Annotated in this window: 58 protein-coding genes, 2 tRNA genes and 3 pseudogenes (2 of these 63 running past the window's edge); 25 read left to right on the forward strand and 38 right to left on the reverse strand. The window is 51.5% G+C overall.

Annotated features, from left to right (window positions below; all coding sequences use genetic code 11):
- From pqiA to rmf, 4 genes are all read left to right on the forward strand, one after another.
- Positions 1-680: the 3' portion of a membrane integrity-associated transporter subunit PqiA gene (pqiA, locus tag ACKI5T_RS06640; protein WP_407436513.1), read on the forward strand. 574 nt of this gene lie to the left of the window's left edge; 680 of the gene's 1,254 nt are visible here — the last part of the coding sequence; its start codon lies off the left edge, out of view; the stop codon is at positions 678-680.
- 4 nt (positions 681-684) lie between these two features.
- A complete protein-coding gene (pqiB, locus tag ACKI5T_RS06645; protein WP_407436515.1) occupies positions 685-2,322 on the forward strand; it encodes an intermembrane transport protein PqiB in 1,638 nt (545 codons plus the stop codon).
- Positions 2,322-2,888 (forward strand): membrane integrity-associated transporter subunit PqiC, encoded by a 567-nt coding sequence (gene pqiC / locus ACKI5T_RS06650; protein WP_407436517.1) that lies wholly within the window; start codon positions 2,322-2,324, stop codon positions 2,886-2,888. The genes pqiB and pqiC overlap by 1 nt, the downstream gene beginning before the upstream one ends.
- Before the next feature lie 253 nt (positions 2,889-3,141).
- Positions 3,142-3,309: a ribosome modulation factor gene (rmf, locus tag ACKI5T_RS06655; protein ID WP_012016862.1), complete on the forward strand. Its 168-nt coding sequence runs from the start codon at positions 3,142-3,144 to the stop codon at positions 3,307-3,309.
- A 70-nt stretch (positions 3,310-3,379) separates the two neighbouring features.
- Here rmf and fabA read toward each other — a convergent pair whose 3' ends face one another.
- Positions 3,380-3,898: a bifunctional 3-hydroxydecanoyl-ACP dehydratase/trans-2-decenoyl-ACP isomerase gene (gene fabA, locus ACKI5T_RS06660; RefSeq protein ID WP_012016863.1), complete on the reverse strand. Its 519-nt coding sequence runs from the start codon at positions 3,896-3,898 to the stop codon at positions 3,380-3,382.
- Positions 3,899-3,966: 68 nt separating this feature from the next.
- Positions 3,967-5,727, reverse strand: coding sequence for an AAA family ATPase (locus ACKI5T_RS06665; protein ID WP_407436520.1), 1,761 nt, complete (start codon positions 5,725-5,727; stop codon positions 3,967-3,969).
- A 186-nt stretch (positions 5,728-5,913) separates the two neighbouring features.
- Between ACKI5T_RS06665 and matP the strand changes: the two genes are divergently transcribed.
- Positions 5,914-6,369, forward strand: coding sequence for a macrodomain Ter protein MatP (gene matP / locus ACKI5T_RS06670; protein WP_407436522.1), 456 nt, complete (start codon positions 5,914-5,916; stop codon positions 6,367-6,369).
- Between the two features lie 61 nt (positions 6,370-6,430).
- Here matP and ompA read toward each other — a convergent pair whose 3' ends face one another.
- Both ompA and sulA read right to left on the reverse strand, forming a co-directional pair.
- Positions 6,431-7,486, reverse strand: a complete 1,056-nt coding sequence (gene ompA / locus ACKI5T_RS06675; RefSeq protein ID WP_012016866.1) for a porin OmpA — start codon at positions 7,484-7,486, stop codon at positions 6,431-6,433.
- 356 nt (positions 7,487-7,842) lie between these two features.
- Positions 7,843-8,352, reverse strand: a complete 510-nt coding sequence (gene sulA / locus ACKI5T_RS06680; RefSeq protein ID WP_407436787.1) for an SOS-induced cell division inhibitor SulA — start codon at positions 8,350-8,352, stop codon at positions 7,843-7,845.
- A gap of 217 nt (positions 8,353-8,569) precedes the next feature.
- On the opposite strand from sulA, the gene ACKI5T_RS06685 reads away from it, so the two are divergent.
- Positions 8,570-9,196 carry a TfoX/Sxy family DNA transformation protein gene (locus ACKI5T_RS06685; protein WP_407436524.1) on the forward strand — a complete coding sequence of 209 codons (627 nt, stop codon included), beginning with the start codon at positions 8,570-8,572 and terminating at the stop codon, positions 9,194-9,196.
- On the opposite strand, the gene yccS is transcribed toward ACKI5T_RS06685, so the two are convergent.
- Both yccS and ACKI5T_RS06695 read right to left on the reverse strand, forming a co-directional pair.
- Positions 9,153-11,315 (reverse strand): YccS family putative transporter, encoded by a 2,163-nt coding sequence (gene yccS / locus ACKI5T_RS06690; protein ID WP_407436526.1) that lies wholly within the window; start codon positions 11,313-11,315, stop codon positions 9,153-9,155. The two genes, ACKI5T_RS06685 and yccS, sit on opposite strands and share 44 nt — an antisense overlap.
- 19 nt (positions 11,316-11,334) lie before the next feature.
- Positions 11,335-11,781, reverse strand: a complete 447-nt coding sequence (locus ACKI5T_RS06695) for a YccF domain-containing protein (RefSeq protein ID WP_012016870.1) — start codon at positions 11,779-11,781, stop codon at positions 11,335-11,337.
- Between the two features lie 123 nt (positions 11,782-11,904).
- On the opposite strand from ACKI5T_RS06695, the gene helD reads away from it, so the two are divergent.
- On the forward strand, positions 11,905-13,959 hold the full coding sequence (helD, locus tag ACKI5T_RS06700; protein WP_407436528.1) for a DNA helicase IV: 2,055 nt from the start codon (positions 11,905-11,907) through the stop codon (positions 13,957-13,959).
- Positions 13,960-13,993: 34 nt separating this feature from the next.
- On the opposite strand, the gene mgsA is transcribed toward helD, so the two are convergent.
- Entirely contained in the window at positions 13,994-14,452 is a 459-nt protein-coding gene (mgsA, locus tag ACKI5T_RS06705) for a methylglyoxal synthase (RefSeq protein WP_012016872.1), read from the reverse strand.
- An 81-nt stretch (positions 14,453-14,533) separates the two neighbouring features.
- The gene (gene csgI, locus ACKI5T_RS06710; RefSeq protein ID WP_407436531.1) at positions 14,534-15,196 is read right to left on the reverse strand and encodes a curli synthesis inhibitor; all 663 of its coding nucleotides are present in this window, start codon (positions 15,194-15,196) and stop codon (positions 14,534-14,536) included.
- Positions 15,197-15,369: 173 nt separating this feature from the next.
- Between csgI and ACKI5T_RS06715 the strand changes: the two genes are divergently transcribed.
- Positions 15,370-15,783: a CoA-binding protein gene (locus tag ACKI5T_RS06715; RefSeq protein WP_407436533.1), complete on the forward strand. Its 414-nt coding sequence runs from the start codon at positions 15,370-15,372 to the stop codon at positions 15,781-15,783.
- Positions 15,784-15,817: 34 nt separating this feature from the next.
- Here ACKI5T_RS06715 and hspQ read toward each other — a convergent pair whose 3' ends face one another.
- Both hspQ and rlmI read right to left on the reverse strand, forming a co-directional pair.
- Positions 15,818-16,135, reverse strand: a complete 318-nt coding sequence (gene hspQ, locus ACKI5T_RS06720) for a heat shock protein HspQ (RefSeq protein WP_012016875.1) — start codon at positions 16,133-16,135, stop codon at positions 15,818-15,820.
- A 60-nt stretch (positions 16,136-16,195) separates the two neighbouring features.
- The gene (gene rlmI, locus ACKI5T_RS06725; protein WP_407436535.1) at positions 16,196-17,386 is read right to left on the reverse strand and encodes a 23S rRNA (cytosine(1962)-C(5))-methyltransferase RlmI; all 1,191 of its coding nucleotides are present in this window, start codon (positions 17,384-17,386) and stop codon (positions 16,196-16,198) included.
- A gap of 94 nt (positions 17,387-17,480) precedes the next feature.
- Between rlmI and yccX the strand changes: the two genes are divergently transcribed.
- Positions 17,481-17,762 (forward strand): acylphosphatase, encoded by a 282-nt coding sequence (gene yccX / locus ACKI5T_RS06730; protein WP_407436789.1) that lies wholly within the window; start codon positions 17,481-17,483, stop codon positions 17,760-17,762.
- Here yccX and tusE read toward each other — a convergent pair.
- Both tusE and yccA read right to left on the reverse strand, forming a co-directional pair.
- A complete protein-coding gene (gene tusE, locus ACKI5T_RS06735; RefSeq protein ID WP_012016878.1) occupies positions 17,759-18,088 on the reverse strand; it encodes a sulfurtransferase TusE in 330 nt (109 codons plus the stop codon). The genes yccX and tusE overlap by 4 nt on opposite strands.
- An 86-nt stretch (positions 18,089-18,174) precedes the next feature.
- Entirely contained in the window at positions 18,175-18,834 is a 660-nt protein-coding gene (gene yccA / locus ACKI5T_RS06740; protein WP_407436537.1) for an FtsH protease modulator YccA, read from the reverse strand.
- A gap of 267 nt (positions 18,835-19,101) precedes the next feature.
- Between yccA and ACKI5T_RS06745 the strand changes: the two genes are divergently transcribed.
- The 3 genes from ACKI5T_RS06745 (at position 19,102) to ACKI5T_RS06755 (ending at position 21,184) form a co-directional block, all read left to right on the forward strand.
- Positions 19,102-20,730 carry an ABC transporter substrate-binding protein gene (locus ACKI5T_RS06745; RefSeq protein ID WP_407436539.1) on the forward strand — a complete coding sequence of 543 codons (1,629 nt, stop codon included), beginning with the start codon at positions 19,102-19,104 and terminating at the stop codon, positions 20,728-20,730.
- Between the two features lie 145 nt (positions 20,731-20,875).
- Positions 20,876-20,963: transfer RNA gene (locus tag ACKI5T_RS06750), tRNA-Ser, on the forward strand.
- 133 nt (positions 20,964-21,096) lie between these two features.
- Positions 21,097-21,184 (forward strand) — tRNA-Ser (locus ACKI5T_RS06755).
- A 95-nt stretch (positions 21,185-21,279) separates the two neighbouring features.
- Here ACKI5T_RS06755 and ACKI5T_RS06760 read toward each other — a convergent pair.
- The 8 genes from ACKI5T_RS06760 to ACKI5T_RS06795 are packed head-to-tail and all read right to left on the reverse strand — an operon-like array spanning position 21,280 to position 27,160.
- Positions 21,280-21,810, reverse strand: coding sequence for a DUF3833 domain-containing protein (locus ACKI5T_RS06760; protein WP_407436541.1), 531 nt, complete (start codon positions 21,808-21,810; stop codon positions 21,280-21,282).
- Positions 21,807-22,334, reverse strand: a complete 528-nt coding sequence (locus tag ACKI5T_RS06765; RefSeq protein WP_407436543.1) for a hypothetical protein — start codon at positions 22,332-22,334, stop codon at positions 21,807-21,809. Before ACKI5T_RS06765 ends, ACKI5T_RS06760 begins: the two co-directional genes overlap by 4 nt.
- Complete coding sequence (locus tag ACKI5T_RS06770) at positions 22,319-22,816, reverse strand: DUF2878 domain-containing protein (RefSeq protein ID WP_407436545.1); 498 nt, start codon at positions 22,814-22,816, stop codon at positions 22,319-22,321. The genes ACKI5T_RS06765 and ACKI5T_RS06770 overlap by 16 nt, the downstream gene beginning before the upstream one ends.
- Positions 22,813-24,033, reverse strand: a complete 1,221-nt coding sequence (locus ACKI5T_RS06775; RefSeq protein ID WP_407436547.1) for a class I SAM-dependent methyltransferase — start codon at positions 24,031-24,033, stop codon at positions 22,813-22,815. Before ACKI5T_RS06775 ends, ACKI5T_RS06770 begins: the two co-directional genes overlap by 4 nt.
- Positions 24,030-24,752 carry a DUF1365 domain-containing protein gene (locus ACKI5T_RS06780; protein WP_407436549.1) on the reverse strand — a complete coding sequence of 241 codons (723 nt, stop codon included), beginning with the start codon at positions 24,750-24,752 and terminating at the stop codon, positions 24,030-24,032. Before ACKI5T_RS06780 ends, ACKI5T_RS06775 begins: the two co-directional genes overlap by 4 nt.
- Before the next feature lies 1 nt (position 24,753).
- A complete protein-coding gene (locus ACKI5T_RS06785) occupies positions 24,754-26,013 on the reverse strand; it encodes an NAD(P)/FAD-dependent oxidoreductase (protein WP_407436551.1) in 1,260 nt (419 codons plus the stop codon).
- Positions 26,010-26,729 carry an SDR family NAD(P)-dependent oxidoreductase gene (locus tag ACKI5T_RS06790; RefSeq protein WP_407436552.1) on the reverse strand — a complete coding sequence of 240 codons (720 nt, stop codon included), beginning with the start codon at positions 26,727-26,729 and terminating at the stop codon, positions 26,010-26,012. Before ACKI5T_RS06790 ends, ACKI5T_RS06785 begins: the two co-directional genes overlap by 4 nt.
- Positions 26,726-27,160 carry a nuclear transport factor 2 family protein gene (locus ACKI5T_RS06795; protein ID WP_407436554.1) on the reverse strand — a complete coding sequence of 145 codons (435 nt, stop codon included), beginning with the start codon at positions 27,158-27,160 and terminating at the stop codon, positions 26,726-26,728. The genes ACKI5T_RS06790 and ACKI5T_RS06795 overlap by 4 nt, the downstream gene beginning before the upstream one ends.
- A gap of 323 nt (positions 27,161-27,483) precedes the next feature.
- Between ACKI5T_RS06795 and ACKI5T_RS06800 the strand changes: the two genes are divergently transcribed.
- Positions 27,484-28,704, forward strand: a complete 1,221-nt coding sequence (locus tag ACKI5T_RS06800) for an MFS transporter (RefSeq protein ID WP_407436556.1) — start codon at positions 27,484-27,486, stop codon at positions 28,702-28,704.
- Positions 28,705-29,072: 368 nt separating this feature from the next.
- On the opposite strand, the gene ACKI5T_RS06805 is transcribed toward ACKI5T_RS06800, so the two are convergent.
- The 6 genes and pseudogenes from ACKI5T_RS06805 to ACKI5T_RS06830 all read right to left on the reverse strand — a co-directional run bounded on the left by ACKI5T_RS06805 (position 29,073) and on the right by ACKI5T_RS06830 (position 33,469).
- Positions 29,073-29,417: a GNAT family N-acetyltransferase gene (locus tag ACKI5T_RS06805; RefSeq protein WP_407436557.1), complete on the reverse strand. Its 345-nt coding sequence runs from the start codon at positions 29,415-29,417 to the stop codon at positions 29,073-29,075.
- A pseudogene (locus ACKI5T_RS06810) lies at positions 29,402-29,993 on the reverse strand (ATP-grasp fold amidoligase family protein); the annotation flags it as partial. The pseudogene ACKI5T_RS06810 and the gene ACKI5T_RS06805, both read right to left, overlap by 16 nt.
- 107 nt (positions 29,994-30,100) lie before the next feature.
- Positions 30,101-30,889 carry a type I methionyl aminopeptidase gene (map, locus tag ACKI5T_RS06815; RefSeq protein WP_407436559.1) on the reverse strand — a complete coding sequence of 263 codons (789 nt, stop codon included), beginning with the start codon at positions 30,887-30,889 and terminating at the stop codon, positions 30,101-30,103.
- The gene (locus tag ACKI5T_RS06820) at positions 30,870-31,088 is read right to left on the reverse strand and encodes a ParD-like family protein (protein WP_012016898.1); all 219 of its coding nucleotides are present in this window, start codon (positions 31,086-31,088) and stop codon (positions 30,870-30,872) included. Before ACKI5T_RS06820 ends, map begins: the two co-directional genes overlap by 20 nt.
- Positions 31,089-31,229: 141 nt before the next feature.
- On the reverse strand, positions 31,230-31,706 hold the full coding sequence (locus tag ACKI5T_RS06825) for a GNAT family N-acetyltransferase (protein ID WP_407436562.1): 477 nt from the start codon (positions 31,704-31,706) through the stop codon (positions 31,230-31,232).
- Between the two features lie 374 nt (positions 31,707-32,080).
- Positions 32,081-33,469, reverse strand: a complete 1,389-nt coding sequence (locus ACKI5T_RS06830; protein ID WP_407436564.1) for a M24 family metallopeptidase — start codon at positions 33,467-33,469, stop codon at positions 32,081-32,083.
- A gap of 417 nt (positions 33,470-33,886) precedes the next feature.
- Between ACKI5T_RS06830 and ACKI5T_RS06835 the strand changes: the two genes are divergently transcribed.
- From ACKI5T_RS06835 to ACKI5T_RS06860, 6 genes and pseudogenes are all read left to right on the forward strand, one after another.
- The gene (locus tag ACKI5T_RS06835; RefSeq protein ID WP_407436566.1) at positions 33,887-34,642 is read left to right on the forward strand and encodes an outer membrane protein OmpK; all 756 of its coding nucleotides are present in this window, start codon (positions 33,887-33,889) and stop codon (positions 34,640-34,642) included.
- Positions 34,643-34,720: 78 nt separating this feature from the next.
- On the forward strand, positions 34,721-36,169 hold the full coding sequence (locus ACKI5T_RS06840) for a sulfatase (protein ID WP_407436568.1): 1,449 nt from the start codon (positions 34,721-34,723) through the stop codon (positions 36,167-36,169).
- Between the two features lie 56 nt (positions 36,170-36,225).
- Positions 36,226-37,367 (forward strand): annotated as a pseudogene (locus tag ACKI5T_RS06845) (anaerobic sulfatase maturase).
- A gap of 69 nt (positions 37,368-37,436) precedes the next feature.
- A pseudogene (locus ACKI5T_RS06850) lies at positions 37,437-37,652 on the forward strand (hypothetical protein); the annotation flags it as partial.
- Between the two features lie 42 nt (positions 37,653-37,694).
- On the forward strand, positions 37,695-38,624 hold the full coding sequence (locus ACKI5T_RS06855) for a hypothetical protein (RefSeq protein ID WP_407436800.1): 930 nt from the start codon (positions 37,695-37,697) through the stop codon (positions 38,622-38,624).
- A 67-nt stretch (positions 38,625-38,691) separates the two neighbouring features.
- Positions 38,692-40,446: an aryl-sulfate sulfotransferase gene (locus tag ACKI5T_RS06860; RefSeq protein WP_407436570.1), complete on the forward strand. Its 1,755-nt coding sequence runs from the start codon at positions 38,692-38,694 to the stop codon at positions 40,444-40,446.
- Between the two features lie 63 nt (positions 40,447-40,509).
- Here the strand turns inward: ACKI5T_RS06860 and ACKI5T_RS06865 are convergent, their stop codons facing one another.
- Positions 40,510-41,259, reverse strand: a complete 750-nt coding sequence (locus ACKI5T_RS06865) for an SDR family oxidoreductase (protein WP_407436572.1) — start codon at positions 41,257-41,259, stop codon at positions 40,510-40,512.
- Between the two features lie 100 nt (positions 41,260-41,359).
- Between ACKI5T_RS06865 and ACKI5T_RS06870 the strand changes: the two genes are divergently transcribed.
- Complete coding sequence (locus tag ACKI5T_RS06870; RefSeq protein ID WP_012016908.1) at positions 41,360-41,719, forward strand: helix-turn-helix domain-containing protein; 360 nt, start codon at positions 41,360-41,362, stop codon at positions 41,717-41,719.
- Here ACKI5T_RS06870 and ACKI5T_RS06875 read toward each other — a convergent pair whose 3' ends face one another.
- Together ACKI5T_RS06875 and ACKI5T_RS06880 are read right to left on the reverse strand one after the other, a co-directional pair.
- Positions 41,720-42,514 (reverse strand): SDR family NAD(P)-dependent oxidoreductase, encoded by a 795-nt coding sequence (locus tag ACKI5T_RS06875; RefSeq protein WP_407436575.1) that lies wholly within the window; start codon positions 42,512-42,514, stop codon positions 41,720-41,722. It abuts the gene before it with no gap.
- Between the two features lie 149 nt (positions 42,515-42,663).
- Entirely contained in the window at positions 42,664-43,104 is a 441-nt protein-coding gene (locus ACKI5T_RS06880; protein ID WP_407436577.1) for a winged helix-turn-helix transcriptional regulator, read from the reverse strand.
- Positions 43,105-43,251: 147 nt separating this feature from the next.
- On the opposite strand from ACKI5T_RS06880, the gene agp reads away from it, so the two are divergent.
- Positions 43,252-44,493, forward strand: coding sequence for a bifunctional glucose-1-phosphatase/inositol phosphatase (agp, locus tag ACKI5T_RS06885; protein WP_407436579.1), 1,242 nt, complete (start codon positions 43,252-43,254; stop codon positions 44,491-44,493).
- A gap of 32 nt (positions 44,494-44,525) precedes the next feature.
- Here the strand turns inward: agp and ACKI5T_RS06890 are convergent, their stop codons facing one another.
- Both ACKI5T_RS06890 and wrbA read right to left on the reverse strand, forming a co-directional pair.
- Complete coding sequence (locus ACKI5T_RS06890) at positions 44,526-44,753, reverse strand: YccJ family protein (RefSeq protein WP_012016912.1); 228 nt, start codon at positions 44,751-44,753, stop codon at positions 44,526-44,528.
- A gap of 19 nt (positions 44,754-44,772) precedes the next feature.
- The gene (gene wrbA / locus ACKI5T_RS06895; protein WP_059178377.1) at positions 44,773-45,369 is read right to left on the reverse strand and encodes an NAD(P)H:quinone oxidoreductase; all 597 of its coding nucleotides are present in this window, start codon (positions 45,367-45,369) and stop codon (positions 44,773-44,775) included.
- A 396-nt stretch (positions 45,370-45,765) separates the two neighbouring features.
- Here wrbA and ACKI5T_RS06900 point away from each other — a divergent pair, with 396 nt between their 5' ends.
- Together ACKI5T_RS06900 and ACKI5T_RS06905 are read left to right on the forward strand one after the other, a co-directional pair.
- Positions 45,766-45,939, forward strand: coding sequence for a general stress protein (locus ACKI5T_RS06900; RefSeq protein ID WP_012016914.1), 174 nt, complete (start codon positions 45,766-45,768; stop codon positions 45,937-45,939).
- Positions 45,940-46,095: 156 nt separating this feature from the next.
- Complete coding sequence (locus ACKI5T_RS06905) at positions 46,096-47,019, forward strand: DMT family transporter (protein ID WP_407436582.1); 924 nt, start codon at positions 46,096-46,098, stop codon at positions 47,017-47,019.
- On the opposite strand, the gene rutG is transcribed toward ACKI5T_RS06905, so the two are convergent.
- The 7 genes from rutG to rutA are packed head-to-tail and all read right to left on the reverse strand — an operon-like array spanning position 47,007 to position 52,449.
- Positions 47,007-48,335, reverse strand: a complete 1,329-nt coding sequence (gene rutG / locus ACKI5T_RS06910) for a pyrimidine utilization transport protein G (protein WP_407436584.1) — start codon at positions 48,333-48,335, stop codon at positions 47,007-47,009. The genes ACKI5T_RS06905 and rutG overlap by 13 nt on opposite strands.
- A 21-nt stretch (positions 48,336-48,356) precedes the next feature.
- A complete protein-coding gene (gene rutF, locus ACKI5T_RS06915; RefSeq protein ID WP_012016917.1) occupies positions 48,357-48,851 on the reverse strand; it encodes an NADH-dependent FMN reductase RutF in 495 nt (164 codons plus the stop codon).
- 9 nt (positions 48,852-48,860) lie between these two features.
- Positions 48,861-49,451: a malonic semialdehyde reductase gene (locus tag ACKI5T_RS06920; RefSeq protein ID WP_407436586.1), complete on the reverse strand. Its 591-nt coding sequence runs from the start codon at positions 49,449-49,451 to the stop codon at positions 48,861-48,863.
- Positions 49,448-50,260: a pyrimidine utilization protein D gene (gene rutD, locus ACKI5T_RS06925; protein ID WP_407436588.1), complete on the reverse strand. Its 813-nt coding sequence runs from the start codon at positions 50,258-50,260 to the stop codon at positions 49,448-49,450. The genes ACKI5T_RS06920 and rutD overlap by 4 nt, the downstream gene beginning before the upstream one ends.
- A gap of 7 nt (positions 50,261-50,267) precedes the next feature.
- Positions 50,268-50,654 (reverse strand): pyrimidine utilization protein C, encoded by a 387-nt coding sequence (gene rutC / locus ACKI5T_RS06930; RefSeq protein WP_407436590.1) that lies wholly within the window; start codon positions 50,652-50,654, stop codon positions 50,268-50,270.
- Positions 50,655-50,665: 11 nt separating this feature from the next.
- Positions 50,666-51,358, reverse strand: a complete 693-nt coding sequence (rutB, locus tag ACKI5T_RS06935; protein WP_012016921.1) for a pyrimidine utilization protein B — start codon at positions 51,356-51,358, stop codon at positions 50,666-50,668.
- Entirely contained in the window at positions 51,358-52,449 is a 1,092-nt protein-coding gene (rutA, locus tag ACKI5T_RS06940; RefSeq protein WP_235135283.1) for a pyrimidine utilization protein A, read from the reverse strand. Before rutA ends, rutB begins: the two co-directional genes overlap by 1 nt.
- A 738-nt stretch (positions 52,450-53,187) precedes the next feature.
- Here rutA and ACKI5T_RS06945 point away from each other — a divergent pair.
- Both ACKI5T_RS06945 and ACKI5T_RS06950 read left to right on the forward strand, forming a co-directional pair.
- Positions 53,188-55,479, forward strand: a complete 2,292-nt coding sequence (locus ACKI5T_RS06945; protein ID WP_407436593.1) for an autotransporter outer membrane beta-barrel domain-containing protein — start codon at positions 53,188-53,190, stop codon at positions 55,477-55,479.
- Positions 55,480-55,635: 156 nt separating this feature from the next.
- Positions 55,636-56,274, forward strand: partial view of a LysR family transcriptional regulator gene (locus ACKI5T_RS06950; RefSeq protein ID WP_407436595.1) — the 5' portion only. 273 nt of this gene lie beyond the right edge of the window; the window shows 639 of its 912 coding nt (coding positions 1-639); the start codon lies at positions 55,636-55,638; its stop codon lies beyond the right edge, outside the window.

Here is a 56,274-nt window from a genome sequence, read left to right on the forward strand (position 1 = left end):
ACCGCCGCTGGGCCTGGGATGATATCGCACCCGCGCCCACGTTAGCGCAAACAGTGAAAGTGGGTGTTCCCGGTATTCGTCAGGGATTACGCTCATGTTCATGCTGTACTGCGGTGCTGCCAGTCGATCTTGAAGAATGTCCCCGCTGCGGAACCAAAGGGCATGCCCGACGTAAAAATAGCGTTCAGTGGACGTTAGCGCTGCTGGTGACGTCTATCATGCTTTATCTGCCCGCCAATATTTTGCCCATAATGATTACAGATTTGCTGGGCGACAAAATGCCGTCGACTATCCTCGCTGGTGTCGTGTTGCTGTGGGGGGAAGGATCGTATCCCGTGGCGATGGTGATTTTTATCGCCAGTATCATGGTGCCGACGTTGAAAATGATCGCGATCGCGTGGCTGTGTTGGGATGCCAACGGCCACGGTAAACGCGACAGTGAACGCATGCATTTGATTTACGAAGTTGTCGAGTTTGTGGGCCGCTGGTCAATGATCGACGTGTTTGTGATTGCCGTTCTCTCTGCGCTGGTGCGCATGGGTGGACTGATGAGTATTTATCCCGCTATGGGTGCGCTGATGTTTGCGTTGGTTGTTGTGATGACGATGTTTGCGGCCATGACCTTCGACCCTCGTTTATCGTGGGATCGTGAGCCAGAGTCAAGCCATGAGGAAGAGTGAGAGCATGGAAAATAAGAGTGGAGAGGCGAAAGTTCAGAAGGTCAAAAACTGGTCGCCAGTGTGGATCTTCCCCATCGTGACGGCGCTGATCGGGGCCTGGATCCTGTTTTATCATTACAGTCATCAGGGGCCAGAAGTGACGCTTATCACCACCAACGCTGAAGGCATTGAGGGCGGGAAAACCACCATCAAGAGCCGTAGCGTAGATGTGGGCGTCGTGGAGAGCGCAACGCTGACTGACGATTTAACGCATGTTGAAATCAAGGCTCGCCTGAACGCCGGCATGGAAAAGCTGCTGCACAGCGATTCCGTATTCTGGGTGGTTAAACCGCAGGTTGGCCGTGAAGGGATTAGCGGTCTGGGAACGTTACTGTCGGGGGCATTTATTGAGCTGCAACCGGGATCGAAAGGAAACCAGCCAGGCCGGTATGATTTGCTTGATGCACCGCCGCTGGCTCCGCCTGATGCGAAAGGTATCCGGGTGATTCTGGACAGTAGAAAAGCGGGGCAGCTAAGCCCTGGCGATCCGGTATTGTTCCGCGGATACCGTGTGGGTTCAGTCGAAACCAGTACATTCGATCCGCAAAAACGTACCATCAGCTATCAGCTATTTATTAACGCGCCAAACGATCGACTGGTGACCAGCAATGTTCGTTTCTGGAAAGACAGCGGTATTGCGGTGGATCTGACGTCGGCGGGGATGCGTGTCGAAATGGGCTCGTTAACCACGCTGTTCGGTGGTGGTGTGAGTTTTGATGTTCCGGAAGGCATGGAGCTTGGTCAGCCGGTAGCGGCAAAAACGCCGTTCAGACTCTTTGACGATCAGAAAAGCATTCAGGATGCGCTTTATACCGATCATATTGATTACCTGATGTTCTTCAAAGATTCCGTTCGCGGTTTGCAGCCTGGCGCACCGGTCGAATTCCGTGGCATCCGTCTGGGTACCGTCGGCCAGGTCCCGTATTTCGTTCCTGGTCTGCGCCAGTCACTGGATGATGATTATCGCATTCCCGTGCTGATTCGTATCGAACCGGAGCGTTTACTGAATCAAATAGGCGAAGCGAAAGATATCAGTGGGCATATTAATGACCTCATGAACCGTGGTCTGCGCGGCTCGCTGAAAACCGGTAACCTGGTCACGGGCGCGCTGTACGTTGATATGGACTTCTATCCGAAAGCGCCTGCTATGACGGGTGTGCGCGAGTTTGGTGGTTACAAGATTATCCCGACGGTGAGCAGTGGTCTGGCACAAATCCAGCAACGCCTGATGGAAACGCTTGATAAGATTAATAATCTGCCGCTAAATCCGATGCTTGAGCAAGCGACAAACAGCCTGACTGAAAGCCAGGCGACGATGCGTCGTTTGCAAACCACGCTGGATAATATCAATAAGATTACCGCGAATCAGTCGATGCAACAGCTTCCACAGGACATGCAGAAAACGTTGCGCGAGCTTAATCGCAGTATGCAGGGCTTCCAGCCTGGCTCAGCGGCTTACAATAAAATGGTGGCGGACATGCAGCGCCTGGATCAGGTCTTACGTGAACTGCAGCCTGTATTGAAAACGCTGAATGAGAAGAGTAACGCGCTGGTATTTGAAGCGAAGGACAAGAAAGATCCTGAGCCGAAGAGGGCAAAATAATGAAAAAGTGGCTATTCATCGTTGGCGTCATGGTTTTAACGGCCTGTAGCTCAGGAAGTGATAATAAAAGTTACTACCAGCTGCCACTCGCCGCGCAAACGGGCGGGCAAACAAGTACTTCTCAGGGCAACCGTCTGCTATGGGTTGAGCAAGTGGTGATCCCTGATTCACTCGCTGGCAACGGCGTGGTGTATCAGACCAGCGACGTACAATACGTGATTGCGAATAACAATTTATGGGCGAGCCCGTTGGATCAGCAGCTACGCAATACGCTGGTGGCGAATCTGAACAGTCAGTTGCCGGGTTGGATAGTAGCTTCGCAGCCGCTGGGTAGCGATCAGGATACGCTCAACGTCACCGTAACGGGCTTCCATGGACGTTATGATGGAAAGGTTATCATTAGCGGAGAATGGCTTCTGAATCACCAGGGGCAGCTGATTAAGCGTCCGTTCTATCTTGAGCTGAAACAGCAGCAAGACGGATACGACGAGATGGTTAAGATGCTGGCGCAAGGTTGGGCCCAGGAGTCGGCGAGTATAGCGAAAGAAATTTCTCGCCTGCCATAAGTAAAATTCATAACCTGAAGCCGCAATTCGCGTTTCGCTGATTGCGGTTTTTTTTCGTTTTCATTTCAGGCTGATACTTGTGCGGCGTCACAATTTTTGTACAAATGATATTCCATGTAGCTCACAAATATGACACTGGCGTGAATTTTGCGCATTGACGCAGGGAGGGATTCAGGTTATTCGTTTACTGTGCTTGCGTACTTTGCAGACACTGTTTTCTTTCCACCAGACCAAAGAATGAGGGAAACGAGGCATGAAGAGACAGAAACGAGATCGCCTGGAACGGGCGCACCAACGTGGATACCAGGCTGGCATCGCCGGACGCTCAAAAGAAATGTGTCCTTACCAAACGTTAAATCAACGTTCTTACTGGTTAGGGGGCTGGCGAGAAGCCATTGGGGATAGGGTTCTACTTGCGTGACACGTCTCTTTAGAAACAGAAACCTCCGCATCGCGGAGGTTTCGCCTTTATGCTCTTGTCAGAGCAGCAATCAGAACGCAGAAGTATCCTGGAACAGGCCGACTTTCAGATCGTTTGCGGTATAAATCACGCGACCATCTACCAGCACTTCACCATCCGCCAGACCCATCACCAGACGACGGTTCACAATGCGCTTGAAGTGGATACGGTAGGTGACTTTTTTCGCAGAAGGCAGAACCTGACCGGTGAATTTCACCTCGCCCACGCCCAGTGCGCGGCCTTTGCCTTCGCCACCCAGCCAGCCCAGATAAAAACCAACCAACTGCCACATTGCATCCAGGCCTAAACAGCCAGGCATGACCGGATCGCCGATAAAGTGGCAACCGAAGAACCACAGTTCTGGGTTGATATCGAGTTCCGCTTCAACGTAACCCTTATCAAAGTTGCCGCCGGTTTCGGTCATTTTCACGACACGGTCCATCATCAGCATGCTTGGAGCAGGTAACTGCGGGCCTTTAGCACCAAACAGTTCACCACGACCAGAGGCAAGAAGATCTTCTTTTGTATAGGATTCGCGTTTATCTACCATGTTCTCAGTAAGCCTTATTTTAGTGAAGCACGCAGGATAGCTAACACGTGTACGCTGAACAAGTCCGATCAGTTGGGACTAAACCAGCTCAACCAGCGTAACGGCCATGGATAACGATGACGAGCATCCTGTTGCATTGCCTGAGCAATACGTTCCTGGATAGCCTGCATCAGCGTTGTTTGACCTTCTGCATCCCAGACCAGATTAGTCAGTAAGGGTAGCGCATCTGTAATATCGTCGATGGCCCAGATAGAAAATTGTCCTGCCTCTACTGCGTCAAGTACGCCCTGACTCAGACTCAGATGGCGAGCATTTGGCGCAGGGATAATGACTCCTTGCTTGCCGCTAAACTCACGTTGCTGGCAAATATTGAAGAAACCTTCAATTTTCTCGTTCAACCCGCCGACGGGTTGAGCGCGGCCAAACTGATCGACTGAACCGGTGATAGCGATGCTCTGGTTTATCGGGACATCGGCAAGGGCACTGATTAACGCACACAGCTCAGCCATCGAAGCACTGTCCCCGTCGACTTCGCCGTAGGACTGCTCAAACGTCAGTGAGGCGGAGAAGGGGATTTGCTGTTCAAGTTGAAGCTCTGACATCAGAAACGCTTGCATAATCATCATGCCCTTAGCGTGAATATTCCCGCCTAGCTCAGCTTTACGTTCGACGTCAGTAAACTCACCATCCCCAATGTGTACGACGCAACTGATGCGCGAGGGTTCGCCAAAGGCACGCGGATGTCCTGGAAACTCAACGACTGACAACGCGTTAATCTGACCCACACGTTCGCCTTCGGTTTCGACCAGGATTTGCTCAAACAGGATTTCATCCTGCATACGATCGGCAAGATAACCTTCTCGCCATTCACGCTGCGCCAGCATCTGCGAGAACTGCTCGCCCGTAAACGATTCTTGCCCACAGATAACGCCCACTTCGCGTAATTGCTTTCCAATCCACAGAGGGCAGAGCGGGAGCGTTTCCTGGTCACCCGTGTAGCGCGTGGCCTCACGAATTAAACTCGGCCATGCATCTTCCGCTGGTATTGGCAATTCGTAACGCTCAGCCATGGCCATCACCCACTGACCCCATTGCGACATATCGTCGGCATCGGCAATCTGGACGTTATCTTCAAATTCGGAATAGACAGCTTGTTCGGCTAATTCCGGCTCCATTTCCTGGAAATCAGCCAGCGACTCGCGATCGCCAGTCAAAATCACTTTTAACGAAACGGGCATCGAAGGCACGGAAACAGGCAATGGGCGCGATTCGTCATAGGAGAGCCAGTCGAAACGCTGGTGAGTCACTATTGTCTTCAGACGCATCCACAGCAGCGGTTGCGCCATAAGCGTGCGCAGCGAGATAATCAGGACACCACCGTTGGCTTTATGCACCAGCCCCGGTTGTAAGCTCAAATCGCCGTTAAAATGACGCAGGCAGCCAAACAGTTGTTCAGCTTCAGCCCACTCGGCCGTTATGACTTCGCCCGTAGCGGCGAAGTTATCTTCAGCGTGTGCGGCTGGCTCGAAAGTAACATCATGTCCCGCGATACGGTATTGGCCACCATATACAGTGCTTTCTTCAGGCCGTAACTCACGGGTAGCGTCGGCAATCAGCGCCAAATACTCAGCTTCTTCAGGAGCCTTCAGCAGCATGAAAGGGGAGGTTGTCCATGGACTCAACACCTGCTCAAGCGCGTAGTGCAAACGCGGTTGCGTATCGCTAAGTATGAAGTCGTGCTCTTTTGCGAGGTTTGGCTGTGTAAATAGCGCCTGATGGCTTTCGGTATCAGGAACTAAATCACGCCATGCTAGTTTCGTAATGGTCAAAGTTGATGTTTTTTAGTTAGATGTAAAACCGTGGAGTATACCGTAAGCATCGGTCTCTGCCCAACCGGGATTAGGTAAATCAGGCAGCGAAAGCGGCGTAACAGCTCACAGGATATGATTTCTTTTCAGCAGATTGTCAAAAAACTGATATTCTGAACAGAGTTACGAGGTAACACTGAGATCGCAATGAAATATCAACAACTGGAAAATCTCGAAAGCGGCTGGAAATGGAAGTACCTGGTCAAAAAGCACCGTGAAGGGGAGCTGATCACCTGCTACATCGAAGCCAGTGCTGCAAAAGAAGCGGTGGATTTATTACTGACACTCGAAAACGAACCGGTGCATGTAAATAGCTGGATAGAGAAGCATATCAATCCAGCGTTACTGAACCGTATGAAACAGACCATCCGCGCTCGCCGCAAACGGCACTTTAACGCTGAGCATCAGCACACTCGCAAGAAATCAATCGATCTTGAGTTCATGGTCTGGCAACGATTAGCGGGGCTTGCTCAACGGCGGGGTAAAACGCTTTCTGAAACGGTCGTACAGTTGATTGAAGATGCGGAGCATAAAGAGAAATATGCCAACCAGATGTCTACGCTGAAAAACGATCTTCAGGCGCTGCTTGGAAAAAAAGAGTGAATCACGTTTCTTCAGATAATAAAAAACCCCGCATGGCGGGGTTTTTTTATAAGACGATAACTTATGCCGCAGGCTGAGTTACAACGTCTTTGATACCTTTAACTTCGATCTCTACGCGACGATCTGGTGCCAGGCAGTCGATCAGTGCAGCGCGAGGTTTCACGTTGTCACAGGTAGCGCCAGTCACTGGGTTGGATTCGCCCATACCACGTGGAGAGATCTTGTTAGCTGGGATACCTTTAGACACGAGGTAATCAACTACAGACTGTGCACGTTTCTCGGACAGACCCTGGTTGTAAGCGTCAGAACCGATACGGTCGGTGTAACCCAGAACCACTACTGAACCGTCTTTAGGATCCAGATTGCTCAGCTGAGTGTACAGCTGATCCAGTGCCTGCTGACCTTCTGGTTTCAGAGTCGCTTTGTTGAAGTTGAACAGAACGTCAGACTTCAGAGTGAAGTGCTTGGTCTGTACTTCTGGAGCTGGTGCCGGAGCTGGAGCAACGATTGGCGCTGCTTCTTCCTGCTGGCCGAAACGGTAGGAAACACCTACGCTCAGCATGCCGTTGTCTGGACGAACACCAACGGTGTTGCCGTCGCCGATGTTGTTAACCCACTGGTATTCCAGACGGGTAGCGATATCGCGGGTCATTGCCCACTCTACGCCACCAGCGAATACTGGAGATACGCCAGTGTCATGGTCGTCGCCAGCAATGCTATTGCTGGAGTCAGCGCGCCATACCATGCCGCCCAGACGGGTGTACACGTCCAGATCGTCAGTTACTGGGTAACCCAGTTTAGCGGTCAGCTGTACGCCTTGAGCTTTGAATGCGCCGTTAACGTTGTCGCCTTTGTAAGGCATACGACCTAACCAGTCGTAACCCATTTCAAAACCAACATACGGGTTAACCTGATAGCCACCAAACGCACCTGCACCGAGCTGGCTTTCGTGAGTTGGGCCATCGTTGTTCAGGGAGCTGTTGTACCAGCCAGTGTCGTGGAACTGAGACCAGCCCAGTTTGCCACCTGCATACCAGGTATTATCTTTCGGAGCGGCCTGCGCTACGGTAGCGAAGCCAGCCAGTGCCACTGCAATCGCGATAGCTGTCTTTTTCATTTTTTGCGCCTCGTTATCATCCAAAAATCGCCATGAAGATCTCGTCGAGAAATCACGGTTAAATCCTTCACCGGGGGGCGAGCTCAAACTAGTAACTCTACCGATATCTTCGGCTTAGACCGAGCACCCCTGGCGATGTAAAGTCTACAACGTAGTTCAAAACTTACAAGTGTGAACTCCGTCAGGCATATGAAAAAAAAAGCTCTGTATACATAATATTTAACATTTTGAATGCGGATTTTATGCTGTAAAATTAAGGGAAACCGCGCCAGACAGGCGTTGACGGAGTTTTTTCTTATGGAACTAATCGGCTGTCCGACTGTCGAAAAAAGTTCCAGGAAAAATCTTAAATTTACTTAATGATACAAATTAGAGTGAATTTTTAGCCCAGACAGGTGTCCTCTGCCGAGAGAATCGGGATTAACTGGACGCATTACTAAGCCGATCGCGTTACCTTCTTCGGCGGCTTCAACCAAACGAAAATGTTCATCTTCCGTTAATTCTTCTGATAGCCAGCCAATCACCACGCTATAATTCCCAGTGCGCAATGCGCGAATCATTGAATCTACCGTATGGCAGGGGGCGAGTTGGCTAATCTGCATCACTTTCGCGAGCGGTAATCCAGCAGATTGAACCCATTCGCGACTCAATTTTTGCTTTGGCGTTAACCAGAGCTGCCAGCGTGACTGTTGACCGAGCTGCTGCAATAACGGCAACAACAGCAACTGTGTCATCAAGGGCTGGTCTTCACGATAAACCACTTCACTTATCATCCCGGTCGAAACACGCCCGAAAGTATTTTGCGTGTCATTTCCCGCGGATGGAGAAAAAGATGTTGAGCGATTTGCATAGATTGAAGTGTGTATAATCATTCCAGCCCTGTAGTTACTGTATGAATATACAGTAACCCCTGTATGACTAAAGATCAACCTCAATTTCGGAAAGCGCCTCGCAAATTTCGTTCGAGATCGGCCAATATGGAAAATTCATCTTGCCGAGTGACAATAAGTTGCCTATTTTTCTGCTAGCGGATCCGATAGTAATTAATGGCGTTGTTACTGCATGATTTTAAAGGATAATATCATGAAAAAGATATCATACGAACGGATCTATAAATCCCAGGAATACCTCTCATCTTTGGGTGATATCCACCATAGGGCACTTTTTGGTGGCTATACATTGGCGGTAAATGAGGCTGTGTTCGCCATGGTGTCGGAGGGCGAACTGTATCTGCGAGCGTGTGAAGAGAGCGCGCAGTACTGTGTAAAACATAATTCGGCATATCTGGAATTGGTAAAACGTGGCAGACCCGTTCTGTTGAACTATTACCGTGTGGATGAGGGGCTTTGGCAGGATCGGGAAAAGCTCCTGCAACTTTCCAGCTATGCATTAGAAGCAGCACGACTGGAACGTGTCGAGCGGGATAATCGGCACAGGCTCAAAGATTTGCCGAACCTGACTTTCCAGATTGAAGTTCTCCTCTACGAAGCAGGTATTACCAGTGAAACGATGCTCCGAATGTTAGGCGCTGAAGAAAGTTGGCTGAAAATGAGAGCTAAAAACAAGCACCTCGGCATTAAGGTCCTGTTTGCTCTCGCGGGGGCTATCGAAGGGTTACATGAGGCGGCACTCCCGACAGCCAGGCGTCGGGAGCTTAATGAGTGGTTTAATGCGCTTTCTGTAAAGCCTGATAATCATTCCGATAAGTAGCGATTTGTTGTTGTAGTCGACAGATCTCGGGCAGAAGGGCAATGAGCAAGCCCGTTTGCTGGAGGATAAGCGGAGCTTTGCTGTCTGTACCGGGATCAAAATGCGCAATGCGCTGGCTAAGTTCGTCAATCGCCATTTGTACACGTGGCTCGTCAGCGGGAAGATGATGAAGCGCATCGTCAACGTAACATACGGTGTCATCAAGTAAGGCGAGGATGTTGGGATTAGTTAGCTGTTCGCGATGCGCACCCAGGGTCGAAATATAGCTGGTGAAGGTGTGGTTAAGGCATAGAAGCCGGAAGGCTACCTCGCGAATTTCGGGTGTTGCACGGGGTTCCGTTGACATGTTCGAGACAACTGAAGCCAGTTCCGCATCACGGTTGTGTGCATCACGTCTGGCAATACGATACGCCAGACGATTGTCACGACCCTGATGGTACTGCTCAAGAATAGCGTCGAGATAGCGGCAGTTCGCATTGATCGCGAGATCCAGTGCGCGCGGTAAGTTCCTGAAACGCCAGTCTGGCCAGATAAAGCTCACTGCTGCCCAGGCAATGGCGCAACCAATTAGCGTGTCAATCACGCGTGGCAGCGCGACTTCAAAGCCTTCACCTAGCAGGTTGAAGCAAAGCAGAACCAGCAGGGTGATGAACATCGTAGCGTGCGCATACTGGACGTGACGAAATGCGAAAAACAGGACGCCGGTAATCACTATAAGGATCAATTGTCCTTCAATTGACGGGACAAAATAGAGCACAGGGAGCCCAATGGCGACCCCCACAAGGGTACCGATGATTCTTAACGCGAGCCGGTGACGCGTTGCATTATAGTTTGGCTGACAGACAAACAGACTCGTCAGCAGAATCCAATAGCCATGGTTTAAGCCCGTTATTTGGATAAAAGCATAACCAGTGCAAAGCACGGCGGACATCCGCACCGCATGACGAAACAGTGCCGACTCGGGCGTAACGTTACGGTTCAAACGAAGCCATATATCTGAAACACCATGCAGCCCGTCATCGGCAAGTTGGTTTTCAGTATCATGACCCGGCATTACTAACGCCTGCTCCGACTCGATTGTCGCGAGCTGCGCATCGATGGCGCGCAGGTTGTTCAGCAAAAAGCCGAGGGCTTTCATCTGATCTGGCGATGTACCGCTTGCCTGAACGCGATCCAGAGCGGCGTCGAGATGAGTAAAAGCGCGCTCAAATCGCTGGTCGTGTTGATACGGCGTTCGCAGCAAAATGGAACGAGCCAGTTGCTGACAAGCCTGGGATTGCATCGAAAGCAGTCGCTGGAAGCGGAACATCACGTCGCTGTAACGAAACTTCTCGCGCAACGCAGCGTACTGAATATGCGATGAACTGGCGCGCTCATGAATATCCTGAGCGACAAAGTAATAGTGCAGCGTTTGCCGGGTTCCTCGCTGACCGCGGTCGCCACGTAAGCGGGTGAGCAAAGACACTTTGGTTTGGTTGAGCGTGGCCACAAGCTGTCCGTTCGCCAGAGCGAGATCGTATAGCGGCGACTGACTCTCTTCTTCTATATCGGGATCAAAAAGTCGGGACTTGAGTTCCAGATAGTGCGCCAGCTGTTCGTAACTCCGGGCGAGATTATCCTGCAATGGGCGAATCGGGAAAATGAGATGTCCGGTCAGCGTAAGCACGTTGTACCAGATGGCCCCCATCAGCAGCAGGAGTGGCTGCTGATACCACTGGTCATAAAGCGATATGCCCAACATGGTATAAATCGCGATCAGCAGCGCGCCAAACGCAATGGTTGCATAGCGCTGCCCAAGCCCCCCCAGCAAAATAAATCCGGTGGTAGATACCATCAACCCGAGGGCGAATAACCACGGCCACGGGAAAAGCAGTTCGACCGACGCGGAAGCAATAAAAAAGCAGACCAGTGTAATCACGAGGTTTCGCAAGCGACCCACCAGGCGATCGTCAAGATCGGCGAGTGCACCTGCAACCACGCCGAGTATCAGCGGGATGGTAAGTTTAACGTCGCCGAGCCACCACGGCAGCGCCGCCGCACCGCAAAGCGCGATAAAAATCCTGACGTTATAGAGCCAGGCACTATTCCATGTGTATCTGCGAAGCAATGGGCTTAGCATGTGGGCGGCTTATCCTTATTTACTGAAAACGACGGCGGGCATTGGATTCACGTGCAGCCTGCGCAACTTCCACGGCGACTACGCGTCGACCTACGGGCCACAGAGCAATAGCCGCAATCTTGAAGTTGGCGATCCCAACCGGAATACCGATAATCGTAATACACTGTGTAATGCCTACTGCGATGTGCATCAGGCACAACCACCAGCCAAAGAAGATCAGCCATAAAATATTCAGCAATGTTCCGCCGGTATTCATCAGGACATTTTTGTTGCCGGGCTCGAGTTCATCAACATGAATGGCTTCATTGCCGTAAGGCACAAAGGACAGTTTGGTGATTTCCCAGCACGAGCGCGTTAGCGGAAGTGTAAAAATCAGCACAATGCTGACCAGCGTGGCAAAAAGCCAGGAAAGCGTCGTGGCAAAACCGCCAAGGACAAAGTTCAAAATATTCAGAACGGTACGCATAAACCCTCACTTCTTTTCGATATGATTAAAGCCTGATGATTGTAACGTTTTTTTAGGCTGGAGCACCTGAAAACTGGCAGGTAAACTAATGCGTAAACTATCACTGCGTGGATCAGGCTGGACATGGAACTAAAAGCAACATCATTAGGCAAACGCCTGGCGCAACATCCCTACGATAAAGTTGTTCTGCTCAACGCCGGCGTGAAAGTCTCGGGCGAACGCCATGAATACCTCATTCCGTTCAATCAGTTATTAGCTATTCATTGCAAGCGCGGCCTGGTGTGGGGCGAGCTGGAGTTCGTCTTACCTGCGGATAAAGTGGTTCGTTTGCATGGAACGGAGTGGGCCGAAACCCAGCGATTTCATCATCAGCTCAATACGCTCTGGCAAAAGTGGAGCGATGAGATGAGCGAGGTCGCGAGGCAAGTGCTCCAGCAGGTTTTAGCCGATATCGCGCAGAGCAGTGAACAAAAAAAATGGCTCACGCGCGCCCAAACGGCTGACATGCAGCAACGCATTCAACAGGCCCTTACCGCGCTTCCGCTTCCGGTTTCACGACTTGATGAGTTTGAAAATTGCCGCGATGCCTGGCGTCAGTGCCAGGCGTGGTTAACCGATATCGATAAAAGCAGGCTCGCGCATAATCAGGCATGGACCGATGAGATGCTGGCGCAGCACGCTGAATTCTTCAGCCAAATCGAATCTTCGCCTTTAAACCCTGCTCAGGCGCGAGCCGTGGTCAACGGGGAGCATTCACTGCTGGTGCTAGCGGGCGCAGGCAGCGGAAAAACGTCAGTGCTGGTGGCCCGCGCAGGATGGTTGCTCGCCAGAGGCGAAGCGACAGCCGAGCAAATTCTGCTGTTGGCGTTTGGGCGTAAAGCCGCGCAAGAAATGGACGAACGTATTCACGACCGGTTGCATACGCGAGACATCACGGCCAGAACATTCCACGCACTGGCCCTGCACATCATTCAGCAGGGCAGTAAAAAAGCGCCTGTTATCAGTAAACTGGAAAACGACACCCAGTCCAGGCTTTCTTTGTTTATTAAGACGTTGCAGCAGCAGTGCAGCGAAAAAAAGGCCATGGCAAAGGGATGGCGACAGTGGCTTGAAGAAGAACTCAACTGGACGGTACCTGAAGGCAGTTTCTGGCAGGATGAAAAACTGATGCGGCGTCTGGGATCGCGTCTGGACCGCTGGGTGAGTTTGATGCGCATGCATGGTGGTTCACAGGCGGAGATGATTGAGAGTGCGCCCGAGGAAGTGCGCGCGCTCTTCACAAAACGCGTCAAACTGATGGCGCCGCTACTGAAAGCCTGGAAAACCGCGCTGAAAGAAGAAAACGCGGTGGATTTCTCCGGGTTGATTCATCAGGCCATTATCATTCTCGAGAAGAGCCGTTTCGTCAGCCCCTGGAAGCATATTCTGGTGGACGAATTTCAGGATATCTCTCCGCAGCGTGCCGCTTTGCTGGCCGCATTACGAGCACAAAATAAACACACTTCGCTATTTGCAGTAGGTGATGACTGGCAGGCCATTTATCGATTCAGTGGGGCGCAACTGTCGTTAACGACCGCGTTCCACCACTATTTTGGCGAAGGCGATCGCAGCGATCTGAATACCACCTATCGCTTTAACTCCCGCATCGGTGAAATCGCTAACCGGTTTATTCAGCAAAACCCCCATCAGCTGGCAAAACCGCTCAACAGTCTTTCATCGGGCGATAAAAAAGCTGTCACGCTGCTGCCAGACGATCAGTTGGAAGCCCTGCTTGATAAGCTGAGCGGATTTGTCAAAGCAGACGAACGGATTCTGATTCTGGCGCGCTATCATCATCTTAAGCCGACACTTCTGGAAAAAGCGGCCACGCGCTGGCCCAAGCTACAGCTCGATTTCATGACCATTCACGCCAGCAAAGGGCAGGAGGCGGATTTCGTGATTGTGCTCGGCTTACAGGATGGGAGCGATGGTTTTCCGGCACCGGCGCGGGAGTCAGTTATGGAACAGGCGTTGTTGCCCGAGACAGAAGATTACCCCGATGCAGAAGAACGTCGGCTGCTCTATGTCGCGATGACCCGCGCGCGTCACCGGGTTTGGCTGCTGTTCGCTAAGGATAATCCATCCTGTTTTGTGGATATTCTGAAAAATATCGATGTACCAGTGGCGAGAAAACCCTAGTGTATGCCGGGCTCAATATTAGCCCGGCATCTTTTTACTTGAGACGCTCTGCCAGATAACGCGGGTAATCCGGGATCAGAATCTCAACCGATGAGTTGAAGTGCGGTGACTCAATAATAAAGTCTGCGGTTGAAAGGTTAGTGGCCACAGGGATATTCCACACCGTTGCGAGACGCAGCAAGGCTTTCACATCCGGATCGTGTGGGACTGCATTCAGCGGATCCCAGAAGAAAATCAGCACATCAATTTTGCCTTCCGAAATCTGCGCGCCGACCTGCTGGTCGCCACCCAACGGGCCGCTCAGCATCGCGTTCACTTCCAGCCCTGTTTCACGATGAATCAGATTACCCGTGGTGCCTGTCGCCGACAGGTTGTGTTTTTCCAGCAAGGCCTGGTGGCGCTGAACCCAGTTAAGCAGCATTTTCTTGCAATGATCGTGTGCCACCAGCGCAATGTGCTTACGTTCTGGCAGGGTACGTGTCGTCAGTTCCATAATCTCTTTCCGTCAGGTTAACTGGCTACAAGATGACGGGAAGCGACTGATGCTGCAAGAGAAAGGGCAAAAAAATGCGGCTTATGACGAAGGTTGCTCCTTCGCCCATTGCAAAAATCGCGTGCGGGTCTCGGGATCGGCCTGCTGGAACCAGAATTTAAGCCGCTGTTCGGTCAGCGTTTGAGATTGCGGGGGGATCACATCCAGTTCCGATACGCCGGATAAAAGCGTGCTGTCGTCGGCCATCATGGTGGCGAATCCCGGTAACGACGCGCTTTTGCCCGCTTTGTTGTAGCGTTCGGTGTCCGCTTCATAATCCGTTCCCTTCGGTGTTTTGGTTAATGCCAGAATATCCAGCTTCACGGGAATGGGCATGGCATCGCCATCCAGTAATTCAATTCGCGGCGCCGCCTCAAACGCCTCGGATTCCTGTTCGTTTTCCAGACGCGGCAAATTAAAATTCACCTGGCTGATTTTTTGGGTGTTGAAACTCACCACCAGCGGGGGAGAAATATAAAGACGTTGTTCATGACTGGAGAGGCGAATATTTTTTTCGATACGAAAGACGATCTGATGCGGCCCATTATCCAGCTCAATACTATCTGCCCCCCGCAGTAATGAACTGGAGACTTTTTTACCGTCCAGAACCAGCAGGTCGATGTCGGTTGATAACCGAAGCGTCGTGGCATACACGCAAACCGGCATCACTAACGCAAGTACAGCTGAGACAATGCCGGTCTTCATAGAGCGCTCCCGTCGAATATACTTTCGTCGTAATAATGTATCTAAATTTTTCGATAAACACGTTTACTAACATATAGACATATTCCGACGTTTTGCCCTCATACAGAGGTATGGGATGAATGGTTGCCAGCGGTTCTTTGGCGTACACTTTAAAAAAAGCCAGGAGAAACACCATGAAAGAGAACGATATTATCGGCATTCTGACCTCGACCCGCACCATCGCACTGGTGGGCGCAAGTGATAAACCCGATCGCCCAAGCTATCGGGTGATGAAATATCTTCTCGATCAGGGGTATCACGTCATTCCGGTATCACCGAAAGTGGCCGGTAAAACGCTGTTGGGGCAGCAAGGCTATGCCACGCTGGCGGATGTTCCTGAAAAAATCGATATGGTCGACGTCTTCCGAAACTCTGAAGCGGCGTGGGGCGTAGCGCAGGAGGCGATTGCGATTGGCGCGAAAACGCTGTGGATGCAGCTCGGGGTTATCAACGAGCAGGCAGCGGTATTGGCGCGTGATGCGGGATTGAATGTGGTGATGGATCGTTGTCCGGCAATTGATATACCGCGTTTAGGTCTGGCGAAATAAAAAAAGCCCGGCGCGTTCCGGGCTTTTTTATAGGTTAATTTCGCAGGCGTGGGGCCTGGAGCTGTTTACGGATAGTTTGCGCCAATTCGTCCATCGACGGCTGCTCCGGATGCTCGTCCTGCGGTTCACTGCTTAACTGCGCTTCTGCCAGATAAGTGTGAAGAGGTTGGCCATCATCGTCTTCCATCACCACATGATACCAGGGCGTTGCGCGAAGTTCCGCGTTAGCCGCCAGCTCATCGGCTGAGGGTTCGTCAAGTGAGTATTCCGGGTCAATATCCACCACCACACCCAGATACCCCAGGAGAGAGTGGCGAACCTGCTGGCCGATACCGTATTTGCTGGCAATCATTGTCACCTCCCGAAAAATGTTACATACACAAGATGTGTGGGCAACATTTCGCTTTTCAAGTTACATGACGCGACAGGCAAACCCTTTCAGATAGAGCCCTTCCGGGTAGGTAGCGATCACAGGATGGTCGGCTGCCTGGCGGAACTGTTCTATAAATTGTACATCACGACCCGCATCTACAGCGGCATCTGCGACGAGTTTCTGAAATAAATCGGTCGTCATCAGGCCAGAGCAGGAGAACGTCAGCAAAATGCCACCAGGATTCAGCAACTGGATCGCCAGCATGTTGATATCTTTATAGCCGCGGCACGCGCCCATCAGCTGGCTTTTGTTTTCGACGAACTTTGGGGGATCCATCACGATGACGTCGAATTTCTCACCCTGGTCACGATATTTACGCAACAGCTTGAACACGTCATCGCGGACGAATTCCGCTTTGCTCAGATCCAGCTTGTTCAGTTCAATGTTCTGCTTAGCGACATCCAGCGCTTCCTGTGAGGTGTCAACGCTCACTACTTGATTGCAACCGCCCATCAGCGCCGAAACGGCAAAGCCACCCGTGTAGGAGAAGCAGTTCAGCACGCGTTTATCTTTAACATACTGGCGCGTGGCCAGACGGCTGTCGCGCTGATCGAGGTAGTAACCGGTCTTGTGTCCACCCTGAATATCGACAAACAGCTTCATGCCGTGCTCTTCGATTGGCAGCAGGGCAGGTGGCAGTTCACCGGTGACGGTGCCTTGCGTGAGCTCCATACCCTCTTTCTTACGCACCGCCACATCGCTGCGATCGTAAATGGCGCATTCCGGGTACAACGTTTGCAGCGCGCTGATCAGCGCAGCACGCTGGTATTCTGCGCCAGCGCTTAAGAGCTGCAGCACCAGGAAATTGGCAAAACGATCGATCGTCACGCCCGGCATGCCGTCGGATTCACCGGCGATCAGACGATAGCTATCCAGCCCATCACGTTTCGCCAGCCAGTCACGCCACTGCTGTGCCTGCTGTAAACGACGTGTAAAGAAAGCGGTGTCGATGGTTTCGTCTTTATCGAACGTCCAGACGCGCGCACGAATCTGCGAGGCAGGCGAGTATGCGCCGCGAGCTAACCATTTTCCCTGATGGTCAACAATATCGATGGTTTCACCGAGGCTGGCTTTGCCTTCCATGCGCGCAACCGCGCCGGAAAACACCCAGGGATGACGACGCAGTAATGACTTCTCGCGCCCTTTGGTTAACACTAAACGTACACTCATAATTTGCTTTTCTGTCGATTCAATAAAATGGCCGCTATTTTCCCGAGTTCAGTCAGGAAAAGCAACGCGCCAGAGCAGGATAGGGGAAACGATGATGTCAAAAGTCTGCACAATCGCGTGGGTTCACGGCACGGTCCAGGGCGTCGGGTTTCGTTACAGCACGCAACGCGAGGCGTTACAGCTCGGGTTAACGGGCTACGCGCGCAATCTGGATGACGGCAGTGTCGAAGTTCTTGCCTATGGTGAGGCGGATAACATTGAGAAACTGATTGCCTGGTTGAAAGCAGGCGGGCCGCGCAGCGCCCGGGTTGAAAAAGTCTTCACTGAACCTCACCAACCCGACCGCGAATATGACAAATTCAGTATTCGCTATTAAATACATTTCACCGGTTTTGGCAGGCCGGCGATTTTGGTCGCCTGTTTGGCCGGGCCTTTCGGGAAGAGGCGATACAGGTAACGGCTGTTGCCTTTCTCTTCGCCAAATTTGTTAGCCATCGCTTTCACCAGCATGCGGATCGCAGGCGACGTGTTGAATTCCAGATAGAACTCACGCACAAACCGCACCACTTCCCAGTGCTCAGGCGACAGCGTAATCGACTCTTTTTCAGCAATCGCGACAGCCAGCGCTTCACTCCACTGGCTGCTCTCTTTCAGATAACCGTCGTTATCGGTTTCTATCTCTTTACCTTCAAAGCTCAGCATAATCATTCACACGTCAGTCAAAACCCGCGCAGTGTACCAAAAAACAAAGCCCCGCATAAGCGAGGCTCTGTTCAAAGCGTGTGGGGTTAATCGCGGCTTGCGAAGCCCAGGATGCTCAGCAGACTGACAAAGATGTTGTACAGCGACACATACAGGCTCACGGTTGCGCGAATATAGTTCGTTTCGCCGCCGTGAATGATATTGCTGGTTTCCCACAGGATTGCGCCTGAAGAGATCAGAATGAACACCGCGCTAATCGCCAGGTGCAGCGCTGGCAATTGCAGGAAGATGTTCGCCACCATGCCCACCAGCACAACGATGACGCCCGCCATCAACATCCCACCCAGGAAAGACATGTCTTTACGGGTCGTCAGAACGTACGCCGAGCAGCAGAAGAACACCAGTGCCGTCCCGCCCAGCGCCATGCCGATGAGGTCGCCCATGCCCGCAGACAGATAAGAATTCAGCATTGGGCCGAGGATATACCCCAGGAAGCCAGTAAAGGCGAACGCGGACAGAATACCGATTGGTTTGTCAGCGGTTTTATAGGTCAGGAACATCAAACCATACATGCCCACCAGCGTCAGAATCAGGCCCGGAGATGGCAGCATCAGCACGGTGCTGGCTGTCGCCGTTAGCGCAGAAAACGCCAGCGTCAGGCTTAACATGAAATAGGTGTTGCGCAGCACTTTATGGGTGCTGAGTAGCGACGTGCGGTCGCGTGAAGAACTAATAATACGATCCATGAGCCACTCTCTTATGACAGATGTAATTAACGGCAAGAATAGGAAAGGTTGCGCCTGTAGCAAAATGGTTTTACCCATCTTTACTCAACACCTTAGGGGCGACGCTGAAGCTTTATTCCGAATAAATTTGTTTCAGTAGCAGGAAGCGTGGTTTGACGAGTTTATTCAGATCAACCTCTTATAGGTTACTGAAAAATATTGCCTTAATACAGTTAGAGCGCTAAGAGTGAATGCGCATCGTCAAAAAATAGACAATAAGGCGAATAAATGAAATCACCATCACGCATTAACTTTACACTCTCTTTGCTGGCCGCGAGCATCCTGTGCGCAAGCACAGCGTGCTGGGCCGCTAGCGTGCCAGCAGGAACCCAACTGGCAGAAAAACAGGAACTGGTCAGAAACAACGGCAGTGAACCGGCATCGCTCGATCCGCATAAAGTCGAAAGCGACGTCGAATTCAATATTATCAGTGATTTATTCGAAGGGCTAGTCAGCGTCTCGCCAGGCGGTGAGATTGTGCCGCGACTGGCAGAGAAATGGGAGAATAAAGACAACACCGTCTGGACTTTCCATTTACGTCCTGGCATCACCTGGAGTGACGGCACCGCCATCACCGCGCAGGATGTGGTCTGGAGCTGGCAGCGTTTGGTTGACCCGAAAACGGCGTCACCTTACGCCAGCTATCCGGGCAATATGCATCTCGTCAACGCCGCAGATATTGCGCAGGGCAAGAAAATGCCGGATTCGCTGGGCGTGAAAGCCATCAACGACACCACGCTGGAAGTCACGCTGAACCAGCCCAATGCGGCATTCCTCGCCATGCTGGCGCACCCTTCGCTGGTCCCGGTTGATAAAGTGCTGATCGGCCGTTTTGGTGAAAAGTGGACGAAACCGGAGCATTTCGTCAGCAGCGGGGCGTATAAGCTCTCGCAGTGGGTGGTCAACGAGCGCATTGTCGCCGAACGTAACCCGCGCTACTGGGATAATGCACATACGGTAATCAACAAGGTCGCGTATCTGCCGATCACCTCTGAAGCGTCCGATGTGAACCGTTACAAGGCCGGTGAGATCGACATCGTCTATACGGTGCCTATCAACCAGTTCGCTCAGCTTAAAAAAACACTGGGAACTGAGCTGGACGTGTCACCTCAGCTCGCCACCTATTATTACGAATTCAATACCACCCGACCGCCGTTTAATGATGTGCGCGTGCGCAAAGCGCTGAACATGGCGCTGGATAAAGACATTATTGCCGACAAAGTGCTGGGGCAGGGTCAGCGTCCGGCATGGCTTGTCAGTCAGCCGGACATTGGCGGCGTTAAGCTTAAGAACCCGGACTACGCGAGTTGGCCAATCGACAAGCGTATCGCGGAGGCGAAAAAGCTGTTGAATGACGCGGGTTTCAACGACACCCATCCACTCAGCTTTAATTTGCTCTATAACACCTCGGAATCACATCAGCGCATCGCTATTGCAGCGAGTTCGATGTGGAAGAAAAACCTGGGCGTGGAAGCCAAGCTGCAAAATCAGGAGTGGAAAACCATGCTGGATACCATGCACACCCACAATTTTGATGCGGTGCGTTACGCATGGATTGCGGATTATGACGATGCCGCGACTTTCCTGAATAACTTCCGTACTGGTGATAGTGAAAACACCAGCCAATACAGTAATCCGGCTTATGACACCGCACTGGTAGAGGCGGCAAAAGCGAAAACCCCTGAAGAGCGCGGCAAGTTCTACCAGCAAGCCGAAGATCTGCTGGCGCAGGATGTGCCCGCCATTCCGGTATATTGGTATGTCAGAACCCATCTGGTGAAACCGTGGGTCGGTGGGTTTACGCCCGATAAACTGGGCTTTTACTTCACCAAAGATATGTACATCAAAAAGCATTAAGACGAAGAAGTGAGATTTCATGCTGATAAAATGGTCAATGCGTTTTTATTTCAACCAATTAATCACGTTTTGGCTATTTTTGAAGCGAATGAATGACATCACTCTTTACAGCGCAAGGTGAGGTGTTTATGATGCGCCTCACTTAGGAAGCGTGGCCGAGCGGTTGAAGGCACCGGTCTTGAAAACCGGCGACCCGAAAGGGTTCTAGAGTTCGAATCTCTACGCTTCCGCCAAATTCGAAAACCCTGCGATAGCAATATCGCAGGGTTTTTTTGCTTTTACACGTTGCAAAAATGCAAGCGAGTAAACTTAGAAAAATTCCTGCTTTACAAGGCGCTAATAGACGTTTATATTGCGCCTCACTTAGGAAGCGTGGCCGAGCGGTTGAAGGCACCGGTCTTGAAAACCGGCGACCCGAAAGGGTTCTAGAGTTCGAATCTCTACGCTTCCGCCAAATACGAAAAACCCCTCGATAGCAATATCGAGGGGTTTTTTCACTTACGGCTTTGACGATGTTCGTCATCTGTAAAATCGAATTTAAAAAACCTGCTACGGCTCTTTTCGGGTGAAGAACAGCGTGACGGTTGCGACGGTGACGCCGAACTTTTTCATCTCTGTCTTGTTAAAAAGATGCGTGCCGTCCTGCAAGTACATCCAGTCATCGAAGTGCAGCAGCCAGGTTTTACCGTCCGCTTTCACGTTCATGCTGTAGCGCCAGTTAAAGGCGTTACCTGCTGCCTGCCCCGTTGCCACGCCTTCAATATCGCCCGCAGTCCCTTCGTAACGATCGGCGCTCACCCGCCGAATGTGCCATATCCGCTGCTGCTTCTCGCCATCGTCATAGACAAAATGTTCATTCAGCGTCAGCGTATCACCGATGACATCACCAGCAATCTCAACGTGAAAGCGACGCAACTGCTTGCCGCTGCGATCTTGTACCATGCCCCACGCCTCGGTTTTCCCCTGGAAATAGCGGAAGATATCGAGTGACGGCTGTTGGCTTCGATAATCGCTAATGTCCGCGCTACAGCCCGCCAGTAACATCATCAGGGCTGCGCCCAATGCCAGAATACGTTTCATTTTTTACCTCCGATTAACTGCTCACGCAGCGCGGGATATTGCGTATTGGGGTCAAGCCATATCGCCAAAAAATGGGTGCTAAAGGCTTCAGACTGGCGCGGACCGAGCGGGGTGAAGGTTTTTTGCGCCGCGGAGGCGCGATACCAGAACTGTCCCTGCCGATCGTTAAAAACAAATGCTAATTGGGTGCCTGGCACCACATCGGGCCAAAGCGATTGCAACATACGCAGCCAGGATTCACTCTGCGGTTCACGCGCCATAATGCCCAATGCCTGCCACTGGTCACGCGTGGCGTCGACCAAATCGTCGCGACTGATGTCACGTTTATAGGTAATGATCAGCGCCCGATTTTGCCCCGGCCCGGTGTAGATGCCGTCTGGTGTACGCAGCTGTGAGGTATAGACGGAAAAGGGTCCCCAGGTGAGCGTCGCATCGCCCACTTTGCGCCAGCTTAGCCAGTCGGCGGCATGGGTCACTGGCGTGATGATAACCAGCAACAGCAGCGCCATTAAAGCGGTTCGCATGGTCGTCTCCCCATCAGAATATGAAATAACAGCAGCAGGGTAAGCCACCCCAGGGCCATCCAACTGACGACGACAAAGGCCGGTTCCAGAAAAGTCATTGCGCCTAACCGTTCGCCAATGATGTACGCCACCGGGCCACCGAGGGTTCCCATCAGCGTGAGGATCCATCCCGGGAGCGTGGTTGTTCGGGTCAGATGGGTCCAGACGGTGGCGAACATCAGCCACAGCGCCATCATCCAAAGCGGTAACAATGCCTCCCCGTGAAAGTCGATCAACCCCGTCAACGCCCAGAGGGTATCCAGACCGCTGCCCATCACCGCCAGCAGTAACGCATAAAGCCGATGTGCAGGCGACAGCATCAGGAAGGCAAGAATCGCCAGAGCGAGCCACAGAAAAAGCCCGCGCTCGCGAAACAGCACCACCAGCGTCCAGTAAAGATCGAACGCAATCGCTATCAGAAACACCTGCACGTGGCGGTTCATACGCGCTCCGCAGTCAACTGCACCACGCTAATGGTGCGTGCATTAAATCCGGCTTCGCAGTAGGCAAAATAATAGAGCCACATTCGGCGGAAGCGTTCATCAAAGCCCAGCTTTTCAATATCCTGCCAGGCGTGGAGAAAACGTTGCCGCCAGTGAGCCAGCGTGCGCGCGTAATCGGGCCCCATGTCGAACAAATTGCGGACAACAAAATCCGTGTGGCGCGTCATCAGTTCGCTCATCGCGGTAATGCTCGGTAAAAATCCTCCGGGGAAGATATAACGCTGAATGAAATCAACGCTTTTGCTGTAGTCGCGATAGCGTTGATCCTGAATGGTAATGGCCTGAATCGCCATTTTGCCGCCCGGGCGCAGGCGTGCCTGGCAGGTGCTGAAGAACGCGGGCAGATAGCGTTGACCCACTGCTTCTATCATCTCGACCGACACCAGCTTGTCGTATTCCCCGGTCAAGTCGCGATAATCGCAGAGCAATACCTGAACCCGATCCTGCAATCCCGCGCGGGCGATCCGCTCTTTTGCCCAGGTGAATTGCTCCTGCGATAACGTGGTGGTGGTGACGCGACAGCCGTAGTGAAGCGCGGCGTATTCCGCCATCGCGCCCCAGCCGGTACCGATTTCCAGCAGATGATCGCTTGCGCTAAGGGACAGCTGTTCACACAGTCGCGCCATTTTTGCCTGTTGTGCGAGGGTCAGATCCTGCTCATCAGCGGTAAATAATGCGCTGGAGTAGAGCAGTTCCTGGTCGAGAAAGTGCGCATAAAACTCATTGCCGAGGTCGTAGTGGGCGGCGATATTTTCCCGTGCCTGATCGCGGTGGTTGCGACGCATCCAGTGGCGAAGGCGCTCAACGGGTTTGCCCAGCACGCGAAAACCGCTTTCAAGCCGCCCCAGCACGCTGCTGTTTAGCGCCAGCACCTGCAACAGCGATGTCAGGTCATGTGTTTCCCATTCCCCATCCATCCAGGCTTCGGCGGCGGCAAGGCTTCCGCCGGTCAGCAGTCGCCAGTAAACGTCCGGGGCCAAAATCTGCACTTCAGCGCGCAGCGCGGAAGACGAGTCGCCAAAATGGAAGGCCTGCGTCCCTTCTCGTACGGTAAGCGAGCCGCTGCTGATACCGCCTAAAAGGCGAAAGAGCAACCAGCGAGCGAGACGGACGTTGCGCGGAATATCGGGATCAAGCGCAAAGGCAGGATCGGTCATGAGCGTTCACTCCTGCTAACGGGGTGGTTGTGAAGAGGCACGCGCTTCAGCCATAGCCGCAGCGCTTGCCAGTAAATCGTCAGGACGGTTTTTAAGGTCATCAACGGAATACGCAACAGCAGGGATCGCAAAGCCGCGCGCGTAAGTGGCTCACGTTTCAGCATCAGCGTGGCGTCAAAGACCTTCGATTCCTGATGGTTTTCAATATGCATATGCAGCGTTTTATTGGGATTGTTAAAGCGCCAGTGATAGACCATGTCCATTGGGTTAAACGGTGAAACGTGAAACGCTTTTTCAATTGGGCGTGTCGTCTGGCCATCCACGGCATAGTAATGACGCTCATTCCACGGCGTGTTGCGTACCTCGGCCAGCACCCAGCGCAGGGTGTCAGTTGCGTCATAGCAATAGTAAAAATTGACCGGATTAAAGTGAAAGCCGAAGTAACGCAGCTGAGTCAGGAGCATCACGCGGCCATTGGGACGTTCACCGGTCAGGCTTTCAATACGGTTGAGCGCGCACTCTTTCAGCGGTGTGCCGAGAGGATAATCCGCATCGTAAAAGGCTGCGGCACCAAACCGGTTACGCCGGATCCCGACCGACGGCAGCGCATCGAGCTCATCGAGATCGATCCAGGCCATAAAAACGGTATAGCGAAAATGGTGCGCTTTAGGCTGGAGACGGCGATGGCGTAAAATCCCCTGATACAGGCAGCTGTTCATCTCAGTTTCCCTCTCCACAGGCAATGCCGTGCACCACATCAAGTGCGCTGCGAACGCCATCCTCATGAAACCCATTGTACCAGTAGGCTCCGCAATACCAGCTCCGCTGGTGGCCGTTAATCTCGTGGCGACGGGCCTGTGCGCGCCAGCTTTTCGGATTAAACAGCGGGTGCTCATAGACAAAACGTTTGAGGACATAGCGCTCGTCCACGGCGGTTTCGGGGTTAAGCGTGACGCAGAACAACGGGCTTCCGGGTGGCAATCCTTGCAAGATATTCATGTTGTAGGTGACGCACGCGCTAGCCTGATCGCGTTCGCTAAGGCGATAGTTCCAACTGGCCCAGGCGCGCTCGCGCACCGGCAGCCAGTGCGGATCGCTGTGCAAAACCACCTCATTACGCTGCCAGCCGATATTTCCCAGCACCTCGCGTTCAGCAGGGGTTGGGTCGTCAAGCATCGCCAGCGCCTGTGAGGAATGGCAGGCGAAGATCACCTGGTCAAAGGCATGGCTTGTTGCCTCCAGTTGAATCTTCACGCCCTTTTCATGACGGAATACCTGCTGCACTGGCGCGTTAAGATGCAGGGTCACGCGATCATCCAGTTGCGCCAGCATGGCGCGGAGATACTCTCGTGAGCCGCCCGGCACCACATACCACTGCGGACGATCGGTGATATCCAGCAGACCGTGATGTTCAAAGAAGCGTAAAAACAGCGGCAGCGGAAAACGACGCATCTCCTGAAGAGAGCACGACCAGATGGCGGCCCCCATCGGCAGGATGTAATGACGGGCAAAAAACGGGCTGAAGCCGTGCTGTTCCAGGAATGTCTGGAGCGTGGCGTTTTCGTCAACACGGCTTGCCAGCGCGGCTTTCGCCTCTCGGTTGAAGCGCGTGATGTCTTTCAGCAGACCCCAGAATCTGGGGTTGACCAGATTACGCCGCTGGGCAAAAAGCGACGTCAGGGTGTGCCCGTTGTATTCCAGACCGCTTTGCGGGTTGTGAACCGAGAAACTCATCTGGGTTTTTTGCCCGTGAATACCCAACTCGCTAAGCAGGCCCATAAAGCGGGGATAGGTGCGATCGTTGTAGACAATAAACCCGGTATCAATCGCATAGGTGCCTTGTGGCGTGGTGACATCGACCGTCGCGGTATGCCCGCCCGGCGTCGGTTCTGCCTCGAAAATCGTAACCTTATGATGCCCGGCCAGGCGCCACGCACAGGTCATTCCGGCAATGCCACTGCCAATAATTGCGATATTCATGAGCGCACCATCCGGCGCAGCAGGGCGCGTTGAAGAAAACCGGGTAAGCCTGCCAGCAGGCGTAAAATCAGACTGAAACCCGTGGGAAACGCGATGTGGTTTTTCCCTTTTGCCAGACCTCGACGGATTGCTTTCACGGCGCTGTCTACGCTGACCTGGCCGGGCATGGAGAAATCATTTTTGCGGGTGAGAGGCGTGTCGACAAAGCCTGGTGAGACTACCGTGACGGCAATTCCCTTCGGCTCCCAGTCCAGACGCAAACTCTCGGCAAACCACGTCAATGCCGCTTTTGACGCGCCATAGGCTTCTGCCCGAGGGAAGGGGAGCCAGTGCGCCATCGAGCTGACCAACACCACGCGGTTGCCCGCCACCAGCTGCGACTGCAGCGCCGCGATGCAGTTCACGGGCCCTAAAAAATTCGTGTTAATGACCCGTTCGACCAGCGCGGCATCCACGACACCGTTATCCAGGTACTCGCAGGTGCCCGCGCAGAGAATCACCAGATCGGCATGACATCCGGTCAGCGCCTGACGACAGGACGCTTTGTCCGTCATATCAAACAGACGAACCGTAATATTGGCGTTGTACTGATGCAGCGCTTCCAGCCGGGCTGGATCCCGGCCGCAGGCGATAACGTGACACCCTTCATCCGCCCAGGATTTTGCCAGCCCAGCCCCAATGCCAGAGCTTGCGCCAGTGATGAGGACAGTCATCATGAGCGCACCCTCCTTTTGACGCCACGCACCGCCCAGCCCAGCACGGGAAGATGTTCGTAGATCATCTCTCCGGCGTCGTAGTAGTCGCGTTGGCGAATAATCTGGTCGTCCTGCACGTCCACCACCGAGCACCCAGGCAGGGCAAGTTTCTCACCCCCGGAAATGCGCGGGTGAGACCAGTGCATGGTCCATGTCACGGCAAAACGGTCGGTGACGCAGAGTGGGGCATCAATAACAAAGCGGCAGTGATCCACATTCGCCAGCAGATGCGTGAAGTAACGCTGGAGCGCAAACAGCCCCTGATGCTCGCCGAATGGGTCGATGAGGGCTGCATCAGGATGATAGAGCGCCGCCAGCGCCGACGGCGGCTGGCTATCGAGCTCTGCGTAATAGTCCATAAATCGATTGATAACCGACGGCATAGTGCTCATGAGTCTCACCCTGACAGTAAATAACGTGACATAACTGCATACTTAAAACTTACACAAATACGATTATTTGTCCAAGTTTAGAATTGTATATTTTTTATTTTTGATGTTTATCAGCTGGTTGTGATTGATACTTTTAGTCGGAGTTTTGACGTTTTTTTAAAACGGCGTAGGCTGCACCGTTGAGGATGGCTTAACAGATCAGAATTTCGGAAGACATCTTATATTCATTGAACATCGATATATTCCATGATGTTTTGGGGTGGACGAATGCTGAGCATAAACCGTCGCGATCAGAGTCAATAACAACATTTAAGGCGAGAAATATGTCTCTTCGTTCACTGCAGGCGCTGTGCCTGACCAGTTTTTTTATTGCTGATGTGCGTGATGGTTTAGGTCCCTTTCTGGGGATATTTCTCACTGAACGTCACTGGCAACCTGATGAGGTGGGATTTTTAATGACAGCAGGCGGCATCGCAGGACTGCTGGCCACACTGCCTGCTGGATTTATCACTGACACCTCTAAAAATAAACGCGCTCTGCTGGCCGTACTTTGCGTGATGATCACCGTGAGCACTCTGCTGATTTGGTTCAGTCAAGGCGACGGTATCGCCGCGTTCTCCCAAATTATCAGCGGTGTCTGCGCTGCGTTTGTCGGCCCACTTATCACCGGTATTACGCTGGGTCTGACGGGGCAAAACGGATTTAGCGCCCAGATGGGCAAAAATGAAGCCTTTAACCATGCCGGGAATTTCTTAACGGCGTTGATCGGTGGCGGTATCGCCTGGTACTGGGGAATTGGCGGTATTTTCCTGTTGATGGCATGCACGACCGTACTGACTCTGTGCGCGCTGTTTGCCATTCGTAATAAGGACATTGATAACAATGCGGCGAGGGGACTGGCGTCGTCTGAAAATCAACCGATACCCAGCTTTTCAATACTGACCAAAAACACGGCGCTTCTCGTCACAGGCCTAACACTGTTGCTCTTTCACCTGGCAAATGCGGCGTTGTTACCGATGCTGAGCATGAGAAACGCCGGGATTTCCGGCGCGATGAATCCTGGTTTGTATGCCGCTATCACCGTGATCATTTCTCAGGCCGTGATGATCCCTGTAGCGCTCTGGGTGGCGTTGCGAATCGAGAGACACGGCTACTGGCGATTAATTATGCTCGCATTGCTCCTCATGCCAGTCAGAGCCGCCATGGCCGCGGCGACGGATACGCCGTTGATGATGGTGCCGGTACAGATCCTTGATGGCGTCGCGGCAGGGATATTGGGCGTGGCGGTGCCAGGTTTTATCGTGAAATTATTGCAGGGAAGTGGACATGTGAATGCGGGTCAGAGTGTGGTGATGCTCATGCAGGGGGCAGGGGCGTCATTGAGTCCCGCATTGACCGGGACAATTGCGGGTCACTACTCATTTTCTACGGCCTTCAGCGTGCTGAGTGTTATCGCACTTGCTGCGCTGCTTGTCTGGTGGCGATATGCGGACCTGCTCATGACATATTCCGCAGCGAGTCCAGTGAAGGTCGGTACAGACTAAACCGTATTATCTCCGTTATCGCGTGGAGCGGGTTTTGAGCATATTCAACTTCACATCGGGGGCATTTCGATTCGGGTCCTCCGATTTTTCTGCGTTTACGCCACACTCGGGGTGGCGTTGATAATTCCTCCACAATCGGTCCACTGAGTCTTGATAATCCACGGGTAAAATACAGGGAAAACGGGAGTTTTCCATGTGGTTCTTTCTGGAATATGTTAGCGCTACACTTCAAAAAATAGATTATAAAAGTGCCTGCATTATCGCAGGCGCGCTTTTAGGTTTTTTTATTCAAATAATTATCGTGGTGTTTCTCGATGCACGTTTAAATCGGAATGAACGAAAATAAATCCTCAATTAAGCAATAATGCTTAGAAAGTAATAACCTTGCCTGTCTTTGCAGTATCAGCCCATCTCAATTTATAGTCCCAATTTTTTTCATACATTCCTATTGAAAATACCATTTCTTTTTGTTGTAAGGTACATAAATCGCGAGCATCTTTAATGTTTGCCCACATTAATATACTGCCAGGGCTGTATTCTGAAAACTTGGGGTCTACGCCACCGTTTGGTACGTCAAAATATTCCATGCTATTACTGTTCGCACGCAGGACAAGATCAATGGCGCAAGGGGTATCGTCGAAGAATAATACGTTGCCGAAAATTAAATGCGGTAAGGCAGAAAATAATTCTTCAATCTTGCTTCTGGAAAACACGCGACGCCATGGAAACAATGTATTCTTAACATCTCTGGTGTACTGTTTTTAGCCTGTCCGGAAAATATATCGATAAACGGCTCGCACAGAATGACCGGCTTTATGGATTTATACTGCCACTCTCGGGTTGTATAATACATATTTTTTCTTGAGCGCCAGTTTAAGCCTGTTTAATGCTTTAACAGGATTGAATTTATTTCTGTCTTTACAGATTACAGCGCTGCCACTGTCATGATTACATTTCAAAACGAATTTTTCGGGCAATTGATTGAAATGGATATCTTCCACTCTGGTGTAGATGCCAATCAACGGTATCGTTTTGACCAACCGTGTGCGCGCATGGACATATTCCCGTACTGCCAGTTTATCAGCGAGTAAGGGATACAATTCGTTATGATCGAAGACAAGTCGGTGGCAAATCTTCTCATTCAGGGTTTCAGGTTTTATTAAATTGGAATGCCTTCCCGATATTTTATTCAGAGTGGCAGTATGATAATTCAGGTCTGTGATAAAAAACACCCGAGATTTTCTGATGAAATATTCGGTGTATTTCAATATGTAATTTACGTTGTTCATGGTTCCCCCTAAGCACAATGAACAGTGTGCCGGAGGATAATTGATTTATAGTGTTCGGATTATGGATGGTGTGTGGAGTCAGGGCGCTCCAGTGAGCGCCATCTTTCTTATACGATGTGGTCCGGAATAATCTCATCTTTTCGCAGCGTTAATACTTCAAAACCGTCTGCGGTCACAGCGATAGTATGTTCCCATTGGGCCGAGAGTTTTTTATCCCGGGTCACGACCGTCCAACCGTCTTTTTTGGTTTTTATTTTGCTGCTGCCCTGATTGACCATCGGTTCGATGGTAAAAACCATCCCTTCCTGCAACACTTCGCCCGTTCCGGGTGTACCATAGTGCAGCACCGTCGGTTCCTCATGCATCTCTTTGCCTATCCCGTGTCCACAATATTCCCTGACAACGCTATAGCCGCATTTTTCAACATGCGTCTGGATGGCATGCCCAACATCACCTAGCCTCGCACCCGGTTTTACCGCTTTAATACCGAGCCACATGGCTTCCCACGTTTTTTGGACCAACCGACGCGCAAGCGGAGAGACATCTCCGATGAGGTACATTTTGCTGGAATCCGCTATCAGGCCCTCTTTCTCCAGGGTGATATCGACATTGACGATAGCGCCAGATTTAAGGTGTTCGTTCGCTTTCGGGATGCCGTGACACACGACTTCATTCACCGAAGTATTCAGTACATAAGGATAATCGTATTGACCTTTGCTAGCGGGGCGGGACTGTAACGTATCAACAATAAATGCCTCTGCACGATGATTGATTTCCAGGGTGGTCACGCCCGGCACAATAAAGGTGTCCAGCATTTCGAATACGGAAGCAAGCAACGCGCCCGCATGGCGCTGTCGGGCGAGTTCATCAGCAGTTTTAATGGGAATTGATGGCATTGATCACCTCCATTAAACGGTCAGAGCCAGATTTCAGCATCATCATTTTGATTTGCTGATAGTTAAGCTCCGGGTAAAGCTCGCTCATCATTCCCAGGCGGATCCAATATTCGGCCTGCGCATTCACAGAACGTGACATGGCCTTACTGGCGTCACGGACATCTTCATGCAACAAATCAGAAATTTTAACAATACCCATAGCATGCACTCCGTTATGTTTTATATATAAAGCGTATATCTTTCGCAGGCGGATGTCATGGTGAATTTGGCAGCAGGTTAAGATCCTTTACGTCGAAAAGACGCCAGAAGCGGCGGAGGTAAGGTCTACCCGGAGGGAATATTAACCCGCTATCGTCTTGCTCATGTTAAATCCCGTGACCCCAAAACCCATGGCTTCGTAGACGTGGCGGGCACGGGCGTTGTCTCCAGCAACTCGCAGTCTGATATGTTCAAAATCCTGTTCCTGCAACATCTGTTCAAACGCGCGCAGCGCCTGTTTGCCCAGACCCTGTCCCTGGCACGCGTTGAAGATATGAAAATCGTAGATGAAGGCTGTGCGCGTAGCCGAATCCGGTTTGTACCACAGGTAGCCAATATGGCTGTCCAGTTCATCCTGTTGGATAAACAGACACAGCAAAACCTGCCCGGAGGTATTAACGCCATCAGGAAGATCGGTAGCGATTTCCTGTTTTGCTTTTGCAAGGGATTCATCAGCAGAAAGTCGATAATTCGAGGCAATTTCCTGTGCATAATCTGGAATGAAATAGTCCAGATAGCCTGAAAATTCCTTTTCATGCATAGGGCGGAGTACGATCATGGGAAATCCTTTTATTGCATCTGGCAGGATAAAATATCTTCCAGACCTGTGATTAATCATGGGAAATAATGCTCAGAGCGTTATCTTTAGCGACCTAAACAATAGCATAACCATGGCGATGATAATCATTGCCATCACTATACTGAGAGTGCGCATGACGGCCTGAACGGATAATAGCAAGTGTCTGAGGGTTCACGCTATGACACCTTCTTTTAGATGCCCACCGTATAGCTGGATGTCGGGTTTCGTTTGACGTTTTCACAGCGAATAAAGTCGAGGGAATATTGTGCGACTTACGTCCAATCAATCCTGCTCAACAGCAGGCCTCATTACGAGGCCTGAATCTTTGAGGACATCCCAAACCATTCATTCAATTAACAAGTAAATGACCTGTTTTTTGCGAGCAGGAACGGGCGAAGATAGGCCACGGTATTGGACAGCGGAATGACATCGTCGGTGAGGTGAATGTTTAAAACCTGACGGATGTATTCGCGGCGAGCGGTGATTCGCGCCCATAACTCAGGATAGAACGCCTGGATTTTCTGCACAAGCGCCTTATCCGCCAGAGCAATGCTCTCTTCGGCGCTCACGCCCGTATATCCGGGTACAGAGGGGATAATATCAATCTGCATAATCATGCCGCTTTTCAGTGTCTCAGCCGAATTTTTATAAATGGGGGACGACATCCACTCTTCATCAGCACTGAGATGACCTGGGTTCAGGTGCCAACCGTATTTTTCTTTGCTGAGGACATTCCCAATCAGATCGTACATTTCGCCACCGCGCATCCCTATTTTGATATTTTCAAGCCAGGTGGCGACAGCGCCAAAATAAGGTTTTGCGACTCTCTCAAGGTAGTCTTTTTGATTGTCAGGCAGTTCGCTTTCATCCGCGATAACAAACCCGGTACGGCTTGAAAGCCCGCCTTTAAAGCCCGTTGTCATCGACAGCGGTTGTCCGCGCTCCAGCGTTTTATAGGAAGGGTAAAAATTCGCTTTCTCGAAACGTTGGCCCGACGCTGCGATAGTCACGACCGTCTGGTATTGACCTTCAGCAGCCAGCAGAGCGCCCAGCTCGGTTTCCCGCAGGCCGGGTTCAACGGCGTTCATCGCATCGAGGATACAATTCGAGGCCAGATTGGCACCATATTCATAGTGCGCAATTTCGTTTTCGTTATTTGTAATTCTTGCGCCACGATCGCCCCGGATGAAAAGATGCGCGGCATTTTCCAGCACAGTGTTCGAAGCAATACTGTTCTTCACGGCGTCGACAATAAACCAGGGAATGTCGAAAAGGTGTTTATTATTCGCCGTTGTCGACGTAAACATTTTCCAGCCGACCAAACCGATTTTGGATATCGTGTTAAGGCCCGTTTCGATGAAAATCTCTTCGAGAGGGCGTTCGTGGTCCATCGGCTGATTAGGCAGTGAGAAATGGGGGCAATGCTGTAAAGTGGCCGGGATGCGGGAATAGTTTGCCATCTTGAGGTTTTCGTTACCCAGAATCAGTGTCACCTCACCGGTTTTTTTGACTATCAATAAACCCTCTTCGAAGCGCGGAACAAAACCCGTCAGGTACTCGAAATTCCCCCCATGCTCTTTATCTGCATAGATGATGAGCGCGTCATATCCTTCATCAATCATATGTGTCAGAACTTTATTTTTGCGCTCCAGCATCGTGGCGTCACTCAACATTACGGGGGCGACATCGATAAATTTTTTCGGGGATTCAGTAACCTGTAACTGGATAGTTTTTGAAAACATCGTTTACCTCTCGATTGCGTGATCGTCAGAATAAGTTCACACCCATCTTCAGCGTCTTAACAAACCCAGCTTGCCTCAAGGCGTAGACGCTGTATGTGCGATGCCTAAGGGCGTTGGGATTAACCGTTTCGTCAGCTTGCCACAAAACGACGATGAAAAGTCCCGTCGGTGGCGGATTTAACCAACAAAACGGTTAATGCGGGGTACAGATCGGATCGTGAAAGAAAATTGTGGATCAGCGATACGGTAAATCAATAGGTTAGTGGCGCAATAAACCCACATTCTGTGACCTCCTGGCTTGGCGCGTCCTGCCACAAAAAATGCGTGAAAATCATCACATTGGTCCCGAAGGTCTCTCATTACTATGTTGCCTGGAATGAGTATTAATCAGGGATACTGCATGGAGCAGGAATAATAATGAAAGACATACATTTCAAGAAAGCGTTACTCACACTCTCTATTTTATTTTCCTGCCAGGCGCATGCTCTGGAATTAAAAACCTCTTATGGGTCTATTAATGCGGGTTATGCTAACTGGAATACGGGATTTGAAAATACGCACCGAGGGGAAGTCTGGAAAGCAACTGCAGACTTTGGGGCGATATTTGATAAAGGGGAATTTTACTCATTTTATGAAAGCAACGTATTAAATCATGCCGTTGAAGGTCGAAACCATGTGCTTTCTGCACAGACCCATATTCGGTTATTCGATTCTGATTTCAGTTTTATGGGTAAACTCTACGGTCAGTTTGAAAATACGTGGGGTGATGAACTGAATATGATGTACGGATTAGGCTATTTAGGCTGGTCCGGTCCATCTGGTTTTTTTAAGCCCTATGTGGCATTGCATAATCTTTCAAATGACTATGTCTCCAGCAAATATGGTCAGGCCTCTGGTCTGAATGGATATGTCGTCGGCTGGACAAGCGCCTGGTTTTTCGATTTGTGGGGCGAAAAAATGGTGCTCTCCGACTGGAATGAATTTGAGTTGGATCGCAATGACGCATACGCCGAACAACAACACAGTAAAAACGGTATTAATGGCGGGTTGACCTTAACATGGAAATTTTACCCCCACTTTAAAGCCAGTGCTACATGGCGTTATTTCGATAACAAGTTAGGTTACGACGGTTTTGGCGACCAGTTGATTTATATGCTCGGTTACGATTTCTAAAATAAATAATAAGGAACGATAATGAGAAAGACAACGTTAGCGGTGTTTGTCAGCACGGTCATTGGCATGACAGGGGGAATGGGAAATGTTCTGGCGGCAGAGCAATCAGCGAACCAATTAAATAAGCCTAACGTCGTGATTATTTTAGCCGACGACCTGGGCTATGGCGATTTAGGCATATATGGGCATCCTATCGTTAAAACCCCGAATATCGATAAACTCGCGCAGGAAGGGGTGAGGTTTTCGCAATATTACGCACCTGCGCCACTGTGTTCGCCTTCACGTGCAGGTTTACTGACCGGGCGCACCCCCTTCAGAACGGGGATTCGATCCTGGATCCCGACCAATAAAAATATCGCACTGGGGCGTAACGAAAAGACCATAGCCAGTTACCTGAAAGACCAGGGTTACGACACGGCAATGATGGGGAAATGGCATCTTAATGCCGGTGTTGACCGCCACGATCAGCCCCAGGCTGAAGATGCAGGTTTCGACTATACGTTGGTCAATGCTGCTGGTTTTGTCACCAGCGATCTGGATAAGGCGAAAGAGCGTCCGCGTAATGGCGTGGTGTACCCTAATGGGTTTTATCGAAACGGTAAAGCGCTGGGGACCGTTAACCAAATCAGCGGTGAATTTGTCAGTCAGGAAGCCATTAACTGGCTAAACGATAAAAAAGATAACAAACCTTTCTTTATGTATGTGGCTTTCACAGAGGTCCATACGCCGCTGGCGTCACCCAAAAAATATCTCGAATTTTATAAAAATTATATGAGCGAGTATGAAAAGCAGCATCCCAATATGTTTTATGCCGACTGGGCGGATAAACCTTATCGTGGTCCGGGAGAATACTACGCCAATATCAGTTACATGGATGAACAAGTTGGTAGAGTTCTCGCAAAAATAAAATCAATGGGGCAAGAGGACAACACAATCGTTATCTTTACCAGTGATAACGGTCCTGTCACGCGTGAAGCGCGTAAATGGTACGAGCTCAATATGGCGGGTGAAACGGATGGCTTACGGGGCCGCAAAGATAATTTGTGGGAGGGAGGAATACGCGTACCAGCGATCATTAAATATGGTCAGCATTTACACGCCGGCACGGTAACCGACACGCCTGTAAGCGGCCTGGATATATTACCCACTCTTGCAGAGCTGACGCATTTTAACTTGCCGACCGATCGTATTATTGATGGGGAATCTATTGTGCCCGTACTTGAGGGACAAACGATGAACCGGCAGCAACCCTTGTTATTCGCGATTGATATGCCGTTCCAGGATGATCCGACGGATATGTGGGCACTACGCGACGGTGACTGGAAGATGATATTTGACCGCAATAGCAAACCTAAATATCTCTATAACCTCAAGCTGGATCGTGGCGAGACAATGAATCAACTGGGTAAACAACCCGTGCTGGAGCAAAAAATGATAGCCGCGTTAGCACGTTATCAGTCCAGTATTGAAAATGATTCACTTATGAAGGCCAGAGGCGATAAACCGACACCAGTAGACTGGAACTAAAGGATTTTCATGGCCTTGTGATGAATTTCATGAGGCCATGATACAAGGGAGTTAAAATGAAAAGTTGCCATGTCATGGTCAAACCTACCGGTGCGACATGCAATCTTGCCTGCGATTACTGTTTTTATCTGGAAAAAGCACAGCTTTATCCAGAACGAAAAACCCGCACTATGAATGATGAAACACTGACAAGATTTATTAGCCAGCATATTGCTGCTCAGGAAACCGATGAGGTTATTTTCGCCTGGCAGGGCGGTGAACCGACGCTGGCGGGTTTAGCGTTTTTCCAACGCGCAGTGGCATTGCAAAAACAATTCTCGCAAGGTAAGACGATCCTGAACACCTTTCAGACCAACGGGCTTCTTCTGAATGATGATTGGTGTCGTTTCTTCTATCAGCACAATTTTCTGATTGGTATTTCGATAGACGGCGATGCGGTTCTGCACGATGCTTTTCGTAAAACTGTTTCTGGGAAACCCACCCATCAGCGCGTTGTGGAAGCGGTCGATTTACTTAAAAAATACAAGGTGCAGTTTAATACACTGACGGTGGTTAATGCCCTCAATAGTCAGTATCCTATCCGGGTGTATGAATTTCTAAAAAGTTTAGGCAGCCATCATATGTTATTCCCCTGCTGGAAACCACAACCGAAGGGGTAAATGAACGCAGCGTGACGCCGTCGAGTTTTGGTATTTTTCTGAAAACGATATTTTATCACTGGATACGTCGCGATATTGGCGTAATAGAAATTCCCTTTTTTGAACATACGTTTGCCGCATGGTGTGGTTTACCGCCGCTGACGTGTGTGTTTTCCCCGACGTGCGGCAACGCTTTTGCGCTGGAACAAAATGGTGATCTCTATCAGTGTGACCATTTCGTGAATAGCGCACATTTACTGGGTAACATTCAGCACAGCACGATCGATGAAATGTTGGACTGCGATGCCAGCCGTCAATTTGGACAAAATAAACAACCGGCGGCACCCGAATGCCTGCACTGCAACGTTAAATTCGCGTGCCACGGGGGATGCCCAAAAGATCGTATTTCTCTCTCTTCACGAGGTATCGCTGAGCTCAATTATTTTTGTAGCAGCTACCAGACCTTTTTTAGATATACCGAGCCTTATATGCTGATGATGAAATCTCTTCTCGATGAAGGATATTCGCCGTCAGATATTCGTCATACATTGTGCGAATAGAGACTAAATACAATGAATCAATGGGAACATGTCAATTGTTGCAAAAACGTATAGTGTTCCTTTTTTGGTGTGATTAACACGGTACATTATCAATTTATCGGACAAAATGGATTATGCCCGGGATGTGGGGATATTTTCCCGGTCATATCACCATCAGCGCTGAGTGCGTTTAATCAGCAAAGTAATAAATTCTATCCACAGGTATTACTATATTGCCCGACGTGTGGGCAGGGCGATGCGCTGATTCGTCACGGACGCGGACCCGGTGGCGCGCAACGCTGGCGTTGTCGTACCTGTAATAGCTCATTTACGGATGAATCAACCCTCATGAAGGATATTTCAGGACAGCAGCCACTCGTAGAGTGCATTGCCGCCGGGGGAGATTTCACGTTATTAGGAGAAAAAAGCCAGACATTAAGTCGCCATTTAATGCGGCTGGCATTTTCAGCCAGAGTGGAACAAGTTCATCTGCCGACAGGCTCATTGAGCGGAGAATATTCGACCATCACGTTTACCGTAGAATTTAATGGCAGTCACAATAAACTTTTCGTTATTGCTACGGCTGACAATAAAACAGGATGTGTGATCGCGGTTTCAACCAACTACGTGGCGCTCAAGAACGGTATTTCTCCGGAATGGTGGTATCCGTCAATGCCCGCCGAAAGCGGTGTTTCCCCCATTCTTGTGAGAAAAGTGTTTGATAAGGACAGAGTCATTAGTCGACGACCTTTTTTGTTTGATATTGCGTACGGTCCCGCCAATGTTCGGTCGAATGACCCCGGCACCATTGTCAAACCGGTTCTTGCCGCTTATCGCCATTTTGCACTGGTACATGCATTGACTCATCATCGTTTGCTGTCGGTTCATCACTGGCTGGAGCACGAGTGCTTTATTTACGGGGCGTGCTTAATGGCCAATCGTGTGGATATCGCACAGCAGCGCTGCGGCATTAGTTTTGTCTATGAGGAGGGGTCCTTAGATGCAACACAACGCCTGCGCAGTGAGACGGTGAGATCGGATATTGTCTGGCGTGATACATGGAATTGTTATTCACAGAGAAATTACAATCTTGCTGTCTGTCATCTTACCGGCAAAACAAACCGGCCGTCATTTCGCCAGGCAACACTCAAGCCCGCACGCGCATTTCAGGAATATCTTTTCAGACACCCTATTTGGCCGCAGTTAACCCGGCTCGCACCGCGTAATGTTGTGCATCTGCTGGAATATCTGGCGGCAGAATATAACCGGGGACGGTAATAAATACACTCAGGATCCGGTTAGTACGTCCAGCTCCATAAATCATATATTAATAAGGAAATAGATTATGACGCTCTCTCATGTCAATGCTGCGCCCGCTCCCCGTCCGTCAATTGCTCAGGGGATTAATCCTGACGATCCTATTGTGGTGAGCCATAACCAGATTTACAGCGCTTTAATGGAACAAGTGACGACTTCGCATACCCAGGATAATGCCCTCGTATTTTTGGATCCCTTCACCACGTCACCGTTAAGTTTTTATATTGGCCTGTGGTCTGATGCCAGCGATACGGCAACCATTAGCGTATCTGACGCACAGGGTAAATTCCCTATCTTGACGTTCTCCCAACCTGTTGTGGCGGGTGCGAATTTAATTCCCGCTGCCGGATTACTGCCTGGCATTCAAAATAAGATTACGGTGATTTCTGCATCAGGCTCAACGCTTTTACCGTTAATTGAAACCGCGCCTTTACCTCCGACCGATGCTGAAGTCAGCGATCCAACCGACCCCGCCAACTATAATTTATTCCCGCAGATTACGGTTAATTCACTCGCAGCCGATGAATCACTCCTTGCTGACGGCATTTATTTTCTCTCGTATTTTGATCGTAATAATCTTGCGCTGGATAACAAAGGGAATGTGCGCTGGTATACGGTAAAATCGATGCCGTCGAATAATTTATTGCGTCTGGCAAATGGGCATTTCGTGTCTTCCGCTGTCGCTCAAAGCGGTTATCTGAAGATGTATGAATTCGATATGGTTGGCCGCGTTCATACCATGTACGATCTTGATAACGCCTGTCATCATTCGTTATATCAGCAGTCTTCCACCTACACCTATAAAGGCGTGAATAACTGTTTGGTTGCCGCATCGGAATATATGCCGGGCTCGCGGCCTGACGGCGGACTCAGCATTGAGGATGGCGTATCCATCATCAGTCTCGAAACCGGCGAGGAGATTGATTACTACGATATGGTGCAGGTTTTAGGGTTGAGTCGCGCAACCCGTCCATCTAACCCACCGGATACGGCCGGTGGCACGCTTGACTGGCTGCATATTAACCAGGCGTATATCAACGAAACGAATAATATATTGATCACATCCGGTCGTAATCAGAGTGCTGTCTTTGGCCTGAAAGTGGGGACATACGACCTGAGCTTCATTATGGGGACTCACGGTGACTGGCCTGAAGAACTGAGCCGTTATTTGCTGACACCTTTGAGAGCCGACGGGACGCCATACGACCTTACCGATCCTCAACAGGCGCAAGAAGCGGATGCCGTGTTCTGGAACTGGGGTCAACACAATGTACTGGAAATCCCCAATGCGACGCCGGGCATCATTGATATTTCGCTGTTCAATAACAGCAATTATCGCTCACGATCTGACGCCAATAGCGTGTTGCCGCAGGACAATGAGAGCCGAATTGGCCACTACCGCATTAATCTGAATACCATGACGGTACAAATGCTGGCTGAGTACGCCTCTGGCGCAGAGGGCTACAGCAGCTTGTGCGGCTGTAAGCAGGAAATGCCCAACGGGAATATCGTCGTCAGCTTCGGCGGCGCGCTGTTCGACAGCAACGGACTGCCGCTCACCTGCGATCCGGGCTACAGCGATGTGGCTTTAGAGCCAGGAAACGGTAATGTGGAAGGGCGGCTGCCGCTTCGTGAAATGAATGCAGAGGGCGTAATTCTGCAGGATATTACGATCAGCTCAGGGCTTTATAGAAATATCGGAAATATACCGCCCTCACAGACCGGATTTTATCGCTATAACATCACGTGCTTCCGCATGTATAAACTGCCGCTATTTGGCTAATGTTTTTACGGGTCGTTATTGACCGTGCCAATGGAAAAGGGGAGTGATGCTCCCCTTTGATGACTACAAGCTCCCCGTGCCGCCATCGACCAGCAGGTCTGTGCCCACCGTATAACTCGACTCATCGGATGCCAGATACAGCGCGGCTTTTGCCAGCTCGTTAGGTGTTCCCATCCGTCCCAATGGAACCAGATTGATGATGTCACCCTGCATGGCTTTTTGCGCGTCTTCGCTCAGGCCAAGCTTGTTCATCGCCGGGGTTTCCACCGGACCCGGGCTTAAGCCATTGACGCGAATTCCGCGCGGTAACAGTTCCGCCGACAGCGTGCGCGCAAGTGACAGTAAACCGGCTTTGCTGGCCGAGTAAACGCTGCTGGTAGGCAACCCAATCCGCGCGCTGACGGACCCGCACAGGATCACGGACGACGGATTATTCAACAGCGGCAGTAGCGCCTGAATTAAAAAGAACGGGCCTTTAAGGTTGATGTCCATCAGGCGATCCCAGGCATCTTCACGCCACTCTTCGATGAGTCCGTGCGTCACATTTCCGGCGTTGATAAACACCGCATCCAGCCGTGGCCAGCGGGCAGCTATCGTATCTGCCAGCTGCTTTTGCGCCGCAATGTCGCCTGCATCAGCAGGGATCACCCAGGCACTATCACCCAAAATTCGCTTCGCCTCGGCGAGTGTTTCCGGGTTGCGTCCTGTGACTGCAACGTGGGCCCCCTCGGCGATAAACTCCTGCGCTGTCGCCAGCCCAATCCCGGTGGTGCCACCGGTAATCAGGGTGTATTTACCTGCTAAACGACTCATACTGTTCTCCTGAAATGTCACTGGAGAAAGCACTATAGAAACGTTAGTATCCAAAAGAAACCAGGTACCATTTGGATACTAACGAGGCGAACGGTGTGCTATGGCGGAAACACTTGAACTGTGCTGTGAAAAAAAATCTGCGACCGAATCCTGCCCGATGACGCAGTTCGTCAGCCTGATCTCAGGAAAATGGGCGATACCCATTCTTTACCGACTGATTGTGCTCAACGCACCCGTGCGATTTGGCGAGTTGCTGCGCGCAGCAGCGCCTATCACGCAAAAAGAGCTGACCAAACAGCTACGTTTATTTGAACAGCGCGGGCTGGTCTCACGCACGATATTCCCCGAGATCCCGCCGCGCGTGGAATATCAAATCACGCCGCTGGGGCTGACGCTTCAAGGGGCGCTCTCGCCGCTGGCCGCCTGGATGCAGGAATACGGCGGACAGCTGGAGCACTGATTAGCGTTTGAAATAACGTGGGGCCGGAACGCCTGTGCGGGCGCTGCTAAACAGCTCCAGTCGAGCCTGTTCATAACGTTCCCAGAGCTGCACATCATGCATAGGCGGAATCGTTATCAGTTCGCCCTGATCGAGCCCCGCAAGCGCTGCATCCACCATATTGTCGGTGGTCATGACCGAACCTTCCGGCAGATCGTTTATCGACACACCGGAAATCTCCCAGATCTCCGTGGCGGTGGCGGCAGGTAACACGGCCTGAATGCGGATCTCGCTTTCGGCAAACTCTTCCTGCAAACCGCGGGTGAAATTCAGAACCCAGGCTTTCGTGGCGCTATACAGCGCGCTGCCAGCGCGGGCGTGCAGAGACAACACCGACGCAATATTAATCAGCGTACCGCGATTATTGTGTGCCAGACGCGGCAAAATGGCGTAAGTCAGACGCATTAGCGCGGTGGTATTGAGGGTGTTGATCGTCTGATGTTGTGTAATATCGCCCGCCAGGAACGGGGCCATTTGCGCGGTTCCTGCGTTGTTGACGAGCGTGTCGATCGCCGCGTTGCTCTGAAGGACCTCTTCTACGGCGCGGATGCCTGCCTCTTCGGTCAGATCCGCGACCAGTATTTCGACCGCGACGCTATAGCGTTCGCGCAACTTGGCTGCCAGCGTTTGTAACCGTGATTCGCGACGGGCGACCAACACTAAATCATAGCCGCGAGCGGCAAGACGATCGGCGTAAACGGCGCCAATCCCGGATGAAGCGCCTGTAATCAATGCGGTAGCGTGTTGGGTCGTCATGATGTGTCGCCTCGAAGCAGAGTGGATTAATTGGTTTCAATATGAAACTTAATTAAGGTTGGGCTAATTGGTTTTATAATGCAACCAAATTGCGCGAAATATTTTCCTTCTGCTTCACGCGGTGACACTAACTGTTTGAAACAGCCCGATTAAGGGAGTTTTGTCACCACATCCTCGGGAGACAATTCTCGTCCGTCGTTCGACACGATGGTCAGCCTGCGCAGCGGCCGGCGATTTTGCGCATCCACCAGAACACTGCCAAACTCATTGTCAGCAAACAGGAAATCATTTCCCCATTGCGACAGCGCAACCAGCACGGTTTGCAGGGCGCGACCTTTTTCGGTCAGAACATATTCCTGCCAGGCGCTGCCGTCGGAGGCGGGTTGCAGCACGAGAATGCCTTCTTCCACCAGCTGTTTGAGACGTGAGGCAAGCATATTTTTGGCAATCCCGAGGCTTTTCTGGAATTCGCCGAAGCGTTTGAGACCGCGCAGGGCATCGCGAACAATCAGCAACGACCACCAGTCGCCGATGATATCCAGCGAGCGGGCGACAGGGCAGGTGCTTTCTTCAAGACGGGTTCGTTTCACGGTGGCTCCTTCATTGTTAGTTTTATTATAAAACCATTTTGTGTCGCCGTAAAAAGAGTTATCTATCAGTTTGAGAAATGGTTCCCGGAAATATGTCATAAATCTGTCACACTCAAATCGACCATAACAAGACGTGAGGAAGTAGGGATGAGAAAAGCACTACTGGCAATCGCAGTGGCAGGATCGGTGATGATGACTTCTGGCGTACAGGCGCAAACCGCCCCGGAAGGCTATCAGTTGCAACAGGTCTTGATCATGAGCCGCCACAATCTGCGCGCACCGCTGGCCAATAACGGCAGCGTCCTTGAACAGTCAACGCCCAACAAATGGCCAGAATGGGAAGTGCCGGGCGGACAACTCACCACCAAGGGCGGCGTGCTCGAAGTGTATATGGGTCATTACATGCGTGAATGGTTGGCAGAGCAGGGGATGGTGACGACGGGGGAATGTCCACCGGCCAACGCGGTCTATACCTATGCCAACAGCCTGCAACGCACCGTTGCTACCGCGCAGTTCTTTATCACCGGCGCGTTCCCTGGCTGTGATGTCCCGGTCCATCATCAGGAAAAAATGGGCACCATGGACCCGACCTTTAACCCGGTGATTACCGATAACTCGCCTGAATTCCGCGAAAAAGCATTAAAAGCGATGGAAACTGAGCGGCAAGGCATGAAGCTTGATGAAAGCTACAAGCTGCTGGAGCAGATGACGAATTTTGCCAACTCTCCGTCCTGCAAAGAGAAAAAAGTCTGTTCTCTGACCGAGGCAAAAGACACATTTAGCGCGGAATACGAAAAAGAGCCGGGCGTTTCTGGTCCGCTGAAAGTGGGCAATTCGCTGGTGGATGCTTTTACCCTGCAATATTACGAAGGGTTCCCGCTGGACCAGGTGGCCTGGGGCGAAATCAAAACCGATCAGCAGTGGCGCGTGCTGTCACAGCTGAAAAATGGCTATCAGGATTCGCTGTTCACCTCGACTGAAGTCGCGCGTAACGTCGCTAAACCGCTGGTGAAATACATTGATAATGCGCTGGTGACCGATCAGGCAAAAGCACCCAAAATTACGGTGCTGGTGGGGCATGATTCCAATATCGCCTCGTTGCTGACTGCGCTGGATTTCAAGCCGTATCAACTTCATGACCAGCACGAGCGCACGCCGATTGGCGGGAAAATCGTCTTCCAGCGCTGGCATGACAAGAACGCAAATCGCGAACTGATGAAAATTGAGTATGTGTATCAAAGCTCAGAGCAGTTACGTAACGCCGATGTGCTGTCCCTGAAATCACCCGCCCAGCGCGTGACGCTTGAGCTGAAAGGGTGCCCAATCGATGCCAACGGTTTCTGTCCTATTGATCAATTCAATACGCTGATGAACGACGCGGCAAAATAAGAGTAAACCCCCCGCCCAGGCGGGGGGAACGATCAGACGTTTTTACGTTCGATGGTTTGCTCGCCCCAGAACAGCGAGTCTTTGTCCGTTTTTTCGAAGGCGCGCACCAGCACTTCATCATTACCTTCTTCCCAAATTTTCTCCGCCAGTTTTTCGTCGTATTCCGCGACTTCAAAGATGGCCTCCGCAATTTCTGGAGAGGTATTCCGTAGACTTGCCCACTCACCGACGTGATGAGCTTTAGATTGTTGAGTTGGCATGCATGTCCTCCTGTTGGGGTTAACCGTTCAGTTTTTTGGCGAGACCCGCGACGTGTTCACCCTGGAAACGCGCAATAGCCAGCTCTTCCTGGCTCGGCTGACGTGAACCGTCACCGCCTGCAATCGTCGTTGCGCCGTAAGGCGTACCGCCGCGAACCGCCGAAACATCAAACAACTCTTGTGCCCCGTAGCCAATCGGCACAATCACCATCCCGTGATGCGCAAGCGTTGTCCAGGTTGAGGTGATGGTCTGTTCCTGGCCGCCGCCGGTGCCGGTTGAGCTAAAGACGCTGGCGAGTTTGCCGTACAGCGCGCCCGATGCCCACAGGCCGCCGGTTTGATCGAGGAACGTCCGCATTTGACCAGACATATTGCCGAAACGGGTTGGCGTACCAAAAATAATCGCATCATAGTCAGCCAGCTCTTGTGGCGTCGCTTGCGGGGCATTCTGCGTTTTACCGCCGGCTTTCAGGAACGCTTCCGCATTCATGGTTTCAGGAACGCGCTTTATCACCACCTCAACGCCATCAACTTTATTCGCACCTTCCGCAATGGCGTGAGCCATGGTTTCGATGTGTCCGTACATGGAATAATAGAGCACCAGAACTTTAGCCATCTTGCACTACTCCTCGTTTAGGGTTGCTGGCAGCGAATCGCTGCGTTCATTTAAAGATATGACGTCACAGGCAGACTGCAAATCTGAAAGCCATTTCTTTGATTTATAACAATATATTTAAGATTTTTCTTTGTAGCAAAATGAAACATTTTTACGGGATCGTCTTTTATGAATGATAAGAGAAACTTATGGATGTGGTCCCCGAAATCTCACCCGAATGGCTGATATCATGTTGCAGAATATTACCGTTCACTGGCTGGCCTGGTGCATTCCGCTAAGCTTAGTTTCACGCGGCGCAGACAGATGAAAAGGTGCTGGCCTGACGTCGCCAGGTGAAAGAATTCTCTTTTACTGAATGCAGTATGATGTCTAATGTTTACACTCTGGAGGTTAGAGATGGCAAACCATCGTGGTGGGTCAGGTAATTTCGCTGAAGACCGTGACAGAGCATCAGAAGCAGGTCGTAAAGGTGGCCAGCAGAGCGGGGGGAACTTCAAAAATGATCCTCAGCGCGCATCCGAAGCTGGCAAAAAAGGGGGTAAAAATAGTCATGGGAGTAACAAAAGTTAGCGCGTTGTCTCCCCATTTCAGCGTCCGATAAGCTGAAATATCCCCCTGCCGCCGGGTCTCCCGGCGGTTTTTTATTGCCGCGATGTTGAACAAAAAGCCAGGGCAACGCACACTACGGGATTGATTCGTGCTTTTCATTCTTGCTGCTGGTGCCTGATGTCCCTCTCTCGTTACGCCTTTTCTATCAAACCCCAGGAAGCGATCCTGATTTTAATCACCATGTTCTGGGGTGGAACCTTCCTCGCGGTACAGTATGCGGTGACGCTGAGTGACCCGTTTTTCTTTGTCGGTCTGCGGTTTGCGACGGCAGCCATCGCGGTCGCGCTGATCTCGCTTAAAACCTTACGCGGGCTGACGTTAATCGAGCTGAAAGCGGGCGTGGTGATTGGCATTTCGATTGCGATGGGGTATAGCCTGCAAACCTGGGGCCTCCAGACCATCCCCAGCAGCAAATCGGCATTCATCACCGCCATGTATGTTCCGCTGGTTCCGTTGTTGCAGTGGCTATGTCTGGGCAGAATGCCAGGGCTGATGTCCTGCATCGGCATCGTGCTGGCGTTTATTGGGCTGATCTTGCTCGCGGGACCGGGCGACAGCTTGCTGGTCATGGGGCCGGGCGAAATCATTACCCTGATTGGCGCAGTGGCGATTGCGGCGGAAATTATCCTGATCAGCGCCTGGGCAGGGAAAGTGGACGTCAAGCGCGTTACCGTTGTGCAACTGACGACGGCGTCGCTGGTGGCGTTTATCGCGATGGTGCCGGCGGGAGAATCTGTTCCGTCGATGTCCCCGGGATTAGTGATTGTCGCCCTGGGACTGGGCATTTTCAGCGCCATTATTCAGGTCACGATGAACTGGGCGCAGCGCAGCGTGTCACCCACGCGCGCGACGGTTATCTACACCGGTGAACCGGTTTGGGCAGGGATTTTTGGTCGTCTTGCCGGCGAACGCCTGCCGATGCTGGCGCTGCTCGGTGCGGCCTTTATCATCCTGGGCGTACTGGTCAGTGAGTTAAAGCTGAAAAGAAAGAAAAGGGCGCTGACGGAGGCTGACAGCGCCACGGCTAATCAAGAATCCTGATGAACTGCATCAGTCTGCGGTACACCTGCTCTTCGGCGACTCAACAACGCATTCAGCAATATTGCGCCGAAGGTAGCCGTGCCGATTCCGCCCAGCGTAAAACCGCCGATGGTGAGGGCGAAATCTCCCGCCCCCAGGACCAGCGTGACGGCGACCATAATCAAATTACCGTTCTGGCTGAGATCGACATGATGCTGTACCCAGATACGCGCACCGGCAACGGCAATCAGGCCAAACACCACAATTGATGCGCCGCCGATGACTGGGGCGGGAATAGTGTGAATTAGCGCGCCGAATTTTGGCGAGAAGCCGAGCAGTAGCGCAATCACCGCCGCGGCGACAAACACCAGCGTAGAGTAAACCTTGGTCACGGCCATCACGCCGATGTTCTCAGCATACGTGGTCACGCCGCTGCCGCCGACCGAGCCGGAGAGCATGGTGGCCAGCCCGTCGCCAACGAACGCCCGGCCCATGTACGGGTCCATATTGCGCCCTGTCATCCCTGCGACCGCCTTCAGATGGCCTAAGTTTTCCGCGACCAGAATCACCGCCACCGGGGCGATGAGCATGATTGCCTGCCCGTTAAAGGTCGGCGAAGTGAAGTGCGGCAGGCCAAACCAGGCGGCGTTTTGCATCAGCGTAAAATCCACCGGCGTTCCGACGGCAAATACGCTGGTCACCAGCGCATAGACCAGACAGGCAACGATCAGCCCGACCAGAATCAGCAGGCGCTGGATCATTCCGCGCGTGAAGACGGCAACCAGGCCAATGCACAGCACCGTCATCACTGCCATCCAGCTGTCAAACGATGAGCCAGAAACGCCTTTCACCGCAATCGGCGCGAGGTTCAGGCCAATCGCCATCACCACTGCGCCCGTCACCACCGGCGGCATCAGTCGTTCGATCCATCGAGTGCCGACCTTCATCACGACCAGCCCGATAAGGGTATAGATGAATCCGCAGGCGATAATCCCCCCGAGCGCCACGCTAATGTTGGGGTTGATGCCCTGGCCGTTAAAGCCCGTTGCGGCAATCACCACCCCGACAAACGCGGCGCTTGACCCCAGATAGCTCGGCACGCGTCCGCCGGTTATCAGGAAGAACAACAGCGTGCCGACGCCCGACATCAGAATCGACAGGTTAGGATCCAGCCCCATCAAGATGGGCATTAGCACCGTTGCGCCAAACATGGCGACCGCGTGCTGCACTCCCATGACGGCGGTTTGGGCGAAGGGAAGCCGTTCATCCGGCGCGACCACGCCGTGTTCAGTAGAGGTCGATTTCAACTGCCAGTGGGGAAAACCGAACATTGCCATGAGCTATCTCCTTAAGGAGGGTTAACAGGCGGGTCGCAACAGTGCGTGATAGCCGCGGTCGAACCACACCAGGCCTTGCGGCGCAGGGTGGCGGGTAATGGACTCGATGGTGCAAAACAGAATGTCGTGCGTGCCGACGCTCACCACCTGGCTGATGCGGCAGTCGAACGAGGCCAGCGCGTCTTCCAGTCTCGGACAGCCCGTCTCGCCGGTTTGCCAGCGTGCGGCAGCGAAGCGGTCAGCCATGGGCGTTTTGCCGCCAAACAGATTGGAAAGCGGCTCCTGTCCGGCGCTGAGCGTGTTCACGCACAGAGTACGGTTTTCGTTGAACGTCGGCCAGACGGAGGCCCCGCGGTTCAAACATACCAGCAGGGTTGGGGGCGAATCGGTCACACTGCACACGGCGCTGGCGGTAAAACCGGCCTGCCCGGCAGGGCCATCGGTGGTAATAATATTGACCGCTGCGCCCACGCAGGCCATCGCATCGCGAAAGGTTTGTACGTCCAGAGTGCTCATGTTCGCTCCTTATACCAGCCCACAGGCGTCTTCAAAGGAGAGCCGCGGCAGGCGGCCATACACTTTGCTGACGTCGCCGTAGCCAATGTTGATCAACAGATTGCTTTTCAGCGTGGTGCCGGTGAAAAAGGCCTCGTCTACCTTGTGCCGATCGAAACCGGACATCGGGCCGGTATCCAGCCCCAGCGCCCGACAGGCAAAAATCAGGTACGCCGCCTGCATGGTGCTGTTGCGAAAGGCCGTCTCTTCGGCAAGCGCCGGGCTTGAGGTAAACCAGCTGCGCGCATCGCCGTGCGGGAACAGCTCCGGCAGACGCTCGTAAAACTCACTGTCCCAGGCAATGATGGCGGTCACAGGCGCGGCCAGCGTTTTCGCCAGGTTGCCGCTCGAGAGCGACGGACGCAGCTTCTCTTTGCCCTCGGGCGTGCGCACAAACACTATTCGCGCGGGGGAGCAGTTGGCGGAGGTAGGACCCCATTTCATCAGGTCGTAAATCTCGCGCAGCGTCTCGTCGCTGACCGGCATTTCTTGCCAACCGTTGTGCGTCCTGGCCTCGGTAAACAGCGTCTTCATTGCCGTCGGGGTGATGGCTTCGCTCATTGTGACTCCTTAAAAACCGGTTCAGGGTTGTGCATCAGGCTGGCGAGCCCGTTGAGCAACAGCGCGTTAAACGTATCGGGGTCGGTGACGTTGCAGGCGTGTCCGCCCTGGCGCATCACCGTCTTATGGCTGCCGGGTAAGGCGGCGTGGAGTTCAGACGAGCAGACGGAGGGCACCAGCAGATCGTCGGTGGAGCAGATAATCTGCACCGGGCAGCGAACGTGCTTGGCCTGAGCGCGAAAGTCCGCCTGCTTCAGGGCCAGTAGCCTGCGCTGGAGGTTATTGATTCCCTGAAAATGGGCGAGCGCCAGCGCCTCTTCGGCCTCCAGGCGTGGGGCGCGCGCCGCCATCCAGTCCGCCGGATAAAGAAACAGCGGCTGGGCTTCGACCCATGCCTGCGCGCCACCTGCGTGGAGCAGGCGTTCGCGGATCTGGAAGCAGCGGCGGGTATGGGCGTTCAGCGACAGCCAGCCGTTTACGCATACCAGCGCGCGTACGGCGTCGGGATGCGCAATAGCCAGCTGCAATCCGACCAATGCCCCCAGCGCGTGACCGATCACGGCGAATCGCGGGATGCCAGCGTTAAGCAAAGCCTGATACAGTTCGTCGGCCATATTTCCCAGCGTGTAGCCGTGGGGGAGTTCCCCGGCGTTATTGCCGGTGCCGCGTTGGTCGTAGCACACCACCTGATATTCCTGCTCCAGCGCGGCGAGCTGTGGCAGCCAGTAGCTGCCGCTCCCGCCGAGTCCGGCAATCAGAACCACCACGGGCGCGTCGGCGAAAGGGGGCGGCGAGAGAGATATTTTCATGGCAGCCTCACTTTGCGATGTGTGCAACGCTGGCGATTTCAACCAACGCTTCTGGCTTCACCAGCCCGCACTGGATGCAAAACCGCGCCGGTTTATCGCCAGGGAAAAATTCCGCGTAGATTTCATTAATCGCGGCGTAGTTTTTCCAGTCGGTGATAAAGATGCTGTTGAAGGTCACGTCCTCCATCGTGCCACCCGCCGTCTCGATAACGCGCCTGATAGTCTCGAGCACGTGGCGGGTTTGCGCCTTTGGGTCATCGGGATAGACCACGTTGTTAAACTCATCGAACGGCAGCGTGCCCGAAACGTACACCACGCCGTGGGCGAGAGTGCCTGGAACAAACGGGGCAATGGGGGTGCTGGTGCCAGCGGGAATAATCACGGATTTCGGCATAATGTTGCTCCTCAGGCGATGCGGGCTAACGAAGGCGGCGAGACGGCATCGCAAAAATCGGCGACAGTGCTGACCCAGCCAAAGAAAGTTTCGATATTGAATAACGCGGCTTTCTGCGCAAACTCCGGCCCGGCCTGATGGGTCGCGTCCTCCAGCACCACGCCGAAATATTCCAGGAAAAAGCCGTCGCGCAGTGTTGATTCCACACAGACGTTGGTGGCGATCCCGGTGAAGATCAGATGGCGAATGCCGCGGCTGCGCAGCAGGCTATCGAGCGGGGTGTTGAAAAAGCCGCTGTAGCGCGGTTTGGGCAGCACGATGTCGCCCGGCTCCGGGACAAGTTCATCCACCAGTTGATAATCCCAGCCGCCTTTTGCCAGCAACGTGCCCTGCAGTTCTGGGCGGTTGCGCATGGTTTTCAGTGCGTTTGATTTATGAAAATTGGGCGAGCCGGGGCCACCTGCCTCAACGTATTGATCGTCCCAGCCGTTTTGAAACCAGATGATCAGGATGCCTGCGGCGCGTGCGGCAGCAACGGCGGTTTTGATGTTCGCGATAACCGGTTGGGTGGCCGAAACGTCAAAGCCCGCCAGATCCAGATAACCGCCCTGGCTGGCGTAGGCGTTTTGCATATCGACCACAATCAGCGCGCTGTGCTGCGGTGCAAAGGTAATGGCTTCCGGACGTGCGGGTAAGGTCGTCATCACGCTACCTCCTGGGTCACGGCTGGAATGTGCGAGCGGCACTGCATCAGCGGCTGAATGCGCTCCCCAAAGGTTTCAACACCTTGCAGAAAATCATCAAAGGTCAGCAGGACGCCTTCGGCACCCGGCACGCTGGCAACCTCATCGAGCATTTTCGCTACGCTAGCATAGGACCCGACCAGCGTGCCCATGTTGATGTTGACGGCGGAAGTGGGGTCCGCCATCTGGCGCACGTTGGTGTCCGCGCCGGAGCGGGTATCTTTTTGGCTCTGTTCAGTCAGCCAGCTCAGGGCGTCTTCGTCGGCCCCGGCTTTGTAGTGCTCCCATTTGGCGCGCGCGGCCTCGTCGGTTTCATCGGCGATGACCATAAACAGGACGTACGATCCCACGTCGCGACCGGTTTTTTCGGCGGCATCTTTCATGCGCGCAGCGGTTGGGGCGAAGGCGGCAGGCGTGTTGACGCCTTTGCCGAAGCAGAAGTTAAAGTCAGCGTGCTGGGCGGAAAACGCCATCCCCGCGTCGCTCTGTCCGGCGCAAATCACCTTCATGGGCGTGGAGGGCTGCGGGCTGACGCGGCAGTCGTTCATTGTGAAGTAGTCGCCCTTGAAGTCGCTTTTGCCCGTGCCCCACAGATCACGCAGGACCTGTACGTACTCGGTGAGGTAGTCGTAGCGGCGCGAGAAATATTCATCCCCCGGCCAGATCCCCATCTGGTCATACTCCGGCTTTTGCCAGCCGGTGACGAGGTTGACGCCAAAACGCCCGCCAGAGATGGAATCAATCGTAGATGCCATGCGCGCAACAATCGCCGGGGGCAGGGTAAGCGTGGCGGCGGTGGCATAAATCTGGATACGTGAGGTGACCGCCGCCAGACCCGCCATCAGGGTGAACGACTCCAGGTTGTGATCCCAAAACTCGGTTTTGCCACCAAAGCCGCGCAGCTTGATCATCGAAAGTGCAAAATCGAAATGATAGTGCTCGGCTTTCTGCACGATGGCCTTGTTCAGCTCAAAGGTCGGCATGTACTGCGGAGCCGTCGTGGAGATCAACCAGCCGTTGTTGCCAATGGGGACGAATACGCCAATTTTCATCACGAACCTCTCTACATCTCAATGTGGGTGAAAGTCAGACGTGGCGCTGCATCCTGCATTTCCTGTTCAGCCTCGTGAAAATGATTTTGCAAAGGTGATGCCAGTTTTTAAATTGCTAGTGTTATTAATGTGTTAACTCTTGGTTGATGAATTGAGTGCTAAAAAAGTGGACTGACTGGTCAAAAGAGATGCACACAAAACAGGCAGTTATGCGCGATGGCGGTGCAGGATGCGTTAAGGCGATGTGCATCGGGCCATCAGTCTGACCAATCGCCACCGCTAAGGAATCACCCTGCGGTAACGAATGGTTACGGGGGATAGCAAAAGTCCTGTCGCAATGACAATCAGGATAATTGTCAGTAGGACATGTTGGGCGTTTTGATACTGCTTTAAGTAATACATTTAAAAGTAATCCATGTGAGCTTGGTAAATAAAAGGCATTTAGCCGTCTCAATTATATAAAGATTATTTAACGCTGATTTTACAAACTATATTTTAGCCGATGAGGCCCCTCTGATATAATAAGAAATAAATAAATGTTTTCATTGCAAAATTTATTAAGCATAAGGATGCATTAAATTGTTTAATGCAAAGAAGTATTGACATGCTGTATATTTTTTTTCAATATTATAGGCGCATGTAATATGCATCTTTTAGTTTTATCATCTGTCAAATGATGAATGCCATTATGAGGTTTTATACCTGCTTATAATCTTTTAATTTCTGGAGCTTATAAACATGTATCCTTACTTAGCAACATCTAAAAAATTTAAACCATTAACGTTATTTTTACTTATTAATAATATTTTATGGTCTGGGTATAGTCTTGCCTCCGAGCGAGAACTCAATTACTCATCTGGATCTTTACAACCTTCATCAGTGAATCTAACAGATGCTATAGCTGGCGATGGTAATTATAATGCCGTAGTTAATGTGAATAATCCAGGCAGCCCTCTTGAGGTTTACATCGGTCAAGCAGAAACTACCCAAAAAAAGTACACTATTGGAGACTATTCTGTTCATCTTCGCGGGGAAGATACTACTGATAGTTCCTACACTGCTTTCTTTGGGTTAACTGCAGACAAGAAAAATGCTATATCATTAAATAATTTTAATTATAATAATGCCATGACTATAGGTGGCGATAACCATCATCATAATAGTACTGCAATGATGGTTTCCAATGGTTCTGACGTGACTATTAATGGTGGGGTTTATATTAATTCACTTGTTGAATTAGACAGTGAGGGCTCCGGGACCGCATCTGTTGCAAATAATGGATTGTACGCAACCGGGAGTGATTCAAAAATTAGTGCTAATAGTGGCAATGTTTATATTAACACCTACGCAAAAAACTTTATGGAGTTATTGGGCGAAAATGCTTCCTACACGGGTGGCGGAGCAAAAAGCGATGCTGTAAGTGCCAAGCGTGGTGGCCAGGTCATTATCAATGACACAGGTAAATATCAGGTTAATTTACTCGGTAATCTGGATCTGGGTAACGCGTTTGGCTCAGGCAGCAGCATCACTGCCCTGTTAAAGGGGAGTCAGTCCTATTGGCATGGTACGGAGGCAAATGAATATGATAAAGACAGTGATACCTGGGCAGGTAAACTGGATGTAACCTTGATGGATAAAGCCCAGTGGATACCCGATGCCGTTAATGCTCAAATCAGCGCGTTAACATTACAGGATGGCGGTACCGTAAACTTACATGGTTTTAACCTCCATACTAATAAAAGCCAGAATGAAGGTGTCAAAATTTATGACCTCAAAGGCAATAATGGTATTTTCCTCGTTGATGTTAACACCAATAAAACGGATGAAAATCGTAAGAATGGCAGTGACTTTATTGAGGTAGTCAAGAGCAGTACCGGTGGCTCTCACTATATTGAAGCTTTAAATGTCAACAAACTTGCCGATCTGAAAGAAGATATTTGGATTGCTGATGCGGCAAATAATGTCAGCTTTAAGGCCTACGATAAGATTGATATCAATAACGAGTATGTCTACGACTATAAACCTATGCTTCGTTCCGATATCAAAGGCGGTGACCCAGCCAGCCAGTATGGTACTAACTGGTATCTCACTGGTATCGATAAAAAATTAAGTGCAGCCAGTAACACGGCTATGGCAAACGCAAGTGTCAACTATATGACTGCCACTGCCCGTCTCGAAATTGACAGCCTTAATAAACGTTTAGGGGAATTAAGAAACGACCAGCAGGAAAATGGAGTATGGATGCGTTATAAAGGTGGCGAAGTGAAAAGTGATGAGGGGAGTTATTTTAAAAATCGATATAATTTCTACCAGCTAGGTTATGACAATAAAGTTGAGTATGAAAGTGGAATCTTGACGAAAGGTTTTGCTGCACATTATCTGAATGGTAAGTCAACCTTTGATCAAGGCTCTGGTGAAAACAAAAGCTACGGTGGGAGTATTTACGGCTCATGGAATCGACCTGAAAAGCAAGACTATGTCGATTGGGTACTGAAATACAGCCATCTTAAGAGCGATTTCGATTATCGAAATACTTTTGGATCTACCGGGCATGGTTCGACAAGCCATGGAGCCTGGAGCGCGAGCGCAGAATATGGCCGTGAGTTTTCAGCAGAGAATGGCAATTTCATCGAACCACAAGGACAACTTGTATACACGCATATTAATAACGCCAACTACACCACAAGTAGTGGTTTAAAGGTAAATCAAGACGATGTTAACAGTGTTATTGGTCGCGTCGGAGTACGGGTAGGACATCGGTTTGAAGAAAATAGCAACAATGACATTTATCTGAAAGCTGACTTCCTGCATGAGTTTGCAGGCGATCGTAATATTACTGTTCGAGGCAAAGACACTGTTTTGTTAGACAAACGAGATGGGAAAGATAGCTGGATAAACTACGGTATTGGTACCAATGTTCAGTTATCAGAAGACAACAACTCTCGCTTCTATCTCGATCTGGAGAAATCTTCAGGCGGTGATATCAATACGAACTGGCAAGTCAATGCTGGTTTGCGTTGGGAGTGGTAATTCCCGCTAATTGAACCGGGCTTTTAAGCCCGGTTTTGTACTTCTCAGAGACGTCTTCAGAATGAAAAGCCTGGCGATACTGCAGTGAGAGTGCGTAAGTGAATCAGTAATATGCTATAGATCTTATAAACATGATAATGGTATCCATAGCATCTCATGATTGAAACCCGACTTCTTATCCAGTTCATAGCCGTTGCAGAAGAGCTGCACTTCAACCGGGCCGCACAGCGTCTTCATATGGCGCAGCCTCCCTTGAGCCAGGCCATTCGTAGACTTGAGCAGGAGATAGGTGTTTCACTGTTTGAACGCACAAATCGCAGCGTGTCGCTGACGCCTGCGGGGGTGACTTTTCTCGACTCAGCGCGAGACGTGTTACGTCTTCTCGATGAGGGCGTTGAAAAAACCCGGCGCGTGTCACAGGGGATTGAAGGTCATTTGACCCTGACCTTTATCAGCCTTGCTGGTTATGTCCCTCTGCTACGCGCCCTGAAAAATTATCGCGCAGCCTACCCGGCGGTTTCCTTCACAATGGAAGAGGCCACGACCCAGGAACAGATTGATGCCCTCGAACAGGGACGGGCAGATCTTGGATTTATGCGACCGCCAGGCAGGACCTCGCCAGGCCTGCGTTTTGACGCCATATTGCGTGAGCCTGTTGTGATCGCCCTGCCTGCCGCACACCGTTTAGCAGATAGTGGAACCGTTAAACTCGCAGCACTTCAAAATGACCACTTTGTTTCGCCACCACGCCACCTGGGGCAGGGGTTTCACGACCAGCTGATTCAGCTCTGTGAA

Origin of the sequence: Lelliottia sp. (assembly GCF_045627565.1) — a bacterium.
Classification (GTDB): Bacteria; Pseudomonadota; Gammaproteobacteria; order Enterobacterales; family Enterobacteriaceae; genus Enterobacter.

Coding starts and splice junctions, on each gene's coding strand:
- ACKI5T_RS06775 (WP_407436547.1), bottom strand. CDS start 24,033: ATGACCGATCCTGCCTTTGCGCTTGATCCCGATATTCCGCGCAACGTC.
- hspQ (WP_012016875.1), bottom strand. CDS start 16,135: ATGATTGCCAGCAAATACGGTATCGGCCAGCAGGTTCGCCACTCTCTC.
- ACKI5T_RS06795 (WP_407436554.1), bottom strand. CDS start 27,160: ATGAGCACTATGCCGTCGGTTATCAATCGATTTATGGACTATTACGCA.
- yccA (WP_407436537.1), bottom strand. CDS start 18,834: ATGGATCGTATTATTAGTTCTTCACGCGACCGCACGTCGCTACTCAGC.
- ACKI5T_RS06715 (WP_407436533.1), top strand. CDS start 15,370: ATGAAAGAGAACGATATTATCGGCATTCTGACCTCGACCCGCACCATC.
- pqiB (WP_407436515.1), top strand. CDS start 685: ATGGAAAATAAGAGTGGAGAGGCGAAAGTTCAGAAGGTCAAAAACTGG.
- ACKI5T_RS06800 (WP_407436556.1), top strand. CDS start 27,484: ATGTCTCTTCGTTCACTGCAGGCGCTGTGCCTGACCAGTTTTTTTATT.
- mgsA (WP_012016872.1), bottom strand. CDS start 14,452: ATGGAACTGACGACACGTACCCTGCCAGAACGTAAGCACATTGCGCTG.
- rutC (WP_407436590.1), bottom strand. CDS start 50,654: ATGCCGAAATCCGTGATTATTCCCGCTGGCACCAGCACCCCCATTGCC.
- helD (WP_407436528.1), top strand. CDS start 11,905: ATGGAACTAAAAGCAACATCATTAGGCAAACGCCTGGCGCAACATCCC.
- rutG (WP_407436584.1), bottom strand. CDS start 48,335: ATGGCAATGTTCGGTTTTCCCCACTGGCAGTTGAAATCGACCTCTACT.
- agp (WP_407436579.1), top strand. CDS start 43,252: ATGAGAAAAGCACTACTGGCAATCGCAGTGGCAGGATCGGTGATGATG.
- ACKI5T_RS06785 (WP_407436551.1), bottom strand. CDS start 26,013: ATGAATATCGCAATTATTGGCAGTGGCATTGCCGGAATGACCTGTGCG.
- yccX (WP_407436789.1), top strand. CDS start 17,481: ATGTCAAAAGTCTGCACAATCGCGTGGGTTCACGGCACGGTCCAGGGC.
- rmf (WP_012016862.1), top strand. CDS start 3,142: ATGAAGAGACAGAAACGAGATCGCCTGGAACGGGCGCACCAACGTGGA.
- ACKI5T_RS06825 (WP_407436562.1), bottom strand. CDS start 31,706: ATGATCGTACTCCGCCCTATGCATGAAAAGGAATTTTCAGGCTATCTG.
- rlmI (WP_407436535.1), bottom strand. CDS start 17,386: ATGAGTGTACGTTTAGTGTTAACCAAAGGGCGCGAGAAGTCATTACTG.
- ACKI5T_RS06905 (WP_407436582.1), top strand. CDS start 46,096: ATGTCCCTCTCTCGTTACGCCTTTTCTATCAAACCCCAGGAAGCGATC.
- ACKI5T_RS06820 (WP_012016898.1), bottom strand. CDS start 31,088: ATGGGTATTGTTAAAATTTCTGATTTGTTGCATGAAGATGTCCGTGAC.
- ACKI5T_RS06945 (WP_407436593.1), top strand. CDS start 53,188: ATGTATCCTTACTTAGCAACATCTAAAAAATTTAAACCATTAACGTTA.
- yccS (WP_407436526.1), bottom strand. CDS start 11,315: ATGCTAAGCCCATTGCTTCGCAGATACACATGGAATAGTGCCTGGCTC.
- ACKI5T_RS06830 (WP_407436564.1), bottom strand. CDS start 33,469: ATGTTTTCAAAAACTATCCAGTTACAGGTTACTGAATCCCCGAAAAAA.
- ACKI5T_RS06695 (WP_012016870.1), bottom strand. CDS start 11,781: ATGCGTACCGTTCTGAATATTTTGAACTTTGTCCTTGGCGGTTTTGCC.
- ACKI5T_RS06890 (WP_012016912.1), bottom strand. CDS start 44,753: ATGCCAACTCAACAATCTAAAGCTCATCACGTCGGTGAGTGGGCAAGT.
- matP (WP_407436522.1), top strand. CDS start 5,914: ATGAAATATCAACAACTGGAAAATCTCGAAAGCGGCTGGAAATGGAAG.
- csgI (WP_407436531.1), bottom strand. CDS start 15,196: ATGAAGACCGGCATTGTCTCAGCTGTACTTGCGTTAGTGATGCCGGTT.
- ACKI5T_RS06760 (WP_407436541.1), bottom strand. CDS start 21,810: ATGAAACGTATTCTGGCATTGGGCGCAGCCCTGATGATGTTACTGGCG.
- rutA (WP_235135283.1), bottom strand. CDS start 52,449: ATGAAAATTGGCGTATTCGTCCCCATTGGCAACAACGGCTGGTTGATC.
- ACKI5T_RS06855 (WP_407436800.1), top strand. CDS start 37,695: ATGAAGGATATTTCAGGACAGCAGCCACTCGTAGAGTGCATTGCCGCC.
- tusE (WP_012016878.1), bottom strand. CDS start 18,088: ATGCTGAGCTTTGAAGGTAAAGAGATAGAAACCGATAACGACGGTTAT.
- ACKI5T_RS06685 (WP_407436524.1), top strand. CDS start 8,570: ATGAAAAAGATATCATACGAACGGATCTATAAATCCCAGGAATACCTC.
- ACKI5T_RS06920 (WP_407436586.1), bottom strand. CDS start 49,451: ATGAGCGAAGCCATCACCCCGACGGCAATGAAGACGCTGTTTACCGAG.
- ACKI5T_RS06875 (WP_407436575.1), bottom strand. CDS start 42,514: ATGACGACCCAACACGCTACCGCATTGATTACAGGCGCTTCATCCGGG.
- ACKI5T_RS06765 (WP_407436543.1), bottom strand. CDS start 22,334: ATGCGAACCGCTTTAATGGCGCTGCTGTTGCTGGTTATCATCACGCCA.
- rutF (WP_012016917.1), bottom strand. CDS start 48,851: ATGAGCACTCTGGACGTACAAACCTTTCGCGATGCGATGGCCTGCGTG.
- fabA (WP_012016863.1), bottom strand. CDS start 3,898: ATGGTAGATAAACGCGAATCCTATACAAAAGAAGATCTTCTTGCCTCT.
- wrbA (WP_059178377.1), bottom strand. CDS start 45,369: ATGGCTAAAGTTCTGGTGCTCTATTATTCCATGTACGGACACATCGAA.
- ACKI5T_RS06860 (WP_407436570.1), top strand. CDS start 38,692: ATGACGCTCTCTCATGTCAATGCTGCGCCCGCTCCCCGTCCGTCAATT.
- ACKI5T_RS06745 (WP_407436539.1), top strand. CDS start 19,102: ATGAAATCACCATCACGCATTAACTTTACACTCTCTTTGCTGGCCGCG.
- ACKI5T_RS06770 (WP_407436545.1), bottom strand. CDS start 22,816: ATGAACCGCCACGTGCAGGTGTTTCTGATAGCGATTGCGTTCGATCTT.
- ACKI5T_RS06835 (WP_407436566.1), top strand. CDS start 33,887: ATGAAAGACATACATTTCAAGAAAGCGTTACTCACACTCTCTATTTTA.
- ACKI5T_RS06865 (WP_407436572.1), bottom strand. CDS start 41,259: ATGAGTCGTTTAGCAGGTAAATACACCCTGATTACCGGTGGCACCACC.
- ACKI5T_RS06840 (WP_407436568.1), top strand. CDS start 34,721: ATGGGAAATGTTCTGGCGGCAGAGCAATCAGCGAACCAATTAAATAAG.
- ACKI5T_RS06780 (WP_407436549.1), bottom strand. CDS start 24,752: ATGAACAGCTGCCTGTATCAGGGGATTTTACGCCATCGCCGTCTCCAG.
- ACKI5T_RS06790 (WP_407436552.1), bottom strand. CDS start 26,729: ATGATGACTGTCCTCATCACTGGCGCAAGCTCTGGCATTGGGGCTGGG.
- ACKI5T_RS06870 (WP_012016908.1), top strand. CDS start 41,360: ATGGCGGAAACACTTGAACTGTGCTGTGAAAAAAAATCTGCGACCGAA.
- rutD (WP_407436588.1), bottom strand. CDS start 50,260: ATGAAAATATCTCTCTCGCCGCCCCCTTTCGCCGACGCGCCCGTGGTG.
- ACKI5T_RS06900 (WP_012016914.1), top strand. CDS start 45,766: ATGGCAAACCATCGTGGTGGGTCAGGTAATTTCGCTGAAGACCGTGAC.
- map (WP_407436559.1), bottom strand. CDS start 30,889: ATGCCATCAATTCCCATTAAAACTGCTGATGAACTCGCCCGACAGCGC.
- pqiC (WP_407436517.1), top strand. CDS start 2,322: ATGAAAAAGTGGCTATTCATCGTTGGCGTCATGGTTTTAACGGCCTGT.
- rutB (WP_012016921.1), bottom strand. CDS start 51,358: ATGACGACCTTACCCGCACGTCCGGAAGCCATTACCTTTGCACCGCAG.
- ompA (WP_012016866.1), bottom strand. CDS start 7,486: ATGAAAAAGACAGCTATCGCGATTGCAGTGGCACTGGCTGGCTTCGCT.